This is a genomic window from Pseudomonas palmensis (assembly GCF_049942755.1).
GTDB lineage: Bacteria > Pseudomonadota > Gammaproteobacteria > Pseudomonadales > Pseudomonadaceae > Aquipseudomonas > Aquipseudomonas palmensis.
In genome coordinates, this window is sequence record NZ_CP187958.1 from 1,885,711 (window position 1) to 1,941,293 (window position 55,583).

Sequence of the window (55,583 nt, forward strand, 5' to 3'; positions counted from 1 at the left end):
GCAGGGTCTTGTAGGGAATTCAGGCCTTGAGCAGCGCGTCGAGCTTGCCGGCGCGCTCAAGGGCAAACAGGTCGTCGCAACCGCCGACGTGGGTGCTGCCGATCCAGATCTGCGGCACCGAGGTGCGGCCGGCCTTCTGGCTCATCTCTGCGCGCAGCTGGGGCTTGCCATCGACCTTGATCTCTTCGAAGGCCACACCTTTGCTGGACAGCAGCTGCTTGGCACGCGAGCAGTAAGGGCAGTAGTCGCTGGAGTAGACGATGACGTTGCTCATGTCACTTCACCAGCGGCAGCTTATCGGCCTTCCAGCTCGACACGCCGCCCGACAGCTTGGCGGCGTTGAAGCCGGCCTTGAGCAGGTCGCGGCACACGGCGCCGGCATGCTGGCCCAGGTTGTCGACCACGATCAGGGTCTTGGTCGCCTTGTGCTTTTCCAGCTCGCCGATACGCGCGGCGAACTTGTCCTGCGGGATGTTCAGCGCGCCGACGATGTGCCCGGCGGAGAACTCCTTGCTGGCACGGATATCGATGACCAGGCCCTTGTCGGCGTTGACCAGCGCGGTCAGTTCGCCGTTGCTCAGGCTGCGGCCGCCCTTGCGCGCTTCGGTGACGATCAGCAGGACCAGCAGAACGACGAAGATACCAACCAGCAGATAGTGAGATGTCGCGAATTCGATCAGGTGAGCAACCATCAGAGGGTTCCGGGCCGTTAAAAATGATGGGCAGTATACACAGCACCCAAGGCCGGCCAAAGCCCACCGGCACTGGTTGTCGACAGTAATTCTCATTGCCGGGCTGCTACCCGTCGGGCGGCAATGGCGGGCGCGCAAGGTTAATTCGTCACTGCTGACCAATTTGCCCTAAAATGCGTGTCTTTATCACCTGACAAAAGCGCGAGTGGGATAGATGACTAGCACGCCAAAACCCTTGGTCCTGATCATCCTGGATGGTTTCGGTCACAGCGAAAGCCACGAATACAACGCCATCTATTCGGCCACCACGCCGGTTTACGACCGCCTGCGCGCCACCCAGCCGCACGGCCTGATCTCGGGCTCGGGCATGGACGTGGGCCTGCCCGACGGGCAGATGGGCAACTCCGAAGTCGGCCACATGAACCTGGGTGCCGGGCGCGTGGTGTACCAGGATTTCACCCGCGTGACCAAGGCCATCAAGGATGGCGAGTTCTTCCAGAACCCGGTGCTGTGCGACGCCGTGGACAAGGCTGCCGGTGCCGGCAAGGCCGTGCACATCCTCGGCCTGCTGTCCGATGGTGGCGTGCACAGCCACCAGGACCACCTGGTGGCCATGGCCGAACTGGCCGCGCAACGTGGCGCCGAGAAGATCTACCTGCACGCCTTCCTCGACGGCCGCGACACCCCGCCCAAGAGCGCACAGTCTTCCATCGAACTGCTCGACGCCACCTTCGCCCGCCTGGGCAAGGGCCGCATCGCCAGCCTCATCGGCCGTTACTTCGCGATGGACCGCGACAACCGCTGGGACCGCGTCAGCGCCGCCTACAACCTGATCGTCGACAGCACCGCCGAATTCAGCGCCAGCACCGCCACCGCCGGCCTTGAAGCCGCCTATGCACGCGGCGAGAGCGACGAGTTCGTCAAGGCCACCCGCGTGGGCGAGGCCGTCAGGGTCGAGGACGGCGACGCGGTGATCTTCATGAACTTTCGCGCCGACCGCGCCCGCGAGCTGTCGCGGGTATTCGTCGAGCCGGACTTCAACGAGTTCCCGCGCGCACGCCTGCCCAAACTGGCCGCCTATATCGGCCTGACCCAGTACTCGGCCAAGATCGCCGCCCCGGCGGCGTTCGCCCCAGGCAGCCTGAACAACGTACTGGGCGAGTACCTGGCCAAGAAGGGCAAGACCCAGCTGCGCATCGCCGAAACCGAAAAGTACGCCCACGTCACCTTCTTCTTCTCCGGCGGGCGCGAAGAACCGTTCGAAGGCGAAGAGCGCATCCTGATCCCGTCGCCGAAGGTCGCCACCTACGACCTGCAGCCGGAAATGAGCGCGCCGGAGGTCACCGACCGCATCGTCGAGGCCATCGAACAGCAGCGCTATGACGTGATCGTGGTCAACTACGCCAACGGCGACATGGTCGGCCACAGCGGCGTGTTCGACGCTGCGGTCAAGGCCGTGGAGGCCCTGGACCTGTGCGTGGGCCGCATCGTCGAGGCCCTCGACAAGGTGGGTGGCGAAGCGCTGATCACCGCCGACCACGGCAACGTCGAGCAGATGGAAGACGCGTGCACCGGCCAGGCCCACACCGCCCACACCACCGAGCCGGTGCCGTTCATCTATGTCGGCAAGCGCAACCTCAAGGTGCGTGAAGGCGGCGTGCTGGCGGACGTGGCGCCGACCATGCTCAAGCTGCTGGGCCTGGAAAAACCGGCCGAAATGACCGGTACTTCGATTCTCGTAGACGTCTGAACGGCACGCCCTACGCTGCACGGTTCAAGCTGCAGGAGCCAGCGCCACGTGCGCTGCGCCTCTTGCGGCGTGCAGCTTGAAACAGGCAGCTGAATCGCATCCCGCTTGAAGGTCGTTTTTTTTGATCGCCATGGCGGGCATACTAGGCCAGTCTCCATCCTGGGTTCCGCCTACTCCATGCTTCGCGCACTTATCCTCATAGCCCTGACCTGCCTGTTCGGCCCGGCATTCGCCGACGAGCGCGCGCAAACCCAGCAGCAACTGGACGCCACGCGCCAGGACATTGCCGAGCTGAAAAAGCTGCTTGGCCAGTTGCAGCAGGAAAAGTCCGGCGTGCAGAAAGACCTGCGCGGCACCGAAACCGAAATCGGCAAGCTGCAAAAGCAGGTGGAGGCCCTGCAGCAGGAACTAAAAAAGACTGAAGGCGAGCTGGAGCGCCTCGACAAAGAGAAAAAAAAACTCCAGAGCGCCCGCGTTGAACAGCAACGCCTGATCGCCATCCAGGCCCGTTCGGCCTACCAGAACGGTCGTGAGGAATACCTCAAGCTGCTGCTCAACCAGCAGAACCCCGAGAAGTTCGCGCGCACCCTCACCTATTACGACTACCTGAGCCAGGCCCGCCTGGAGCAGCTGCGCAGCTTCAACGAGACCCTGCGCCAGCTGGCCAATGTGGAAAAGGACATCGCCCTGCAGCAGGCCCAGTTGCTGGCCCAGCAAGGCACCCTCGAAACCCAGCGCCAGGACCTGGAAAAGGTCCGCGCCGAGCGCCAGCAGGTGCTGGCCAAGCTCAACAGCGACGTCAAGGCACGCGACCAGAAGCTGGCCGCCCGCGAACAGGACCAGGCCGACCTCGCCCAGGTGCTCAAGACCATCGAGCAGACCCTGGCACGCCAGGCGCGCGAAGCCGAAGAGGCGCGTCAGCGGGCCCTGCTGGCCGCCCAGGAAGCCGAGAAGCAGCGCCAGCGCGAAGCCCTGGCCGCCAACCAGGACGCCACCCCGAAAAAGCCCAGGGCAGTGCCCGGGCCGCTGGTTTCCAGCGACGGCGCCACCTTCGGCGGCGCTTTTTCTGCAGCACGGGGCAAACTTCCATGGCCGGTCAATGGTCGATTGCTGGCACGTTTTGGTGAAACCCGCGGCGACGACTCGCGAGCCAAGTGGGACGGGGTGATGATCAGCGCCTCCGCCGGCAGCCAGGTACATGCGGTGCATGGCGGGCGCGTGGTGTTCGCCGACTGGTTGCGCGGCGCCGGACTTCTGGTCATTCTCGACCATGGCAACGGCTACCTGAGCCTGTACGGGCACAACCAGAGCCTGCTCAAGAATGCCGGCGACGTGGTCAAGTCGGGCGAGGCGATCTCCACCGTCGGCAACAGCGGCGGCCAGGACACCGCCGCCCTGTACTTCGCGATTCGCCAGCAAGGCCGCCCGAGCGACCCGACACAATGGTGCCGTGCCCAGGGATAGGGGCACATCGTTCATTTCACGCTAGCCCCGCCAACCGGTGCCAGCGACGCTCCCCCGGGGGCAAAACCAGGATCAGGAGTTCGTTCGACATGCTGCATACGCCTCGCCTTACCTCGCTGGCCCTGACCATTGCCCTGGTCATCGGCGCGCCACTGGCCCACGCGGCCGAGCCTGCCAAGCCAGCCACGGTGGCACCGACCACGGTCACTGCCCAGGCGCCGCTGCCGCTGGAAGAGCTGCGCACCTTCGCCGAGGTGATGGACCGCATCAAGGCCGCCTATGTCGAGCCGGTGGACGACAAGACCCTGCTCGAAAACGCCATCAAGGGCATGCTCAGCAACCTCGACCCGCACTCCGCCTACCTGGGCCCGGAAGACTTCCAGGAGCTGCAGGAGAGCACCAGCGGCGAGTTCGGCGGCCTGGGCATCGAAGTGGGCATGGAGGACGGCTTCGTCAAGGTGGTATCGCCCATCGACGACACCCCGGCCTCGCGTGCCGGCATCGAGGCGGGCGACCTGATCGTCAAGATCGACGGCCAGCCGACCCGCGGCCAGACCATGACCGAGGCGGTCGACAAGATGCGCGGCAAGATCGGCCAGAAGATCACCCTGACCCTGGTGCGCGACGGCGGCACGCCGTTCGACGTGACCCTGGCCCGCGCGGTCATCCAGGTCAAGAGCGTCAAGTCGCAGCTGCTCGAGGACGGCTACGGCTATATCCGCATCACCCAGTTCCAGGTCAAGACCGGCGAAGAGGTAGGCAAGGCCCTGGCCAAGCTGCGCAAGGACAACGGCAAGAAACTGCGCGGCCTGGTGCTGGACCTGCGCAACAACCCCGGTGGCGTGCTGCAGGCCGCCGTCGAAGTGGCCGACCACTTCCTGACCAAGGGCCTGATCGTGTACACCAAGGGCCGCATCGCCAACTCCGAACTGCGCTTCTCGGCCGACCCGGCCGATGCCAGCGAAGGCGTGCCGCTGGTGGTGCTGATCAACGGCGGCAGCGCCTCGGCCTCCGAGATTGTCGCCGGCGCCCTGCAGGACCAGAAGCGCGGCGTACTGATGGGCACCGACAGTTTCGGCAAGGGCTCGGTACAGACCGTGCTGCCGCTGAACAACGACCGCGCCCTGAAGATCACCACCGCGCTGTACTACACCCCCAACGGCCGCTCGATCCAGGCCCAGGGCATCGTGCCGGACATCGAGGTGCGCCGCGCCAAGATCACCAGCGAGCAGGACAACGACAACTTCAAGGAAGCCGACCTGCAAGGTCACCTGGGCAACGGCAACGGCGGCGCCGACCGGCCTTCGGGCAAGGCCGCGAGCAAGAAGGACCGTCCGCAGGACGACGACTTCCAGCTCAGCCAGGCGCTGAACCTGCTCAAGGGCCTGAGCATCACCAGCGGCAAGTGATGCGCCATCTGCTGTTCGCCCTGCTCTGCCTGGCCGGTACCGCACACGCGGCGCCGGCCAAGGCCTACCTCACGCTGATCATCGACGACCTGGGGCAGAGCCCTGCGCGAGATGCGCGCACCCTGGCCCTGCCCGGCCCGGTCACCCTCGCGATCATGCCCGATACCCCGCACGCCACCGCGTTCGCCCGCCAGGCGCACAAGGCCGGCAAGACGGTGATCCTGCACATGCCCATGGACCCGGCCACCGGCCCCTACGCCTGGCACCCGGATACCCCGCTGCCGGAGCTGGAACAACGCCTGGGCGCAGCCCTGGCCAAGGTGCCCTATGCCAGCGGCATCAACAACCACATGGGCAGCCGCATGACTGCACAGCCGCTGCCCATGGCCTGGCTGATGGGCGAGTTGCAGCGCCGCCATCTGTTCTTTGTCGACAGCCGCACCAGCGCCGCCACGGTCGCTGCGGCCAAGGCGCAGGAACAGGGGCTGGCAAGCCTGTCGCGGGATGTGTTCCTGGATGACGTGCGCACCCCCGAGGCGATTGCCGGGCAACTGCGCATCGCCGTGGAGCTGGCGCGCCGGCAGGGCTCGGCTGTACTGATCGGCCACCCCTACCCGCAAACCCTGGAGGTGCTCGAACGCGAGCTGCCTCGCCTGAAGGCGCAGGGCATCGAGTGGGTCGAGATCCACCAGATGATTGCCCTGCGCAGCAACCAGGCGATGGCGGCCCACGGTGCCGGCGGGCGCTATCGCGCCAGCGCCGGCGGCCAGTGAGGCGCCTACGCCAGGGGGCGTAGCGGAAACCAGCCCTTGATGAAGGCCGGGGTGAGGTCGGCGCGCCAGATCACGCCCATCTTGCCGGTGGTTTTCGCCTCTTCGAGCAGGTCGGCATAGCCTTTGGTGCGTTGCGCCTCCAGTTTGATGTGGCCCTTGCTGAACGCTGCCGTGGGCGTGTCCAGGGCAGGATAGTGCAGGTGCACGTACCATTTGTCGCCGCCCGCCACACGCACTTCGTACTCGTCGATGAAGTCGCCGGCCGCCAGGGCCTTGCGCGGCGCCTTGAAGTCGATGTGCAGTTGCTTGCGCTCCCACAGATACAGCAGGTTGCGCGCGGTGGGCTTCTGCGCCTTGCACATGCTCAGGCGCAGGGCATCGGCTGCGTCCCTGAGCCCCTGGGCCTCCTGGCGCAGCTGGGCAACGATGGCCTGCTCGGTATCGGGCAGGCCGCTGTGGCGCTCGAAGTCATCCGCCACGCGGATCAGCCGATCGGCCAGGATGGTCAGCGGGAACACGATATCCCCCGGTTGATGCCCGCTGCCGGACAACCCCTGCTGCTTGGCCTTGAGCGGGGCGACCTGATCGAGCACCTGGCGCGCCTCGCTGCGCAGGGCCTTGCGCGGCTTGAGGCCGACCGGCGTGGCGGGCAGTACGGTCTTGATCGGGTTCCAGTCATCGCCGCCGTGCTCGCGGTAGGACGCCACGATGCGGTGGTTGGCATCCTCGATATCCACGATCGGCACCGGCTCGCCGGGCGATGGCGCCCGTACCCGCCCCACCACCACCCGGCGGGTACGCGTGACGATCACCTTGCGCTTGCGCGTCGGCCGGGGCGCCGTGCTGGTGGCCGGCACCGTGACCAGGCTGTCCAGTTCTGCCCTGGCGCTGGCATCGAGCTCGTCGAGGGTCTGCACGAACGCCGCCAGATAGTCCTTGCCGGGCACCGGCGCGAACAGGTCGCCCACATACTGGGCAACCGCCTTGGCCCGCGAGTAGCAGTGCGAGGCCTCGCGCAGCACCTGGATGCGCTCCTGGGGCGTGAACTCCTGGGCATCGATGCCCAGCTGCTCATGCGAAAGCACCCCGGCGACGATGTCCGGGTCCAGCAGCAAGTCCTTGTAGAATGGGCGCTGGGTGGCGTCCGCGATACGCGTGTCCAGGCTCATGTAGCCGAGGATTTCCAGATAGGCCGTGCGGATGCGCTGGGCGCTGAACACCTTGAGCTCTTCACGCTTGGCCTCGCCATAGCGGATGATCTCGTCGGCCGTGGCCTTGACCGCCGGTTCGCGCCGAACCTCCTCGACCAGGGCGCTGCAGGCCTCGGCCTGCTCCAGAGCCAGCAGGTGGAACGTCTCGTTCTGCGTGTTGGCCTCCAGCAACGCGGAAAACGGCTGTGCGGTATCACCCAGGGTGACCTGGAACGCATTCTCGATCCAGGCATCGTGCAACGAGATCTTGAACTGCTTGCTGTGGTACTGGGCCTGCAACTGCAGGCGCGCCTGGAAGTTCATCCTGAAGTTCAGGTTCAGCGCCTTGCTGTAGTCGACCGCAGTGATATGGCCGTAGAAATCCGCCAGTTTCAGGGTTTCGCGGGCTTCGAGGGTGGTGCGCAGCAGGTCCTTGGCCACTTCGATGAAGGCGTCCTGCTCGACCTTGAGTGCCTGCTCGGCCACTTGCGCACGCGTGCGTGCCTGCTTCATCGCTACCAGCCGGGTCGCCGTGCGATCGAGCTGGTACTCGCGCTGGGCCTTGAACATCGGGTCGAGCAAGGCGTTGAGCTCGTTGACCTTGGGGGTCATGGCCACAATGCGCCTGAGGCAATCCTGCTGCGCCGACTCCAGCGTGGCGTTGAGCTGCTGAAGCTGCAGCCTGTTCTGCGCCTTCTTCTCCTGCAGGCTCATGCGCTTTTTCGGCCCGCCCCCGCGCAGCCCCAGGCGCAGGTCCAGTTGCCAGCTGCCTTCGCTGCTACGCCGCAGCCACGGGCCACGGCGGCTGCTGTCGAGGGGGTCGACGATGCAGAAGCGCCCCTCCACCTCCAGCACGCGGTACCAGCGGTCATCGAGTTTTACATGCGCGTGCCCGTCGATCAGCGCCAGGCCGCGGCGCTCCCCCGTCTCGATCAGGCCCGTCGGCTCCTGGCCGGGCATGACCTGCATCGGGCGCAGGAACGCACGCAGCTCGGGCGCCGCTTCGTTGCGCATGCCGCTCCAGGAGAAGTCCATGGCCGTCGGCAACGCACCGGCACTGCGCAGTTGCGGGCCCAGGGGTTGCTGCACCGGTACCAGCACGCCGGTCACTGGCAGCTCGCCGCGCACCGGCAACGTTTGCTGCAGCATCGAGGGTTGCACCTTGATCGGCGTCGCGCGCGCGATGCCGACCTCCCCGGCCCCGTGCATGAACACCGTGCTCAGGTTGAACAGCAGGTCGACCACGGCCTGGGCGCGCGTGGTGTCATCCCCCTCGCGCAGCGCCTTGAAGTCGCTGTCCAGGCTGCTGACCAGTTGCACCAGCCATCCGGCGACAGCTGTCGGCCCACGCAGGTAGGGCAGCGCGATATTGAACAGCAGCCAGCCCGCCTCCTTGAAGCGCAGCCAGCGATCTTCGGCGTTGGATACCGATTGCCGGTCACCCAGGGTGATCAGCGCATCCACCGTACTGGTGTAGAAATGCGCCAGCAGGTCACCGGTCAGCGCAGCGCCGCCAAGACGCGGCACGTTCGCCCCCGGCACAGCCACCGGTTCATCCACCGTGATACCCAGGTGAGGGTTGGCGAAGCCGCCATTGGCATAGATGCGCCGGGCGTCCCGTCCCATCCAGCTCAGCACGCTGGCTTGCAGCTCGGGTTCCTCGAGGGCCTTGAACAATGCAGCCTCGCTGGCAAATTCGCGCAGCAGGGGCTCGAACAGCGGTCGGTACAGCACCCGCTCGGGCCTGCCGGGCAGGGCGAACACGAACATGTTGTCGACCTCGTCGGGGCTGGCCCCTTCGCCACTGAGGAAGGTCAGCGGGCGCACCTCGACCCGGTCGGTCTGGTCGGTGCTCATGGCGTAGTCCACGCAGCGCAGGCCCTGGCGGGTGAAGCCCTGCTCGCCCCTGATCCGGTACTCCAGCGCCAGCAATGGCAGTTGTGCGCGCAGCGTGTCGGCGAACAGCTGCCGACGCTCGTCGGCCTGGCGTGCATCGGTGCGCATGGCCTGTTCGATCACTGCCAGGTAGTTGGCCCCGACATCCACGGCGGTGATGAGTGTCATCACATACTCGGCGCTCAGCCATGCGGCGATCTCGTCGCCATCGGCATGGGCAATGCTCATCGGGCCCTTGGGCAGGCCGGACAGGTTTTCCAGCGCGGCATCCACCAGCAGCAGCCTGACCGTCTCGACGAAGCCGAAGCCACCCTGGCCATAGGGCACCTGGAAGGTCAGCACCAGCTTGTAGGGGTCGTAGGTCGGCCCGCCCGGTTGATCTGCCGCCATGCGCTCGCCCAGCGCCTTGGCGGCATAGTCGCGCAGGGTCGGGATACCGTGGTCATAGGCCTTGCCGGCATTGTGCTGGTGCGCCAGCGCCATGCTCAGCCATTGCATGCGGTAGTCCAGGTAATCGGCCCCCGAAGCCTGCTTGAGCCATGCCGGCAGCTGGCCAAGCACCTGGGTGTCGGCAGGCGTCGGCACGAATGCCCGGTTGCCGGCCAGGCGCGCAGCCACATCGGACACCGTGGCAAACAACCCCTCGAGCTCGGTCACCGACTGCCCGCCCAGACGCAGCGCCTGCACGTCGCGCAGTTGCTGATCGAGCAACGCCTCGGCCTGGACCCTGAACGGATTGCCTTCGACCTCCAGCAACTGCCACTGCAGCCCGACCAGCCGATAGGCGCCTTCGAGTTCGTCGGTCAACGCCTCGCCGAACGCCTTCAGCGAGGTGTGGGCGCTGACCTGACCTGCGGGCGTACAGCGCAGCACCTGCTCGCCGCGGACCAACACCAGATCGCTGAGCAGCATCTGCGTGCTTGTCAGGCTGGCGTCGAGCTGCAGTTGCACCAGGTACACCCGTACGGCTTGCTCGCCCTGGGCCTGACGCAGCGACCAGCGTGGCCATTGCAGCACCTGGCCCAGCATCCCGGCCCAGGCCTGTTTGCCGCCGGCGTGTGGCACCAGGGCCTGGGCCAGGGTTCTGGCCAGCCAGCTCAGGCGCGGAACGCCTTCACTGCCCCTGGCCTGCCAGTAGGTCATCAGGGCCCGCTGGAACTCGGCCACGATGCCGTCGGCAAACACCTTGATCATTTCGCGCAGGGTGTCCGCATCAAGTGCATGGCCCTGCAGCTTGAGTTTCACCGCGTCGGCCTGGCCCAGAAAACCGGACAAGCCCCCCGCATGCATCTGCAACGGCTCCCAGGTGCACAGATTGTCCAGTGCAGCGTCCACCAGCGGGCGTACCTGATAGAACTGCGCGCTGCTGTCGGGCACGTACAAACGCAGCGCCTCCACATCGGCGGACAGCCCGGGGAAGTACTCGCGCAGCAAACGCTCCAGCAGCGTGACGCTGGCGCTGCGCAGGGTCGGGCGGCTGGCGAACTGCTCGGCCACCATGGCGGCGAGGGCATTGTCGGGTTCGGGCGTGGGCAGGTCTTGCAGGATATGCAGTGGCATCTAACACCTTCCATGAGTGATCGGGCTGTGCAATTCACAGCGACGATCCATCACAGCAGCCCGGTGCATGGCCGCGGCACTACATAGTTAGGCGCTTACAGGTAGCGGGCGAAGGTGGCGTCGACGAAGCCTTCGTCGCGCAACTGGTCCAGGCTGTGCTGGAGCTTTTCCACCACCGCATCGGGTACCTGGCGGTTGAGTGCCAGGTACAGCTGGGCGCCGTTGAAGCGCAGCACGGTCTTGAGCTGGGTGATACCGATCTGGCGGGCCAGGTAGCGCCCGGCGGGGTCACCGGTGGCCCACAGGTCGATCTGGCCTTCGAGCAGCTTGCGCGCGTTGTCCTGGTCGCGCAGCACGGTGATCGGCTTGAGCCCCTTGCTGCTCAGGTGCTGGGCGATGGCATCGCCCTTATAGGCACCGATCCGGTAGCCGCGCGCGTCGCCGAGGTGTTCGAGGGTGATGGGGCTGTCGGGGCGTGCCAGCAGAATCCAGTCGTCGGGGCCCAGCGGCCCGACCCACTTGAAGAGCTTTTCGCGGTCGGGTTGGCGGGCCATCACGAACACACCGTGATTGGGGCTGTTCAGGGCCTGCTGGTACACGCGTTCCCACGGGAAGCGCAGGGTCATGCTGTAGGGGATGGCGGCGCGCTTGAACATCTCGCGAACCAGGTCGGCGGCGATGCCCTGGATCTTGTCTTCGCGGGCGAAGTTCTTGCCGTCGCTGGCCATGTTGTAGGGCGGGAAGTTTTCGGTGAGCAGCACCATCGGGTCAGCGGCGCGGACGGTGGCAGCGAGGGAGAAGAGGCTGACGAGCACGACGAGCAAGCGTGTGAACATAGGATGGACCCGATTCCCTGGCGATGTGCCTGCATTACCTTAACAGCAAATGCTTCGCCGGCAAGGCCGGCTCCTACAGGTTCGCTGCAGTGTAGGAGCCGGCCTTGCCGGCGAATGCGGCCGCTCAGCGCACGCAGATGCCGCGCTGCGCCATGTAGGCCTTGGCTTCAGGCACCGTGTACTCGCCGAAGTGGAAGATGCTGGCCGCCAGCACTGCGCTGGCATGCCCTTCCAGGATGCCGTCGGCCAGGTGCTGCAGGTTGCCCACACCACCGGAGGCGATCACCGGAATGCCCAGCGCGTCGCTGATGGCGCGGGTCACGCCCAGGTCGAAGCCGCTCTTCATGCCGTCCTGGTCCATGCTGGTGAGCAGGATCTCGCCCGCGCCCAGGCCTTCCATCTTCTTCGCCCACTCCACCGCATCCAGCCCGGTAGGCTTGCGCCCGCCGTGGGTGAAGATCTCCCAGCGCGGGGTTTCGCCCGGGCCGGAGACCTTCTTGGCATCGATGGCAACCACGATGCACTGCGAGCCGAAATGCTGCGCGGCCTCGCCCACGAACTCGGGGTTGAACACCGCTGCGGTGTTGATCGAGACCTTGTCGGCACCGGCGTTGAGCAGGTTGCGGATGTCCTGCACGGTGCGCACGCCACCGCCCACGGTCAGCGGAATGAACACCTGGCTGGCCATGCGCTCGACGGTATGCAACGTGGTGTCGCGGCCATCGACGCTGGCAGTGATGTCGAGGAAGGTGATCTCGTCGGCACCCTGCTCATCGTAGCGACGGGCGATTTCCACCGGGTCGCCGGCATCACGGATGTTCTCGAACTTGACGCCCTTGACCACTCGACCGTTGTCGACGTCCAGGCAAGGGATGATGCGTTTGGCCAGCGCCATGCCGTTCTCCTCAGCCTTTGTAGCTGTCGCAGAAGGCTTGCGCCTCGGCCACATCCAGCGTGCCTTCGTAGATCGCACGGCCGGTGATGGCGCCGATGATCCCCGGTGCCCTGGCATCGAGCAGGGCCTTGATGTCACCCAGGTTGTGGATGCCACCGGAGGCGATCACCGGGATCTTGGTGGCGGCAGCCAGGGCGGCGGTGAACGGCACGTTGCAGCCTTGCATCATGCCGTCCTTGGCGATGTCGGTGTAGACGATCGCCGAGACGCCATCGGCCTCGAAACGCTTGGCCAGGTCGATGACCTGCACCGAGCTGACCTCGGCCCAGCCGTCGGTGGCCACGAAGCCGTCCTTGGCGTCCAGGCCCACGATCACCTTGCCGGGGAACGCACGGCAGGCTTCGGCCACGAACTCGGGTTGCTTGACCGCCTTGGTGCCGATGATCACGTAGCTGACGCCGGCCTTGACGTAGTGCTCGATGGTTTCCAGCGAGCGGATGCCGCCGCCGATCTGGATCGGCAGGTTCGGGTAGCGCTTGGCAATGGCAGTCACCACCTCGCCGTTGACCGGCTGGCCTTCGAAGGCACCGTTCAGGTCGACCAGGTGCAGGCGGCGGCAGCCACCGTCGACCCATTTGGCGGCCATGCTCACCGGGTCATCGGAAAATACCGTGGAATCTTCCATGCGGCCTTGGCGCAAACGTACGCAAGCACCGTCCTTGAGATCGATAGCGGGAATAATCAGCATCTGGGGAACCTGTCTATTCGGTAAACAGTGAGCTCGGGAAGTCAGTTCTTCTCGAGCGACCACAAGTCGCTTTCAATGCTTTCGAACCTCTCTTTGAGGTGCGCCTGCACATCGAAAATCGCCCTGTTGTAGTAATGCGGTGCAATCTCCTGGCTGAACAGCTCCAGCACTTCAGCCACCTCGAACGAACCCAGCTCAAGCTCGAAGCGGTCTTCGAGAAAACGCTTGAGCTTGGCCAGCGCCTCGCGCTCTTCTTCAGGCGCGAGGGTGAGGATCGGCCGCTTGGCGCGGGACTTGCCCATTACCGGCGACCATCCCAGCCGGCGAAGTTCTGCAGCAGCTGCAGGCCATGGGTATGGCTCTTCTCCGGGTGGAACTGCACGGCAAAGCGCGAGCCGTCGGCCAGCGCGGCGGCAAAGTCGACGCCATAGTGACCACTGCCCGCCACCTGCGCCGCGTTGGCGGCGGTGATGTAGTAGCTGTGCACGAAGTAGAAGCGCGCACGGTCGGGGATGTCGTGCCACAGCGGGTGGTCGATGGCCTGGGACACTTCGTTCCAGCCCATGTGCGGCACCTTAAGGTGCTCGCCGTCCTCGTGCAGGCCCTTGCCGAAGAAGCGCACATTGCCCGGGAACAGGCCGATGCAATCGACGCCGTCGTTCTCTTCGCTGTGGTCGAGCAGGGCCTGCATGCCCACGCAGATGCCGAGGAAGGGGCGGTCCTGGCTGACTTCACGCACCAGGCTGTCGAAGCCCAGGCGGCGAATCTCGGCCATGCAGTCGCGGATCGCGCCCACACCCGGGAACACCACGCGGTCGGCCTCGCGGATCACCGCAGCATCGCTGGTGATCAGCACCTTGCCGGCGCCCACGTGCTCCAGGGCCTTGGCCACCGAGTGCAGGTTGCCCATGCCGTAGTCGATAACGGCTACCGTCTGCATTACAGGCAGCCCTTGGTCGACGGCATCTGGCCGGCCATGCGTTCGTCCAGCTCGATGGCCATGCGCAGTGCGCGGCCGAAGGCCTTGAACACGGTCTCGATCTGGTGGTGGGTGTTGTGCCCGCGCAGGTTGTCGATGTGCAGCGAGACGTTGGCGTGGTTGACGAAGCCCTGGAAGAATTCCTGGAACAGGTCGACGTCGAAACCGCCCACGGTGGCGCGGGTGAAGGGCACGTGCATCTCCAGGCCCGGGCGGCCGGAGAAGTCGATGACCACGCGCGACAGCGCCTCGTCCAGCGGCACGTAGGCATGGCCGTAGCGGCGGATGCCCTTCTTGTCGCCGATGGCCTGGTTGAATGCCTGGCCCAGGGTGATACCGACGTCTTCGACGGTATGGTGATCGTCGATGTGCAGGTCGCCCTTGCACTCGATGTCCAGATCGATCAGCCCATGTCGGGCGATCTGGTCGAGCATGTGTTCGAGGAAAGGCACACCGATATCGAATCGGGCCTTGCCGCTGCCATCCAGGTTAATCGAGGCCTTGATCTGGGTTTCCAGAGTATTGCGCTCGACGCTAGCCGTACGTTCGACCATCACCAGCTCCGCAAAATCATTGGGCGAAAAAGGTGTCCATTATAGGCCTAGATACGCGTGGCTTGGAACGAAGAAGACAGTTGGCGGGGAATTTGCGTCAGCAGTACCGGCCTCATCGCGGGTCAAGCCCGCTCCCACACGGTCAGCAGAGATCCTTGTAGGAGCGGGCTTGACCCGCGATGCCTTTAATGGAACAGCACCGCTGTCTTCTGCAGGGTCACCCACACCCCCCACGCCAGCGGAATGCCCACCACCAGCCACGCGGCAATCACCAGCGGCCGGCTGCCCGGCGCGGCCTTCCACTCCAGCACGGTGCTGCCATTGGCGCCCTTGTCGTGCCCCAGCGCCTGTTCGGCCGCCAGTTGCGCATCGGTCATGAAGTACTTGTCGGCCACCGGCCGCACCAGCGCGTTGCACAAAAAGCCCAGCGCCAGCAGCCCGGCCAGGATGTACAGGGTCATGTCATACGCCGCCGCCCGCTCCACGCCCATCTCCAGCTGATATTCGCGCAGGTAGGTGATCAGCACCGGGCCCAGCACCCCGGCTGCCGCCCAGGCGGTCAGCAGGCGACCGTGAATGGCGCCCACCATCTGCGTGCCGAACAGATCGGCCAGGTACGCCGGCACCGTGGCGAAGCCGCCACCGTACATCGACAGGATGATGCAGAACGCCGCCACGAACAGCGCGATGTTGCCCAGGTGGCCCATGTTCGGGATCAGCGCATACAGCGCCACGCCCAGGGCGAAGAAGGCGAAATAGGTGTTCTTGCGCCCGATGTAGTCGGAGAACGAGGCCCAGAAGAAACGCCCGCCGATGTTGAACAGGCTAAGCAATCCGGTGAAGCCGGCGGCAATGGCGGCAATCTGCGCCAGTTGCGTGGCATCCAGCTGGCTGAAGCTCAGGTCGTTGCCCAGTAGCTTGCCGGCGAACACTTCCTGCAGCAGCGGCGAGGCCATGCCCAGAATGCCGATGCCGGCCGACACGTTAAGGCACAGCACCAGCCAGATCAGCGCGAACTGCGGCGTCTTCCACGCCACGCTGACGTGCACGTGGCGGTGGGTGATCATCGCGTTGCCGGCCTTTTTCTGCGGCGCGCTCCAGCCTTCGGGCTTCCAGCCGGTGGGCGGCACGCGGTAGGCCAGGGCGCCGCCGAGCATGAACACGAAGTAGATCAGCGCCATCACCACGAAGCTCTGCCACACGCCCACCCCGTCAGGGCCGGCGAAGTGGCTCATCAGCGCCGCCGCCAGTGGCGCGCCGACCATGGCGCCGCCGCCAAAGCCCATGATCGCCATGCCGGTGGCCATGCCGCGCTTGTCCGGGAACCACTTGATCAGCGTCGATACCGGCGAAATGTAGCCCAGCCCCAGGCCGATACCGCCGATCACGCCACTGCCCAGCCACATCAGCCACAGCTGGTGGGTGTACACCCCCAGCGCCGACATCAGCAGGCCACCGCACCAGCACAGGGTCGAGACCACCCCGGCCTTGCGCGGCCCGGCATGCTCCAGCCAGCCGCCCCAGATGGCCGCCGAACAGCCGAGGAACACGAAGAACAGCGTGTAGATCCAGCTCAGCATCGAGATTGGCCAGTCGCACTCGGCGGTGAACAGACGCGCCACGAAGCTCATCTCCGGCGCACTGATACCGATGGCCTGCGACAGCGGCAGCCAGAACACCGAAAAGCCATAGGCCATGCCGATGCACAGGTGAATGGCCAGGGCCGCCGGTGGCACCAGCCAGCGGTTGAAACCGGCCCTGGCGACAATGCGTTCCTTGGACAGGAAGCCGGGCGTACTGGCGATGCCGCCCACCGTAGTGCTGCTCATTGTTGTTCCCCTCGTGATATGGATGCTCCACCGACCAGGCCTGCTGCCTGCGACTTTGGCTGCCTGGGGCAGCACGTCGTTTATCTGGCAACCGGCCCTTTGACGCGACAATCGGCCGCAACGGGACCGTGGAGGCGCGAGAGAGTACCATTCGCCGCACTCGCTGAAATTAGGCTGATACTGTGGTTTTTGCGAAAACTGATACCCCCGTGTCAGGAACTGCCCTGCCGGTTGCTGTCCAAACCCGGGTCGCGCCGCGCCCGCGCGCCCTGCACGGGGCTATACTCTGCGGCTGAATTTTACAATCGGACTACAAGGACTCGCCCATGAAAGCGTTCGGCAAAATCCTGGGGCTGGTGATACTCGGGTTGTTGCTGATCATTGTGGCGCTGGGCTTTGCCCTGACCCACCTCTTCGATCCCAACGACTACAAAGACGAGATCCGCCAGCTGGCACGCGACAAGGCCCACGTCGAGCTGACGCTCAACGGCGACATCGGCTGGAGCCTGTTCCCGTGGCTGGGGCTGGAACTGCACGAGGCGAGCATCGCCACGCTCAACAATCCCAAGGTGCCATTCGCCGACCTGCAGATGCTCGGCCTGTCGGTGCGCGTACTGCCGCTGCTGCGCCGTGAAGTGCAGATGAGCGACGTGCGCGTCGAGGGCCTTAACCTGACCCTGGCCCGCGACGAACACGGCCACGGCAACTGGGAAGACATCGGCAAGCCGCTGCCGGCCGCCACCCCGGCTGCACCGGCCGAAGGCAGCGCCGGCGCACCGGCCCCAGGCGAGGCCCCGGCCAAGCCGGCCGCCGCCGAGCGCCCGGTCAAGCTGGACATCGACAGCCTCACCGTGAACAACGCCAAGGTGCAGTACAGCGATGCGCAAAGCGGCCAGAGTTTCAGCGCCGAGAGCATCCAGCTGAGCACCGGCGCGGTTCACGAAGGGGTCAACATTCCGCTGACCATGACCGCCTTCTTCAGCGCTGGCCAGCCGGCCCTGCGCGCCCGCACCGAGCTCAAGGGCGAACTGCGCTTCGACCGTGCGCTCAAGCGCTACCAGTTCGAAGACATGAAGCTCAGCGGCGAAGCCTCCGGCGAGCCGCTGCAGGGCAAGACCATGACCTTCGCCGCCCAGGGCCAGTTGCTGGTGGACATGGCCGCGAACGTTGCCGAATGGAACGGCCTGAAGCTGTCGGCCAACCAGCTGCGCGCCCTGGGCGAGCTGAACGTGCGTGACCTGAACAGCACGCCCAAGCTCACCGGCGGCCTGTCCATCGCCCAGCTCGACCTGCGCACGTTCCTCGACAGCGTCGGCGTGGCAGTGCCACCGATGGCCGATGCCGCCACCCTGGGCAAGTTCGAGCTGGTCAGCCGCCTGGAAGGCAGCCCCACCCGCCTGGCCCTGGAAGACCTGGCAGTGAAGCTCGACGACAGCACCTTCACCGGCCGCCTGGCGGTGGATGACTTCGCCAAGCAGGCCCTGCGCGTGCAGCTAAAAGCCGACACGTTCAATGCCGACCGCTACCTGCCGGCCAAGAGCGAGGCCGCCACCGGCGCCAAGGCCGCGCGCCAGGCCGAGGTGCAGCAGAACGAAGCCGGCGCGCTGGCCGGAGCCGGCACCACACCGCTGCCGGACGCACCCACCAAGACCGCCTGGAGCACCGACAAGCTGCTGCCGGTGGACCGCCTGCGCGTACTCGACCTGCAGGCAGACCTGAGCTTCGGCGTGCTCACCCTTGAACAGCTGCCTATCCAGAACGCCGTGCTCAAGGCCCGTGGCCAGGGTGGCCTGATTACCCTGGACACCCTGCAGGGCGGCCTCTACAACGGCGACTTCGCTACCAAGGGCACCCTCGACGTGCGCCCTGCGGTACCGCAGATCGGCCTGAGTACCCAGGTCAACCGCGTACCGGTGGAGCACTTCATCAAGAGCCAGACCGACACCCCGCCGGTCAAGGGCCTGCTGACCCTGAGCAGCAACCTGACCGGCAGCGGCAACAGCCAGAAGGCGCTGATCGACACCCTCAATGGCAACGCCAGCTTCGTCATCAACAACGGTGTGCTGGTCAATGCCAACCTCGAGCAGCAGCTGTGCCAGGGCATCGCCACCCTCAACCGCAAGGCCCTGAGCGGCGAACCACGCGGCAAGGACACCCCGTTCCAGGAACTCAAGGGCAGCCTGGTGCTGCGCAACGGCGTGGCCAGCAACCCGGACCTGAAGGTGCGCATCCCGGGCCTGACCGTCAACGGCCACGGCGACCTCGACCTGCGCGTGCTGGGCATGGACTACCGCGTGGGCGTGATCGTCGAGGGCGACAAGCGCGACATGCCCGACCCGGCCTGCCAGGTCAACGAGCGCTACGTGGGGCTGGAATTCCCGCTGCGCTGCCGTGGCCCGCTGGAGCTGGGTGCCAAGGCCTGCCGCGTGGACAAGGACGGCCTGGGCAAGCTGGCCGGCAAGGCGCTGGGCAACAAGCTGCAGGAAAAGCTCAACGAAAAGCTGGGTGACAAGGTCAGTCCCGAACTCAAAGACGCACTCAAGGGCCTGTTCAAACGATGAATCCCGAGCAGTTTTCCAGCGCCGTGCTGGAATGGTACGACCGTAACGGCCGCCACGACCTGCCCTGGCAACAGGGCATCACCCCGTACCGGGTGTGGGTGTCGGAGATCATGCTGCAACAGACCCAGGTGAGCACCGTGCTCAACTACTTCGGGCGCTTCATGCAAGCCCTGCCCAGCGTCGAGGCCCTGGCCGCGGCGCCGGAGGACGAGGTGCTGCACCTGTGGACCGGGCTGGGCTACTACACCCGCGCGCGCAACCTGCAGAAGACCGCGAAGATCGTGGTGGAGCAGTACGCCGGCCAATTCCCGCGCGATGTCGAGAAGCTCACCGAGCTGCCCGGCATCGGCCTGTCCACTGCCGGGGCAATTGCCAGCATCAGCATGGGCCTGCGTGCGCCGATCCTGGACGGCAACGTCAAGCGCGTGCTGGCCCGCTACACCGCGCAGGAAGGCTACCCGGGCGAGCCCAAGGTGGCCAAGGCGCTGTGGGCCAACGCCGAGCGCTTTACCCCCCACAGCCGAGTCAACCACTACACCCAGGCGATGATGGACCTGGGCGCCACCCTGTGCACGCGCAGCAAGCCCAGTTGCCTGCTGTGCCCGCTGGAGCGCGGCTGCGAGGCGCACATGCTCGGCCAGGAGATCCGCTACCCGATCCCCAAGCCGCGCAAGACCCTGCCCCAGCGCAGCACACTGATGCCGCTGCTGGCCAACAACGAGGGCGCCATCCTGCTGTACCGGCGCCCGTCCAGCGGCCTGTGGGGCGGCTTGTGGAGCCTGCCGGAGCTGGACAGCCTCGACGACCTGCAACACCTGGCCGAGCAGCACGGGGTGAACCTGGGCGAGCCCGTGGCGCTGGACAGCCTGACCCACACCTTCAGCCACTTCCAGCTGGCGATCCAACCCTGGCTGGTGCCGGTGGCCCCCCAGGGTGACCACGTGGCCGAGGCCGACTGGCTCTGGTATAACCTCGCCACCCCGCCGCGCCTGGGCCTTGCTGCCCCGGTCAAGAAACTGCTCAAACGCGCGGCCCACGTATTGAATGCAGGAGAGTCGTCATGACCCGCACCGTAATGTGCCGCAAGTACAAAGAAGAGCTGCCTGGCCTGGAGCGCCCGCCGTATCCCGGCGCCAAGGGCCAGGACATTTTCGAGCATATCTCGCAGAAGGCCTGGGCCGACTGGCAGAAGGAACAGACCATGCTGATCAACGAGAAGCGCCTGAACATGATGAACGCCGAGGACCGCAAGTACCTCCAGGGCGAGATGGACAAGTTCTTCTCCGGCGAAGAATACGAGAAGGCCGAAGGCTACGTGCCGCCTGCCGAATAACCCCGGAAATTCGTAAGCGACGGAATTAATTTAATAAATTTTCAAAAAGTCGTTGACGCAAATCCGAAAAACGCTTTTAATGCGCCCCGTTGCCCAGATAGCTCAGTCGGTAGAGCAGGGGATTGAAAATCCCCGTGTCGGCGGTTCGATTCCGTCTCTGGGCACCACTAATACCGAAAAGCCCCAAGCGAAGTGATTCCTTGGGGCTTTTTATTGCCTGCGATTTGGTGCTCGCCAGGTCGACACCTTCGCCGGCCAGGCCGGCGCCTACCAGGGTTCATGGATGAAAAGGCTTGTGATGACGGCGCTTGCGCTGGTGTGCCTGAACGGTTGCGTCGGTTTCAAGTCCGCCTCGCCCCAGACCCGCGTCGAAAAGACCGACACCTACCGCCAGCTGCTCGGCCGTGATATCACCCCGCACATCACCCGCACCGAACGTTCCGAAGCCACCCGGGAATGGTGCGGCATCAGCCTGTGGCTGGTGGTGCTGCCCGTGCCGCTGAAGCTGCCGGTGTGCTCGACCTACACCGAAGCCGCGTTCGGCCACGACAGGTTCGGCGACGAGCGCGTGCTGATGTACACCACCCACAGCGTCGACAAGAACCCCTACCTCAATGCCTGCGGCCCGTTCATGTTCCTGGCGCCGATCATGCACGGCTATGAAGGCAATGCGCTGTGCGGGCGGCTGCCCTAGCGGCACGCCCCTGCTGCACGCGGCGACACAGGCTTGGGTTTGCCGAGGGAGTGAGGTTCAATAGCGCCACGCATCACCTTCTTTCAAGGATTACCCGCAATGGCTTCCAGCAGCAAACAGCAAAAACGCGCCAAGCGCGCCGCCAGCAAGGCCCGCGAGAACCGCATGGTACGCAGCGGCCAGGCGGTCAAGAGCAGCGGCGAGAGCGCCAGCGCCAGCGTCGAGCAGGTGTTCACCAAGGCCATGGAATCGGGCAGCTACACCGCGCTGTTCGAAAAGATGAAACAGGCCCAGGACACCGGCCTGGCCTCGATGATTGCCGTGTTCCTGGTCGACCCGCTGCTGGCCCTGGTGCTCAAGGGGCACAAGGAAGAACACTCCACCGACTACATCTGCAAGGTGTTCTGCGCCTACCGCCACTGGCTGGACGGCACCGAAGAGGCCCAAGCGATGCAGTGGCTGGAGAGCGACGAGTTCCAGGACGCCTATGTGCAGGCGTCGGAGATCGTCTCCAAGCAGAAGAAATTCGGTTGAGCAACGACCCGGGCTGCGCCGCAGCCCAGGGCCGGCAAAACCCCCGGATGCTGTGCAACCGGTCAAAAACGGCTTTCCAGCATCGGCCAAAACTGGCACCATCGCGCCTTTTTTCATCACGGCTACGGCCCGTGGAAATGGGGCGCGCGGTCATCCGCGCGACAGTCCGCTGCATCGATGCGACACCCACCAGCCCACAGGCCCTTCGCCCCGCCCGCCGTTGTTGGCTGTCGTTCGAGCGCTATGCTAGCGTTGCGCCTCGCCAGGAAGGCCGACAACAGCAGGCACGCACCAGAACTCAAGAGGACCGCACATGGCCCAGGCCACGCCCGCGCTGGAAATCCGCAACCTGCACAAGCGCTACGGCGCGCAGGAGATTCTCAAGGGCATTTCGCTGACCGCCCGCGACGGCGACGTGATTTCGATCCTGGGGTCGTCCGGTTCCGGCAAGTCCACCTTGCTGCGCTGCATCAACCTGCTGGAAAACCCCCACGAAGGCCAGATCCTGGTCGCCGGTGAAGAGCTCAGGCTCAAGGCCGGCAAGAACGGCGAACTGGTCGCCGCCGACAACAGGCAGATCAACCGCCTGCGCAGCGAGATCGGCTTCGTGTTCCAGAACTTCAACCTGTGGCCGCACATGAGCGTGCTCGACAACATCATCGAGGCGCCGCGCCGGGTGCTCGGCCAGAGCAAGGCCGAGGCCATCGAGCACGCCGAGGCGCTGCTGGACAAGGTCGGCATCCACAACAAGCGCCACAGCTACCCGGCCGAACTCTCCGGCGGCCAGCAGCAGCGTGCCGCCATTGCGCGCACCCTGGCGATGAAGCCGAAGGTCATTCTGTTCGACGAGCCCACCTCGGCGCTGGACCCGGAAATGGTCCAGGAAGTGCTCAACGTGATCCGCGCGCTGGCCGAAGAAGGCCGTACCATGCTACTGGTTACCCATGAAATGAGCTTCGCCCGGCAGGTGTCCAGTGAAGTCATCTTCCTGCACCAGGGCCTGGTGGAAGAGCAAGGATCGCCGCAGCAGGTTTTCGAAAACCCGAACTCGGCGCGTTGTAAACAATTCATGTCCAGCAACCGCTAACGGAGCAACACGCATGCAGAACTACAAGAAATTCCTCCTGGCCGCTGCCGCCACCCTGGTGTTCTCGGCCAACGCCATGGCCGCCGAAAAGCTGAAAATGGGCATCGAAGCGGCCTACCCGCCCTTCAACAACAAGGATGCCAGCGGCCAGGTCGTAGGCTTCGACAAGGACATCGGCGACGCCCTGTGCGCCAAGATGAAGGTCGAATGCGAAGTGGTCACCTCCGACTGGGACGGCATCATCCCGGCTCTGAACGCCAAGAAATTCGACTTCCTGATCTCGTCGCTGTCGATCACCGACGAGCGCAAGCAGGCCGTTGACTTCACCGACCCGTACTACTCCAACAAGCAGCAGTTCATCGCCCCGAAAAACGTCGACTTCAAGACCGACCGCGCCTCGCTCAAGGGCAAGACCATCGGCACCCAGCGCGCCACCCAGGCCGCAACCTGGCTGGACGACAACGGCGGCATGGACGGCGACTTCAAGGTCAACCTGTACGACGGCCAGGAAAACGCCTACCTGGACCTGACCTCCGGCCGCCTGGACGCCATCCTGGCCGACAAGTACGCCAACTACGACTGGCTCAAGTCCGATGCCGGCAAGAACTACGAGTTCAAGGGCGACCCGGTCAACGAGAGCGACAAGGTCGGCATTGCCGTGCGCAAGGGTGACACCCAGCTGCGCGACAGGCTGAACGCCGCCCTCAAGGAAATCGTTGCCGACGGCACCTACAAGAAGATCAACGACAAGTACTTCCCTTTCAGCATCTATTGATTCGCCCGACCGGCACCGCCCCTGCGGCGGTGCCCGTCCCTGAACAAGCCTGCCCATGAATATTGATCTCTACGGATTCGGTCCGGCCCTGGCGGCTGGCACCCTGATGACCGTGCAACTGGCGCTGTCGGCCCTGTGCCTGGGGCTGGTGCTGGGGTTGCTCGGCGCCCTGGCCAAGACCTCGCCGTACAAGCCGCTGCAGTGGCTTGGCGGTTTCTACTCGACCCTGGTGCGCGGCGTGCCCGAGCTGCTGTGGGTGTTGCTGATCTACTTCGGCACCGTCAGCCTGATGAGCAAGCTGGGCGACCTCCTGAATATTCCCGGCCTTGAGCTGAGCGCCTTTTCTGCCGGCGTGATCGCTCTGGGCCTGTGCTTCGGTGCCTATGCCACCGAAGTGTTCCGTGGCGCGATCCTGGCCATCCCCAAAGGCCACCGCGAAGCGGGCCTGGCCCTAGGCCTGTCCAAGGCGCGGATCTTCTCGCGGCTGATCCTGCCGCAGATGTGGCGCATCGCCCTGCCCGGCCTGGGCAACCTGTTCATGATCCTGATGAAGGACACCGCGCTGGTGTCGGTGATCGGCCTTGAAGAGATCATGCGCCACTCACAGGTGGCCGTGACCGTCACCAAGCAGCCGTTCACCTTCTACATGGTGGCGGCAATCATCTACCTGGGCCTGACCATCCTTGCGATGATCGGCATGCACTTCCTGGAAAAACGCGCCGCACGCGGCTTCGCGAGGGCCAACCAATGAACTGGGAAGTGATCATCAAGTGGCTGCCACGCCTGGCCCAGGGCGCGACCCTGACCCTGGAGCTGGTGGCCATCGCGGTCATCGCCGGGCTGATCCTGGCCATCCCGCTGGGCATCGCCCGCTCCTCGCGCCACTGGTATGTGCGCGCGCTGCCGTATGGCTACATCTTCTTCTTTCGTGGCACGCCGCTGCTGGTGCAGCTATTTCTGGTGTACTACGGCATGGCGCAGTTCGAGATCGTGCGCAACAGCGCCCTGTGGCCGTACCTGCGCGATCCGTTCTGGTGCACCGTGCTGACCATGACCCTGCACACCGCCGCCTACATCGCCGAGATCCTGAGGGGCGCGCTGCAGGCCATCCCGCGCGGGGAGATCGAGGCGGCGCGGGCGCTGGGCATGTCCCGGGCCAAGGCGCTGTTCTACATCATGCTGCCGCGCGCGGCGCGCATCGGCCTGCCGGCCTACAGCAACGAAGTGATCCTGATGCTCAAGGCCAGCGCCCTGGCCAGTACCGTGACCCTGCTGGAACTGACCGGCATGGCACGCACGATCATCGCGCGCACCTACCTGCCGGTGGAGATCTTCTTTGCCGCCGGCCTGTTCTACCTGCTGATCTCGTTCCTGCTGGTGCAGGGCTTCAAGGTGCTCGAGCGCTGGTTGCGGGTCGATGCCTGCCAGGGCCGCTGAGGTACTGCAGGGCGAGCCACTGCATAGCCGCTTCCAGGCCCTTAACAGCTTTTTGCTGGAGCACCAGGGCCTGTGGCGGCCGCGGCCGTTTACCCAGCTGCACCTGCCGTGGGAGCGCGAGCACCCCGCCCTGAGCCACTGGCTGCGTCAGCGGCCGCTGAGCGAGGCCGACACCCCGCCTGAAAACGCCCCCGCACCGTATCCACAGCTGGCCGCGCAGTGTCAGGCGCTGTCGGCGGTGGGCGAGTTATCCACAATCGAGCTGGCCCCTGCCAACCCGCGCCTGAACGTGGACGTGCCAGGGCGCAAATGGCAGCAGATCGAGGCCTTTGCCGGGCGCCTTGATTTTGCCCGCCAGCCCACGCACTGGCTGGACTGGTGTGCGGGCAAGGGGCATCTGGGCCGGCGCCTGCTGGGCCCGGCGCAGCAACTGACCTGCCTGGAATACGACCCGGCGCTGGTGTTGGCCGGCGAACAGCTCAGCCAGCACCACCGCTTGCCTGCGGAGCATCGCCTGCAGGACGTGATGGCCGCCGATGCCGCCACCCAGCTGGGCAGCCAGCACACCGCCGTTGCGCTGCATGCCTGCGGCGACCTGCACGTGCGCCTGATGCAACTGGCCAGCGCTGGCGGCTGCCGTCAGCTGGCGATTGCGCCGTGCTGCTACAACCGTATCAGCGCAGCGCACTACCAAGCGTTATCCACAGCCGCTCAAGCTTCGACGTTGAGCCTGTCGGTCGACGACCTGGGCCTGCCGCTGAGCGAAACCGTCACCGCCGGCAACCGCGTGCGCCGCCAGCGTGACGCGTCGATGGCGCGGCGCCTGGGCTTCGACCTGCTGCAGCGCGAGGTACGCGGCTGCGACAGCTACCTGCCCACCCCTTCGCTGCCCAGCCACTGGCTGCACAAGCCCTTCGCCCAGTACTGCCAGGACCTGGCCGAACTCAAGGGGCTGCAGGTGACGGGTGCGCCCGACTGGGCGGCACTGGAACAGGCTGGCTGGGCGCGACTGGCCCGGGTGCGCAACCTTGAACAGGTGCGCAACCTGTTCCGCCGTCCGCTGGAGCTATGGCTGGTGTTGGATCGCGCACTGTACCTGGGCGAACAGGGCTTCGAGGTGCGCCTGGGCAGCTTCTGCCCCTACCCTCTCACGCCTCGGAATCTGATGCTTTTGGCAGAGCGCGGTTGACGCGCAAACCTGTGGATAAGTCTGTGCGCAACATTTTGATGAATCGCTGAAAAAGCCGCCCGACAAGGGCTGGCGACAGCTGGTCATTTTTTGTTCACCTTCTAAACCTGAGCAAAAACAGCCATTTGCGCAAAGACGAACGGGCTGGCCACTGGCGATGCACTACGCGCCGAGTTGGCATGCAGCTTGTGCATAAGCATTTTCGCGAATGGCTCTAAGGGCTGCGATCAGGCCAGTTTCAGCAGGCCCATGCCGCCCAGCAGAAGCAGCAGGCCAAGCCAGCCGCGGCCGGCCAGGCGCTGGCCGAACAGGGCCCAGCCCATGGCCACGGTGGCAAGAATGCCGAAGCCGCCCCAGATGGCGTAGGCCATCGACAGGGGGATGTCCTTGACCGCCTGGGCCAGCGCCGTGAAGGCAGCCAGCACGCAGACGATCGACGCCGCCGCGACCCAGCGCTTGCGCAGGCCGTCGGAGTACTTGAGCAGCAGGTTGGCGAGCACCTCGAGCACGATGGCCAGTGCCAGCCAGGCAAAGGGGATCACTTGCAGGCTCAGCATGGCAGGGCCTCCCCGGTGGTTTCACGGCGGGCACTGCGGGTACCGGACTTGATCAGCAGGATACCCGCGATCATCACGCCCAGGCCCAGGGCCTTGAGCAGGCCGATGCTTTCACCCAGCCAGGTGACGCTGACCACGGTGATCAGCACGATGCCGATGCCTTCCCACAGGGCGTAGGCCACACCCAGCGGCACGCGCTTCACGGCGAGCGCGAGGAAGCCGTAGGACAGGCCGATCATGGCGTACATGAGGGCGTGACCGAGAATCGGCGAATGATCGGCGGCGAATTTCATCGACGTGGTGCCGATCACTTCGGCCACGATGGCGATGAACAGATAGATCCAGGAACGCATGGTGCCCTCCCATGGGCATTACAAAAAACGCGAGGGGCTGACGGGGGCGTCAGCAAAAAAGCCGGGGTTTGGGAGGGTGGCGCTAGAGGTCGCCGGTCCAGTGACGTTCACGGGAAACCAGGCGGGAGGTGAGGAGCGGCAACGCTTGAGTGTTCAACATAATGCACAAAAAATTAACTGAGGGCATTGTGGAAGTCAAATCGATAGAGAATGCCTAATGAATTTTGCTGCGGATCATTCGTTATTTGGTGAAAGCCCCTGAAAGGTGGCTGCAAGGCGCGTAAATTATAATTCCCAAATCCGACGTAGCCTGTAAGGCCCAATCGCGGGTCAAGCCCGCTCCCACAAGGTTGGCGGCGATCCCTGTGGGAGCGGGCTTGACCCGCGAAGGCCGCAACGCAGACCCCGCCCTCCTGCGAGTCAAATCGCCACACCACCTCATCCCACACAAATTAATTATTGTGCTGCGATAATTTTTGCTCAATAATCCGCCCCGTTCAAACCAGACCAAGGAAAAACCATGAACAGCAAAACAGTGGCCTACGCACGCTCGCGTCTGCGTGCAATCGGTGCCTTTGCGGCGTTGCTGGCGTGGGGTACGGCGCTGGCCGAATTTGGCTGCAATGCCTGGTTCTGGCTTTTCGACCGGCACGACGTGCTGGCCGCCTACCTGCAAAGCTTCGCCGACCAGATGCCCCTGCTGGTGGCGCCGGGCTTCCAGCCCAGCGTCCTGGCCCAGGCACTGGTCATCACCCTGGACATGATCCCGGCCAGCCTGTCGGTACTGGCCCTGTACCTCACCGGCCTGTTCTTCATCCGCCTGTCACGCGGGCAGACGTGGACGGCCTCCAACATCAAGCTGCTGTGGTGGGTGGGCCTGCTGTGCATCGGCCTGCCGTTGCTGTGGCCGGTGATCGCCACCTTGCAGGGCCTGGCCTTCTGCATCGACCTGCCGCCAGGCGAAAGGAGCTTCAGCGTGGGGATCGGTGTATCATCCGCGGCGGTTTACGAGATCATGAAGGGCATATTGCTGTGTGCCTTCTCCCTCCTCATGCGTGACGCCAAGACCATCAGCGATGAACACAACTGTTATGTCTAGCCTAGCCCCATGCCGATAATCATCAGGCTCGACGTCGTGATGGCCCGGAACAAGATCCGTTCCAAGGACCTGGCCGAGATTATTGGCATTACCGAAGCTAACTTATCGTTGCTGAAGAACGGCAAGATCAAGGGTTTCAAGATCGAGACCCTGGAGAAGCTGTGTCGCGCGCTGAAGTGCCAGCCGGGAGACCTGCTGGAATTCAGCGAGGACTGAACAAGGAACACCCTCTCGTGAGCATCACCTTTCACTGGCGCGCAGCGCTGCTGCTGGCCGCCGGCCTGCTGGGCGGCTGTGGGCCGAGCTACACCTATCGCTATTCGCCACCGCCGAGCCAGCACGGCATGCAGTGCATCAGCGCGTGCTCGCAGCAGCGCAACTACTGCGGGCAACTGGCACGCATGCAGGACAACGCCAACCAGGCCCTGTACCAGTCCGAGATGCGCAGTTACCAGTACTGCCAGCAGGGCAAGAGCAAGAAGGATGCGCGGCGCAGTTGCTACTACCCGAGCTACCCCTACAGCGCGGGGCTGTCGAGTGATTGCGGGCGCGAGTACGACCAGTGCTACCAGGGTTGTGGCGGCACGATTCACCGGATATTGAACAAGGACTGACGGCTTGCGGGCCACATGATGCAATCGGGAAAACACAAATGACCATGAACACCTTCAACACCATCGCCCTGGTGGCCTTTGCCCTGCTGCTGGGTGGCTGTGCCGGTGGGCACGCCAGCCGCGGCGACAGCCTTGCGGGCTGGGACATGCCGCAGATGCAGGTGCTGGGCGACAACGGCCTGCCGGCGCAGCCGCATCGCTACGTGAAATGCGGCAAGCGTGGCTGCCATGAACAGAAGCCGATGCTGTTCGACCCGGCCAAGGCCGAACCGACGGCCGAAAGCCTGCATCGCGGGTGGTAGTAGAAGGGCTGCAGGCCACGTGAACCGTGGCCTTGCGCAAGATTGAGCGGAAGTGGTTTACAGAACCAAACCGATCGCTATAATAGCGCCCCTATGCCGGTATAGCTCAGTTGGTAGAGCAACTGACTTGTAATCAGTAGGTCCCGGGTTCGACTCCTGGTGCCGGCACCATATAAATAAAGGCTCACAGCAATGTGAGCCTTTTTTTATTCTGAGGCGGGCTAGCACCGGGCTAGCAGCAGAGTGGAAATAGGGTCCCCTGGATAGGCTGAATTTTCCTCATATTCGTATCAGGCCTCCATCACTCCGCAAGCCAACTCTCCAAGTACAGGCCTAGGCCTCTCGGTCCTGATATACGCGGAACGCCCCCCCTGCCCACGACCAGTCAGTCTAAAAGCGCAACTGCCTTCGGCACAGATGTGGAGAGACGCTGCCAGCTCAAAGCTGGCTGAATAGGGCATCCAAATGGCTAAGAGCTCTCAGAACTGGAGAAAGCGTCAATCCTCACCCTCATGGATTTAAGCTTCAACAACACCAGAGCGTTAAAGCTCCTAAGGCCAGAGAACGCTACGAGAACGAGCGCTATTGCAACAGCACCTTAGCGATGCCTACAGCAAGCCCACATATAAGCGGTGCCGACTTGTGTGGGCGGTGATCACCTCGCGTGTTCATTAGCTTCGACCAATGCCAAAGCCTTGATCGTTGAAGGGGCGAGACGATGAGGATCGTGATGCTCTGCATCAGCCATATCACCTTAAAGCCAGGGCTAGGAGAGGGATCAACAAGCGTACGAACCTAGGTGTAACTGGCTGCTCAGCCCATCAGTGTTTCGACGGCGGTTAGCTGAGCCGATGTAAGCACGCCGCCACTTGCATTCATCCGGTGAAGCCATTCGGGCGCCGTTAGCTTTTCACCTCGCTTGACGAGATACCCATACTCATCACGCATCGTCTGAAGCGCGTCAATCATTTCAGGATATGACGGACCTCCATCGAATAGCACACAAAGACATCCCACGCGCGAGCGGCTGATCCCGAACATTGTTGTGGATCGCCGCGTCGCTACCGGTGGGAGGTCAGTCTGGCGCTGGGTGCCCATTCGTATTCCATCCATGGAGATGCGCAGGGGAGCTGAGACCGAGCACTCTCGCTTCCGGTGCGTCTTGGTCAAGACAACCATTTACGAAAACTATACGGTGTGTAACTGGTCATGGCAACATGGCCTGATCCTTCCCTTTTCAGGGGGAGGCAATTATGTCGCTTAAGCCGGCATTTGCTGCTGTGCTTCGATCTGTGCGAAGCGCCCAGCACCGTACCCAGGAAAACCTGGCAGACGCAGCTTCGCGTACCTATCTGGGCAAACTCGAAAACGGAGCCTCAAGCATCACCCTAGACAAGCTCGACGAGCTTGCCGATGCGCTCAACCTTTCCCCTCTCACCTTGCTAGCTCTAACACTGTCGGCGCGTGACTCCGAATCCCCTCAAGACCGATTGGAACGTGCTTGTGAAGAAGTCCGCCTGATTGAGGGCAGCGTTGGTATGCAGGCGATCCGTGCACAGCTGGTAGGCGGCAAACTTGCAAAACGTAGCCCAAACCGCCCTGCTGATCTTGAAAAGCTGACTCTCGTTTTAGCATGCAAAGCGGAGGGCCTAACGCAAGCAGCCACGGCAAGAAAGCTCGGGCTTAATACCTCGACCGTCCAGTTCCTTTGGAGTCGTGCACTACCCTCCCCCGAGTAAAACGTTTGAAAGTAGCTTGCTAGGCTCTGTACGAAATACCGAGAAACCCAATCGGCGCCCCTGGGAAGCTTAGATTTTGTAGAGTCCCCCGCCATCAACGGAAAGGAATTCTGTGATGGCAAAGAGTTACGAACTCTCGGATGAGGCTTGGGTTGTGGTCGCTGATCTCTTCACCGAAACCCATGGCCGGGGGCGGCCCCGGCTGAGCGACCGCCTGATGCTCGATGGCGTGCTCTGGTTACTCTGCTCAGGGGCTGCGTGGCGAGATATGCCGGATCGCTTTGGCCCGTGGTCAACGGTCTATCAACGGTTTCGGGGCTGGAGAAATCAAGGGACATTCGATCAGATGCTCAAACGCTTGCACCTGAGATTGAATGAGCAAGGCTTGATCGATGTGCAAACCTGGATGATCGACTCAACCGCGGTACGCGCAACCCGAGCCTCTTCTGGCGCCGGGAAAAAAGGGGGCCTGACGAGCCTGCCGATCACGCTCTAGGCCGCAGTCGCGGTGGCCTGACAACCAAAATCCACATGCTCTGCGACGCCAACGGGACACCGTTGCGCTTCCTTCTCTCTGGCGGTCAAGCCAGCGACATCAGCTACGCACAACCACTGCTGGACGAAGTAAGCATTCCATCAAGTCAACGTGGCCGCCCGCGTAAACGCTGCAAGTGGTTGCTTGCCGACACGGGCTACGACGCCGAAGCGCTGCGCCGCTACTGCGACCAATATCGAATGCAGCCCGTCATTCCGATGCGCTCGATGAAGCGCAAGCCCAAGCCTGGCTTACCCAGACTGTTTGATCGGCCCAAGTATCGACAGCGCAACATCATCGAGCGCATGTTTGGCTGGTTAAAAGAGAACCGTCGGATCGTGACACGCTTCGACAAGCTCGCGAAAAGCTATGCCGCCATGGTCTCGCTGGCTTGTTCCGTGCGGTGTTTGCGACATCTCTTTTCGTACAGAGCCTAGGCTCGGTTTCGAACCGTATGACCGAGCCATCGTCGCGCTTGGCAGCGCTTGACTCTGGCCAGCCAGGTGCGCAGTTGGGAAGCACCACCGTCATAACCGCGCTCACGAATTCACGTAACAGCACGGTAGCGAGCAGCCAGAGCCGGTGATCCTGCTGGACTCGCTCGTGCAGATAGCCATGAAAGGCGTCGAGCTTTGTGGGTCAGGGAGCGTTGCGACACTACTGAGGCGTATGGACGTGCTGCTAACAAATTTGTAGTCTTGATGCTGGCCTTGCCGCTTTCAATCCTTCAGCCATCGCGGATTTGTGGCTCTGCACTGAAGGAGCAAAGGATTTGCGTCTGGGTATGGAAGCTGATGTGGAGACCTTTCTGAATACTCCACGTCCGTTCACTAACTTTGAGTTAGTTCACTAGAATAGCGAGGATGCTTAATTTATGTCGAAGCCCCCCAGTCAAATTGTACTATCAGGAGCTGCTCACTCTGCGAAAGTATTATTTCCAAACGTTGGTGATGTTGCAGTTCATCCTGGGCCGGGGAGGACGAAATACATTGATGCAACAATATATGACGGTGATTCATGGCGTGTATTGCATCTGAAAAGCTTTGGTTTTGGCTCGGGTAGCAGAGTGTATTGCGAACCGCATCAGATTGGACCAATCATGCGGGATATTCAGAACAAAATCATTAGCTGTAGGGGGGGCGTGGTTTATCATGAAATTCCCTTCGGCGAGAAGAAGCACAAATATGTATATCGAGGCGCCCCAATTTCTTCTTTTTTACAGCCTAATCCTTGGGGTATCTGAGAGGTGATGGGGTAAAAACTTCTTGGTGTAGATCGGCATCCCAGCGTTCGTACCACTAGGCCAAGCTGCTTTATTGAGATGGGTGCTGGGCTTTTACCGTTTTAATTTAAGCTCCGGGTAAGGCATTGTGGAAAGAAACCCTATGATGGCAAAGCGTTACGAACTCTCGGATGAGGCTTGGGTTGCGGAGACTGGTCTCTTCACCGAAATCCCTTGCCGGGGCGGCCCCGCCTGAGCGACCGCCTGATGCTCGATGGCGTGCTCTGGGTGCTCTGCTCAGGTGCTGCCTGACGAGATATGCCGGGACAACGGTTTATCAGCGGTTTAGGGGCTAGCGAAGCTCGGGGGCATTCGATCAGATGCTCAGCGCTTGCACCTGAGATTGAATCAGCCAGGCTTGATCGGTGTGCAAACCTGGATGATCGACTCAACCGCAGTACGCGCAACCCGAGCCGCTTCTGGCGCCGAATAAAAGGGGCTTGGATGAGCCTGCCGATCACGCTCTAGGCTCTGTATGAAAAGCCTTGAGACGAAGGTCAGACAAGGCGAAAACAGCCGAGAAGAAGAGTTTATGGATGGTAAATGAGCATTCCGAGGCCTTTCTCAACGCAGCGTCACCGAGTATCAAGGCTTTTCGTATAGCGCCTAATAAGGCTCGGCCCAGGCTTCAGATAATGTTTGCCTAAAAAGATTCGACAGCAGATGCGCATTGTTGTCCCGACTAATTTTCTGAATATGAGTCAGCTCGGGCGCGGCAAGTGTGCTTTCAATAAACTCATACAATCTAACGAATTCAGATCTATCCGTTAAGATTGCGTCACGACATTTACGCTCTACAAGACTATTGATATCTGACTGTACCTCAGGACTTATTGTCAGAGTGGAGAGCAAGTAGCTTAAACGCACAGGTGCCGGTTTTTGATACTTCGACATCCACAAGGCAGTCAGGAGCGGTCTCAAAGAGCTCAACATCAATTTTGAGTCTAACGTATCTGCGGCCATCCTCTTAAAATTACGCTTCGCTAGACCCTGGTAATGATGGATACCTATTCCGATAGAATAGATATCTGCGAGCAAGCGTTTGGCTTGCGAACGAAAGTGCGTTTTTTCTAGGTAGATCAAATCAGACTGAAGCCATTCGACAAATGATGAATTAGACTTCCAAAATAGTCTCAGTGCTTTGCGTAAGTCCCAGCCATGTAAATCCAAACCGTCCAAGGTTGAGAAGTCTATGTGGTCAGCCTGTTCCTCAAGAGAAATTGAAAGATACCAGTCTTCTTTATGAGCGTACACAAATCGAACATCATAATCGCTATTGATCGAGGATAATCCGTAGGCACGGCTGCCAGCCTCAATAGCCATAATTACGACTACATCATGGTCCGCTTCTATTTTTTTAAGTACCTTGCCAATATCTTCGTTGCTGATCATGGATGATTAACTCTTGTGAGTACGCTTCATCTTTTTATGACTAAATTTTATCAGGTCAACGGCGCATGCTTGGCTCAGCATGGGTTTCAAGATTTCCAAAAAACATGACCTCTTTTGCAATAGGCCTGGACAAATGTGTGGAGTAGTGAAATGAGAGTTCGCGCATACTATGAGCTTTGTATAGTTCACAAATCTCCACGCAATTATCATATGTCACAACCCAAGGGGCTTTAAGTGCAGCAACAGACTGTGAAATCTCAAGATGATCGCTTGGCCTGTAGTGGTTTCTATACAACTGCGCACCCTTTTTGTAGTACGGAGGATCTAGATAATATATAGATTCCGCTGCCAAATCTTCGTCATCAATTAGCTCTATAGCATCGACATTAGAAACTTTTACTCTTTCCCGAAGCTGTGCCAAGGACTCAATTCGCGCAACAAGTCCGGCCTTGTTAAATCTGGCATCTAACTTGTAATAGCCACTTTGAGCCTTGCCGCCAATCACTCCACCTCGAATGATACCGGACCTATTTGTCCTATTGAGAAAAAATGTCGCAAACCCCAATTTGACTAGATCGGAGGTGTCTCCTAGCAGCATTGCAGACTTTTGCTCTTCCCAGGTGTCAATCGTTATCGGGGTTTCATTTATTAGGCTTACTAGTTTTTCCGTATCATTAAATACAGACCACCAGAACGCATACACACCTACGTCAACGTCGTTAATTAGTATGCGGTCAATAAAATTGTTAAGCAGCAAATACACTGCTGCCCCCGCGCCACCTGCGTAGGGCTCAATGTACTGCCGATCCTTAAAGTTGTTATGCTTAACTAACTCGGCTAACCAAGCACCTAGCCGCCCCTTACCTCCAGGGTATCTAAGCGGGGTCACAAATGAAGGGGCAATGGACATGGCTAGCACAGTTCTTTAAGTTAATTTTCCGATTATACACTACCCGAGGCATTTGATCACTCACTAGACAAAGTCACTCGTCTAAATATGCGAGCATCGCGCTATCTACACCGTGCCCCTTAATCATCACGGCCTTTATCTTCGAGGTCAGGCCATCTAAAAATTTTTCGCATTCTTGTTTGTTTGCACGCGCCCATGCTCTGAATGGGTTGTACTCCGCCTTACCATGAATTGCTTTTTGAATCTCAGCATCTTTATAGAAATTCTTGAACGATTCACGAATCGGGGCTTGGTTTTTAATTAAGCTATCTTTTGTGATTTCATCCAAAAGATTAATTACGGGCGCTGTCAAGTTCAGCCTTCTTGTCAAGGCCACGGCAGCTTTTCTGAACACCGGCTTGGTGAACTTTATTTTGTTTTTCCAATAAGGGTCACTGTCTGGAAGATTATAAAGAAACTCAAATAGCAATTGATCTGGAGGAAGCGCTCCGGGGAGGAGTGCCACAGTAGGGTTAACATCAGCACCGTGAGCGTCCGCATCCAGTACGATGATGCTTTTTGAAAAGAACTCCGGAATTTTATGGTCAATTAAAGAAAGGTAGGACTTGCATCCAAGGTTTACCTCCTTCAGTGGCGATATAATTTTCCGCAAAGGGCGTTTAGTGACGATGGCGTCAAAAAAATCCACCGCCTCGCGATCCTCATAGTAAACGTTTATTTTCGGAAGATACTTATCATCATCGACCTCAATGGTCTTAGTAAGTATGTCAGAATATATCTCTGCCCAAGAAATATTTTCACGCCTTTCGATAGGCCCGTGAGTGTCGCTTAGATATATCGTCTTATAACTTTTACGATCCAGATTTGAAAGCCTGTAAATCTCCTCAATTATAAGCGGTGAGTGCGTGGTCATGATCACTTGTATATTGAGATTTTTTGCTTCTCTTGTAAGTATTTTTATTAGTGCTAACTGTGCGGCTGGAAAGAGCCCGGCGTCGGCTTCATCGATTAGAAGTATGCCACCCTTGTAATCAGCATACTCATCCTTCAATTTCTTGAACGATAGCAATGCCAGCAGCAGTTGCCCGGCATTATCTTCTCCAGCTGAGACGGCATCCTGATCGTAATTTTCTCCAAACGCTGCCGCAGATTTGATATTCCCTGTGGTTGCAGTCGCTCGACTTATACCCTTTTTGTTGAGTAACTCTTGGTTTAGCGAGATAAAGTCGGCAATATTGTCATTTAGGTATTGTAGGTCATAAGGTTCATAACCATCACGTTGCGTAATCGGTGTAAGTCTTTTGAGGCTGAGATAGATCACCGGGTGCGTTGGGTTCCTACTAGTATTCGCGCCGGGGATTGTTCTGTTGTTTCGAACAACAGGACGTGGATCAGGCCTATCTTTATAATCATATATACGAAGCTGCATTGTCGCTTGCTGGTTCGTGTAACCATCATATAAATGTATCGTGGTTTTCATGGAGCCCGTCACATCGTATGCTTTAGATAGCCTAAAATGCTCTCCAGGAAATGACTTATATGGCGACCCAGTAAGAGTTGTGTGGGGGAGCTTGGTTTTTTTGACGTAGTCAGTGCTAAAACTAAATATTTGAGCGACAATCCCTAGGATAGAAGATTTTGCCGTACCATTCTTCCCACATATGACAGTTATGCGTTGCCCAAAATCTATACTAATGTTTGACAGGGCACGAAACCTTTCAATCTCCAGCTTACTTATTGAAGTTACGTTCTTCTGCATTGCTACTTTCCTTGTACTGCCCTGTGCAGTTCATAAATTCCAAGTCATCAGGTTGGATCAGCGGGAAGCCTAGGTGTCATGGTTGTGCGCTGAGCCACTATTTGTCTGAATGGGCATAATGCCACTGCTAACGAAATTGTCGAGTCCGCTGTATTTCCGGTCTCCTCAACGGCTGTAGTCAACAAAATATGTGCCGTATTTTTGGCGTGGGGACTATGCTCTGTACGAAATGTATTCGAGCGAAGGCCCGTTTTCAACGCAGCATGGGCGAGCTCGGATGCATTTCGTTCAGAGCAGTTGGAGTAAAAGTCCGCCCAAGTCACTCCCTTCTTTTTCCGGAGATACAGGTGGTACAAGGGTGACAACCAGCTATGGCACAGCCTGTAGCTGTACTCCATGCATCTGCACTGGAAGGTACAGGTGGTACAAATTGACATGCTTGTACCACATGCACGCCACACCCTATTGACCGGTGGTACAGCCGAAAGCTCCGGGCACTATGGTGTACCTCGTGTACCCTCCGTACCCCACACAAATATGCCGTCAGCCAACGCACGCAAGCCGTTCGGGCGAGATCCAGTAGAAACGATCCTTTCCACCCTCTGGCAGTCGCCTCTGTGCTTGATGTTTGCCGTGCTCCCGCTTGGCAATGGCACCGGCAGAATCCAGCGCCAGTATTACGCGCCCCATGTCGTACCCTTTGGTAGCCTCCTCCAGACCAGACCGACTGAACAGGTACAGGCGGTCACCATTTTCTGCGTTATCCCATAAGCCAACACGATCTCGAACAGGCTCGCTCCCCTTAGCCGCGCTCTGGAAACGGCTGGCACCGTGACGGGCGATGAAGTCAGCAATGGCCCGCAATATCTGCCGGTCTTCACTTGGGCCATCACCACGCCCAGCGCGCCACACGTCGAACAGTTCCAGCATGGCTTCACGGGCGGCTCCAGCCGCCAGGGGTAGGATGCCGAAACTGATAGCCAGCTCACCGGCCATCGCGACTAGAGCGAAGCGTTCAGCAGCTCGGCTTTCCTGCCCGTTGATGCTGGGGTACTGCTCGCAAAACTGCGCCAACAGCGCAGGCAGTCCACCTAGCACGTCAACTTCCAGCAGCTTGCGGATGAACTGCGGCCCGGCGTGCCCGTAATGGGCCACGCTGGTGTGTTGGATGGCGTCGGAGAACTCTCGGCCTCCTGTCATGCCGTGCAAGTTGTCCCATGCGCCATATGTGCGGCGTGCGGGTATGTCCAATAGGCGAATTTCCTGCCCTACTCGGCTACGTTTGCCCCCTCCGGCCATCAGTGCAGATAGCCCCAGTTCGCCGGATGAAAACAGCATGACACGCCATCGCCTTGCAGCCCGTGCCGAACCGTTGCGACTGGCTCTGGTCTTGCCGGTTCCGTTTGCGATTGCGTAGATAACGGCGCCTATCTCACGTGGGTCGGCTTCGCCTATCTCATCAAGCGCCAGCAGCGTGTCATTGCGCTGGCTTGCAATGCCCTCCAGTCCGTTCCCAGTCGCGCGCCAAGTACGCTTGAAGTCCTCGGCGTGCCCCCATACGGACGCGCCGGCCAGAATGGCGGAACTCTTACCGGTGCTCGAGTCGCCGACAATATGAAAGCCGCCACCTTGCCGTTGAACGTGGTACAACAGCGGACCAGCCAGAGAAGCACATACGCTCAGAATAAGCAGCGGGTTACCGGCACACACGGCTCCGATACCCGCCTGCCAGCCTTCCAACGTGCCTCCTTGGCAGTAATCGTCACCATTGGCAAAGTCGCTCTGGAACATCGCCTTACCCACGCCGATATTCTGACGCGGCATGATGAACAGCGTTCGGCTATGCCAGCCGGTAGACGTGGCCGCTATAAAGCGTTCTTTCGGGTATTGCGCAGCAATGTACTGACAGACCTTGGTGCGGCGCTGGTAATCCACCTCCAGACCCCTAGCCAACAGAGCGGACAATATCGAATCAGGCTTGCCGGCCAGTAGCTCATTGGGCATTGCCCAAGTAAGTTCGCGGCCATCGGCATTGCGAAATCGCAGCAGGCGTCCGTAGTCACCGTCTTGCCCTTCATTGCGAGTCACAGCATCTACATGCAAAGGCCCACATAGCCATTCATCGGACGGTACATAATCGCCACTCTTTTTATCCAAGCTTTGCCCGTGACTCCAGACACCAGGGCGCAACTTCACGCCGTCCAAGGTGATGCCGTGGTCATAGACGCGATAACAAGGGCGTTCGATTGCTGGTGCTTCAGCTTCCGGTATCAGCGGAAAAACAGTAGCCACGCTCACTGTGCGGCCCTCCAACTGGCAAGATCGTTGAAGTCAGAAAGACTCAGCGGCTCCACACCACTCCAAGTCGGCAACACCAACCCACAGCCCAGCATGACGGCAGCACGTGTAGCAGCTTCCCAGCCAGCGTTGCCTTTGCCGTCAGCCTCGGTTCTACGGTCGTCATCGCCAGCGATAATCAGCGGACTGTCAGGGTAGAGGCGTTGGAGTTGACGCCCCGCTTCCAATAGGTTGCCGGCGTTCATAGCGCAGGCCACGGCAAAGCCGGTTTCCGCATGGATGGTAGCGCCGGTTGCCCAGCCTTCGCAGACGTAAAGCGGCTGCCCCGGCTCTGGGGTGCTAATGGGTGAATACACACCATCCACGCGACCACCAGATAGAAACCACTTACTGCCGTCTGATCGGATGCGTTGAAGGTTCACCAGCACCCGCCCCAGGTACAGAGGCACAAGCAGCACGCTGCCCGACTGTCGCAGGCCGTAAGGCTGGCAGCCCTTTGCGATTAGATACGAGTGACGCGGATGCGCCGGGCCGCTACTGCTCCACTGCCGTCGAGCTACGATAGCAGCGGCTTGCTGGCGCTGGTGCCGCTCGGCTTCACGATGGCGCCGGGCCTGCTCGGTGCGCCGGGCAATTATTTGCGCCTCCATCGGATCGACAGGTTTGCGACTGCTCCAGTGGTGCCAAGCGCTGGCAGCCTTCCAGTTCCCGAACACACCCGATGCAATGCCCTCCAAGTGAAGAACATACCAGCCATATCGAGTGCTGGCCTCGTCGCCAGGCACACGGAAGCGGTGAATGATGCCATCGGCCACGGGCAGCCAATTGAGCGGGCCAAATGTGGCTTGAAGAGCATCACGAAACAGAAGCACGGGGTCAGTCATTGGCCACCTCTTGACGAGCTATGAGGGCACGCAACGTCCTACCGTGCAGTTCGGCACAAATGCGGGGCAGTTCATCCAACGATTTGACCGGATGGGCTTCCACGACTGCGCCACGACTGCGGCTGCTCAACCGCCCTAACTCAACACCAAGGGACTTCAGAAAAGGCCCGAGCAGCGGGTACGGCTGTTTTGGATAGGTGACGAAAAACATCACGATGGCTTTCTCCGAGCAAGCCGATCCCATCAGCGCAAAAGCGCCGTTTTGAATTTTCATGGATGAGTTCTCTATGGACTTGTCTGGGGCAGTGGCCTAACGGCAACCAATGCGTAATAAGCATCAATGCCGGTATGCACTCCGACTGGATCTAGATTCCAACCAAGAGGGCTGGGAGCTTCCAGCGGCACGGTGGGCTTGACAAAATGAAGCTGAAAACTGTGACCGAGCGCGACTTAAACACCGATGGAAACATTAGGATTTCTGCCCCTCATCTGATGCCGGAGGGCACACTCCGTGAGCGTCCAAAGCTCGGGGATGCCACGGTACATAAGGATTTCGTCGCTTTGCATGCCACCTGCCTCTTGCATTTACATCAGTGCTCGAAACACGGTCCGGGCACGTTCAAACTGGTTTGGCAGCAGGCTATAACGGGTCACGGTACAGGCTGCTCCCCAGCAGTTCGGGACTCGCTCTTGCTGGCGCTGGAAGGCCAGACCGTGGCGGTTCGCCAGAGAAGCAATAGTGCTATTTAGACAGTGATCACCAATGTGTTCAGCTTCGAAGCGGTTCAGGCTGGCGCCAGTCAACAGGTACGCCAAGACGCGGGCGATCTTGGACAGGGCTTCGGTGGCAATATCACCGTGCGATTGGGTGCGTATCTCTGCGAGAACATGGCCCTTTTTCATTTCAGACTACCTCGCCGGTATGGTTGGCCGTACGGCGCGCCAAGAATTCAGCAATGTCGTGAATTCGGTACTTCACGAGGCGGCCCACTTTGAGGAATGGCAAGTTGTAACGGCCAGTTGAACGCCATACCGCAAGGGTGGATGCCTTCACACCCAAGGCTATAGCCGCCTGCTTGTCGTCGATGTTGACAGGCGGGTACTTTTGATCGAAACCAAGCTGAGCGGCAATCTCCGACTTGATTGCGGCAATGGTCGCAGCGCTGGTGCTATGCATGTAGATGACCCCGTACTTATTGAGTTAGTGGGGCCATGATTGGCAAAAATTCGACTACGCACACCCTGCTTAATTAGGCCTCTTTTTCTTCCCTGGGCGCGCACTCTTGGCCATAAGCTCTTCCAGGCGCTTGTCGCCCAGCACCATCCCGGCTGCCTCAAAGGCGGCGCGGACAAAAGCGAGACGCCCCGGGGTTCTTGCCGGCAAGTTATGCTTGGACAGATATTCATCCCAGACGGTGAGACAGGCGCGTACAAGATTATGCTGGTGGGGCGTTCCTTTGGGCCCACATCGATCCAATCCGATGCAGTCAAGAGCTATCTGTACTGACCGCCGTACACTCTCAGGCGCGGGTATCTGAATGCCCGGCATTGCATCCGGGTCATCACAAAAAACCCACTTGGTTTGCAGACTCATGTCCATATCGTTCTGGGCTTTATTTATCCGCGCCAACGTGCCCTTATCGCACCGTTCGAGAGCTTTGCTCAGACCGGAATCGTCCATTTTGAGCATGGCCTTCAGTTGCGCCTTGGCATCTTTGTTGGTCGCCGCACGCTTTTGAGCCACTTGGTACGATTGGCTGGCAATTGCCACCGCGTGAAGAAGGCTCCACATTCCTTTCTCATCAACTCGCCCTCCAGTCAGCCGATGGACTTCTAAAATCAAGGCTTTGTTGATCTCGCCTGATACCTCTGTCTCTATTTCAAGCCTCGACCAATGACCCTGGGGCTGCCGCGCCCAATTCACACCAGTCATGCTGGCAACCTCCTCATGTGCGCTTGAACTCCAGCACATTGCCCGCCTTTAGCATCGCCTGGGTTGCCGCATTGACAGACTGACGCACGGGATCAAGATCAAGACGTGCGTAAATCTCAGTGGATTGCAGGCTCTTATGGTTCAGTGACTTACCGATGACTATCAGCGAAGCGCCGGTCTTTGCTTGCCAGCTCCCGAGGTAAGCGACGGATGCTGGCGCGACGAAGGATCGTCGCCCAGGCCTTTTTTGGCTCGACTATATGCCCAGTCTTGCCTGTACCAGGGAAGACAAAAGGTGAACTACCCCGGGTCTCCTTGATGGAGCGTAGAATGGTTACGGCTTCGGGCGACAACGTCACGCTCTGCGGCGTGCCGTTCTTCGTCATGTCGATTCGCCAAACGCCCGCGTCCAAGTCGATCTCACGCCAAGCCATTGATTGCACATTGGAACGGCGCGCGCCCGTCAACAGCGACATCAGAAAGAAGCTACTCAGACTTGATTCAGAAATGGCGGCTAGCAGATAAGGTAGCTCGCCCGGCTGGGCGAACCGGTCGCGTGAAACTGCCGGATTTTTCTGTATCCGCATAGCCGGATTGGTGCCAGTGAAGTGCTCGTGATCGACGGCAAAGTTGAAGACCGACGAGATTATTGCGACCGCTTTGTCGGCTTGGCGCTCGCTCTTCTTGCTGGTCTTCACGTGGATCGCCTTCACGTCGGCACGAGTTACATGTGAAAGCTTCTTCGACCTAATCAGCGTCATGTGCAGACGTAGTACGTCTAGATAGTCGTGCTTAGTGCGATCAGTAATCGGCGCACCGTTACGCTTTTTTTTGTTCTTCAGCATGTCTTCAAGCATTTCCGCAAAGGTCGGCTCTTCGCGAATGGCACGGCGTACTGCGGCTGGATTCGCGCCGGCCGCAAACTCACCCAAGATTTTCTGCGCTTCGGCCCTGGCCTGCTCGACAGTCATGCCAGGGAAAGTGCCAAGCTTCACCCACGCCATAGATGCGCCAGAGCGCTTCACTACATAAAAAGTGCGCGTGCCGGCGGACGTCAATCGTAAGGCTAGCTTCGGAACCTCGGTGTCATAGACAGTCGTTCGACTACCTGTCTCTGGCAGCGAGAGCGCTAGCAACGCAGTCTTGGTGAATTTAAATTTCACGGCCTACCCCTCCGACCGGGCTAGCACGGGCTATCAAAATTCAGCGATTTTGGTGATAGCCCGTAAAAGCATTAAAGCTCTACAGACCCTGATCCATATAGGCCCGTAGTGTAACGTAAAACTTCGTATACCCCCCTACCCTCTAACTTGTAATCAGTAGGTCCCGGGTTCGACTCCTGGTGCCGCACCATCACAAGATTGCAAAAACAGCTTCCAGTGTTTCTGAAGTCACCGACGGTTCGATACACAGTGTAGTTTTGGCCTCCGTCAAAGCTGGCAGGCGAACCACCGGCTGGCCGGGTGCCGTCAGCGATGGTTGCGGTATGGCAATGCGCTCATCGACATAAAAAGGAAAGCGCCGACCCCAGGGCATCTACCGCACCGAAAAGCGCTGCTTCAACCGTATCACCGGCACAGGCCATTTCAGGCACGTCGGCGCAGCTCACCCATGGGCCGCAGCCTCTCTCGTGCACGGCTACTGGGTAATTGTCCTGAACCGGAGCCCAAATTAAAGCGAATTTCTCTTCGTGCTTTGATATTGCAGGGCGATTGTCGAGTGTGATGTAATGCATCACACTTTATCGATAATAAAGAGCTTTCAACACAAAGGCCTCAAGGCGTTTTACGAAACCGGCTCGACTCGAGGGATCCGGGCCGACCATGACAAGCGGCTTGCGCGCCTGCTTCCATTTCTGGATCGCGCAACCTGTGCGGGCGACATCGACATGCCCGGTTGGAGGCTCCACCCGCTCAAGGCGACTTGACCTTGTATTGGTCAGTGACCATCAGCGGAAACTGGAGGGTAATTTTCCGATTCGACGGCACAGACGTTGAACTGGTTGATTACCTCGACTACCACTGAGGAGTTCCCCCAAATGGCCATGTTCAACCCCCCGCACCCAGGCGAAACCTTGCGCGAAGATGTGTTGCCCGCCCTGGATATCAAGGTGGCCGAGTTTGCACGCCGGCTCGGTTACGCCAGAGAAACACTGTCTCGAATCCTTCACGGCCATGCACCTGTCAGCCCGGACCTCGCCGTTCGGCTTGAACGAGCCGGCATCGGCAAGGCTCGAACCTGGCTGGCCATTCAGGCTGACTGGGATCTGTGGCAGGCCGAGCATCGCGAACAACCTGTGATCGAGCGCTTTGCGTCTATCGCGTGATACTGAAAAAGCCGACGACGATGGTTTTTCAGTTATCCACAAGCATGGCGCTCGAGCGCACGCTCAAGGTCAGCCAACTCAACACCTGCCCCCTCGCCGCATCTCGCGACACGCCCCGCGCAATCAACCCTCACCCGTGTAGTGGTCAACTGATCCCGGACACTGAATTGAGTTTTTCCTCTGCGACCGCAGGCGGTAGCCCTTCGTTGAATTGATGCGGTCGCCGCCAGTTGTACCGCTCCATCAAAAACCGACTGATATCTTGCTGCGCCAGCACAGCGCTCATGTAGCCCACCGTCGGTATCCATTCAGTCTTCAGGCTGCGAAATAGCCGCTCCATCGGCGCGTTGTCGTGGCAGTTGCCGCGCCGACTCATGCTCTGCGTGAAGCGGTATCTCCATAGTCTCTGGCGGAAACTCAGGCTGCCGTATTGGCTGCCCTGGTCGCTGTGAAACAGCACATTCTGAGGCCGGCCACGCTGCTCATAGGCCATATCCAATGCCTTGATCACTAGGTTGGCATCAGGCTTGGCTGAGAACGCCCAACCTACAACACGCCGGGCACAAAGGTCGATGACAGCCGCCAGATAGTGCCATTGGCCTTCAGCCCAGACGTACGTAATGTCACCGCACCAGACTGTGTTCGGGGATGCCACGCTGAACCCGCGATCAAGCACGTTCGGGATATCAGGCCGCTCCACGGTAGCCTTTTTGTAGGCATGGGAGCCCGGCTGTTTGCTGATCAAGTTCAGCTCGCGCATCAACCTACGTACCTTGAATCGCCCGATCTGCATGCCGTCCTCTTTCATCATCAGCATGATGCTCCGGCTGCCCGCAGCGCTTCGGCTTTGCGTAAACAACTCGTTCACGCGGCTACGCAAGACTACTCGTTCGGCATCCGGATACCGACGTTTCCGGCAGTACGCGTAGTAGCAAGATCGGGTGACATCAAATACCGAGCACAACAGATCAACAGGCTCTTGAGCCCGCAGTTGATCGATTAACGCGAACGCTCGTGTTCCTCGGCCATCAAGAGCGCGGTGGCCTTTTTTAAGATCGATTTTTCCCGTTCTAGCCGATTGATACGGGCTTCGAGTTCCTGGATTTTTTGCTGCTCAGGTGTCAGAGCCTTGCTGGTGGGAGTAACACCGCTACGTTCTTGCTGAAGCTGGCTCACCCATCGACGAAGCGCCGATTCGACCAATCCGAGCGAACGGGCGGCTTCGATATGGCTGTAGCCTTGGTCGAGCACCAGGCACGCAGCCTCGCGCTTGAACTCAGGGGTAAAGGTACGACGTTGCTTGGTCATCAGACACCTCTCTATGGCGAGCATTCTCGCCTAAATGGGTGTCCGGTTTCATTAGACCACTACACCCGTAACCCTTCCCCTGTCAGATGCCCTGGATACTTGCCCAACATCAGCTCGACCTACGTATCGCTCATGGGGTGGCAGCTGTACGCGAGTTGGCGGGCCTCTTCACCGGCAAGGCCGGCTCCTACAAAGGACCACGCCGTCGGTCGGAGCCAGCCTTGCTGGCGAATGGCACCCCACGCTAGTGGGCGCTCTGCCCTTCAAGCAACGCCAGAATCCGCGGCCAACCGGCAATGCCTGCCAACGCCAGCGAAGTCTGGCCGTTGCCGTTGGGCAGCAACGGGTCAGCGCCATGACGCAACAGCGCATCCACCACCGTGTAATTGCCCGCCAGCACCTCGCGGTGCAGCATCAGCCATCCCTCGTCATCCGGGTCTCGGGCCACCTGCGGCTGTGCGCTCACGCCCTCCTCGATCTTGTCGCGCATGTTCAAGGCCATCGGGTGCTCGGTGCATTCCAGCACCGCCAGCGTCTGCTGGTCTTGAGCACGGTTCAACGTACGGGAGAGCAGCCAAGGCTGCTGACCTTCTGCAGCCGGGACGACTTCGACCAAACCCGGCTCACCGAAATCCACACCCCAGGCCTCATCGTGTTCCAGGCGCTCGTCTTCGGGCATGGCCGCGCGTATCGCATCGACGGTGAAGCCGCCGTATACATGGCCCTGGCGCACATACATCCAGTCGTTCAGCAAGGCCAACGGCAGCGTCACAGGCTCCCAGGCCTTGAACGAGGTGGCCCAGCTTGGTTCATTCATCAGCACGCCGGTGATGGACTGCCCATCGAACTCGATCTCGCTCACCCACATGTTCTCGACGCTGGGTACCTCGGGGTCGTCGCTCTCGATGGGAAAGGACATTTTTACAGCCGCCATGTCCAGGCCCTTCACGATCCTGCGCGCCTCCCACGACAGCTCTCGCCAGAAATACTTGAACGTCGCCTGAGCACTGGCCACGGCGGCCTTGAACTCGTCGCTTTCGCCTTCAACACCGTAGATGATCTGTTCGGTCATAGGTAAATCGTTCCATCGCCTGGTTCACTGAAATGCTCAAGCCAGAGCACTTGCGGCCTGTGCCGCCACTTGAAAAACGGGAGCAGGATAACCTGATCCAGTGAACGTGGCAGCCTTGCCCCCAAGCCCCCGTTACGCTAAAAACCTGCACCCTTGGATACCACGCAAAAGGACAGGCCCAATGTTTGAAAACATCACTGTTACCGGCAGCCCGCTGGTGCTGTCCACAGACGCCGAAGTGGACCAGGCACAAGCTGTGTTGGGTACCCGCTTCCCCACCGGCTACCGCGAGTACGTCACGCAGTTCGGCGAAGGCATTCTTGGCGGCGTGTACGTGCGCATCTACCCGCCCCATCAACTGCTGCACGGCGAAAACAGCCAGGCCCAGTGGGTTGAGCGCATCAACCAGTACTGGTTCTGGGACGACGACAAGGAGCTGATGCCCAAGGAAAAGGCCTTGCAGTGCATCATCATTGGCGACACCTACGACGGCGACGAACTCATCATTCACCCCAGCGACCCGGAGCGCATCTATGTGCTGCCACGCCACAGTGAAGCCGCCCTCGTCGCGGGTAACGGGCTGGTGGAAGCGATCGAATGGCTGTGCAGTTCGAATGTGCTGACAGAAGCGTTCACCGAGCGCGACTTCGAACCGTTCGACAGCCGTGTACAGCCCTGACATGAAACGAATACCCAGGCGCACCCACGCCGGGTATTCGCCCGAACAATGAAATCCCGGTCGTCATCCAGAAAGACCCAACATCCGGCCATGGGCTGACCGGGCCCTGCACTTCGAATCGCTGGTAGCCGATGGCTTTTCAGTTACCCACAAGCATGGCGCTCGAGCGCACGCTCAAGGTCAGCAAACTCAACACCTGCCCCCTCACCGCATCTCGCGACACGCCCCGCGCAATCAACCCTCACCCGTAACCCATGCCCTGTCAGTTGCCCTGGATACTTGCGCAACATCAGCTCGACCTGCGTATCACTCAACCATGCCGCGCGGTCCAGGGACCAGCGCTGGTCCTGGAACTCGAACAGGCAGGCACCCGACACGGCATCGATAATCCGTGGCGGGTACACCCAGTGCGAGTTGCCGGCTTCCCACGGTGCAGCCTCGATGCGATAGCGGCCGTCGGGTGAGGTGGATTGGGTTTCAAATTGGGTCATCGGCATCGCGCTCCGTGCATGATCGGAAAGTCTGTCACAACAGGGGCTGAACAGGTCGGCCCCTGTTGCTTCCTCTACGCAGTGGCCTTGCGATTGCCCATGCCGTCGAGCACCGCATCCACCAGCACCTTGGCTAATTCCGTCGAATGCAACGAGACCCACAGCAGAACTTTGCTGGTGGAGTCCTCGGGGTGCAAACAGGCTTTCTGGAGGGTGTCGAAGATGCCTCTGAGCAACAGCGAGGCATGCATCAGGGCGTCTTCTTCGGGTATGTCAGCACGTACCAGGAAGAACGGGGCATGCCCGGTACAGAGGACACCAGTGCTGCAATGGGGAGAAGTCGGGGGATCGGGAACAAGTTTTTTCACGATGAAACTCCTGCTGGAAGGAGCCATCACCCACTGCGACCAAACAAATAGGTGACAGCTGTACGCAGGTTGGTCGACCGGATCAGCAGGCAAAACCGGCAGGCACGAATGCCTCCCACGTACAGCCGTCATAACTCGAGATAACTGGCGAACTAACGCCGTCACGTCGATTGACTGCATAGAATTGCGTACTGGTTTCGGGCGACCAAACCCGATCGCTGATGCTCAGCGACCGCAGGAGCCTAACGGCCTGCCTGAACCCCAGCAAGGCGCACCGCCCACGCAAAATCTGTCCGCATATTACAGTCCTTCAGACGTGTCTGGCCAAGCGTGTGTAAACGCAGCCCTGCGCCGCAGTGGACGGCCTCTTCGCCGGCAAGGCCGGCTCCTGCAGGGTGGCACCCACAAACGTACAAGCCAGCCAAAGGCTGGCCGTTTAACGTCACCTGCACACCACCTACCCACACTCTCAGGGGACACAATGGAAATCTTTCTCTACGCCTTCAGCGTGATGTACAGCCCCGGCCCGGTGAACGTGATGGGCCTGAACGCCGGCCTTACAGGCCAGTTTCGCCGCACCGCAGGCTTCTTCGTCGGTGTGGGCGGCGCGATGTTCGTGCTGTTCATCCTGTTCGGCTACACCGGCGAAGCCATCATCTCCAAGGCCGCGCTGCCCTACCTCGCCCTGGCCGGCGGGCTCTACACCAGCTACCTGGCCTTCAAGGTCTACACCGCCAGGGTCCAGCTCACCCAATCATCCGATGCCCCCGCCAAGGCGCTGACCTTCTGGAACGGCTTTCTGATCCAGGCCCTCAACCCCAAGGGCATGATGGTGGTGCTGCCGATCACCAGCGTGATGTTCCCCGCCGCGCACCTCAGCGGCGCCAGCATCGCCGCGGTGTCGGCGCTGATCGCCCTGGGCGCTGCCGGCGCGCCGGGCCTCTACGCCTTGCTGGGCGCCGTGCTGGGCAAGCGCATCAGCAAAGAGGTGTACTTCAACCTGTTCAACCGCCTGATGGGCCTCGCCCTGGCCGTGTGCGCCGCCTTCATGTTCCACGATTTCTACATTCACATTCAGGCAAACGCCGGCACGCTGTAACCTGTGTTGTCGCCGGCCTGACTCTATCGCTCGAAAGGTGAGCAGAATGCTCGATCTACCGTCACCGCAAGACTGGGTGAAGCACGCCCCTCCGTCCCCCAGGGTCGAACGCCTGGAGGCCTTCTTCAGCGCCCACGGTTTCGACCCGCACCGCCACGATACCTATGCCATCGGCCGCACCCTGGCCGGGGTGCAGAGCTTCAGCTACCGCGGCGCCAGCCGGCACAGCCTGCCTGGGGAGATCCTGGTGCTGCACCCGGACGAGGTCCACGACGGGCATGCGGGCTCGGCGTCGGGGTTTCGCTATCGCATGCTCTACCTCACCCCGGCGCTGGTGCAGGAGGTGCTCGGGGGCCAGCCGTTGCCGTTTCTCAAGGGCGGCATCTCCCGCGACCCGCGCCTGGCGGCCGCCACCCACGCGATGCTCGCTAGCATGGACGACAGGCTAGACCCGCTCGAAGAGGACGACGCGCTGCTGGGCCTGGTAAGCGCGCTGCAGGCCGTGTGCGGGCGCCCGGCATCAAGGCAGGCCCACGACTACGCCGCCGCCCGGCGTGCCCGCGAGTACATGGATGACAGCCTGGAGCAGCCCATCACCCTGGATGACCTGGCCGCCTGCGCCAACCGCGACCGCTGGAGCCTGTCCAAGGACTTTCGCGCCTACTTCGGCACCAGCCCCCATCGCTACCTGACCCTGCGTCGCCTCGACCGTTTCAAGGCCTCGGTATTCGCCGGTCAGTGCCTGGCGGACGCAGCCGTAGAGGCCGGTTTCTTCGACCAGAGCCATATGTCCAGGCACTTCAAGAACGCCTACGGCATCACGCCCTCGCGCTGGTGCAAACCCCTGCTCGGGCGCCTTGATTGAGTTTGCGCGCTGGCGGGTGGTGGGGTCGCCGACCTTGATATCCCCACCCCCATCCGTTATAGATAAAAAGGAAACCATAACGAAAAGAGGCCATTCCAGCCCCCCATGAACGAGATCACACGCATCTTTCGCCCTTCAGGCCCCCATTTTGCGCCCTGCGCTGATGGCTACGGGCCGAACACAGTCACCCCTTCCCCGCTCTCGACACTGTTCCACGCACTGTCGATTCCGCCAGGCAACATCCTGCTGGCCCAGATGCGCAAGCGCCCCGTCCCTCCACCTGCACCGTAGCGCCTGAATTCCACCACCCTCGGCTTTTGCCGCTCGGGGTTGGGGAGCCTTTGCATTTTTTTCAGCGTTCAACTGTTCAGGAATCTCTATGACTCTTCGTGTAGCCATCATCGGTGCCGGCCCGTCCGGCCTTGCGCAACTGCGTGCCTTCCAATCCGCCCATGCCCAGGGCGCCCCCATGCCCGAAATCGTCTGCTTCGAAAAGCAGGCCGACTGGGGCGGCATGTGGAACTACACCTGGCGCACCGGCCTCGACCAGCACGGCGAACCGGTGCACGGCAGCATGTACCGCTACCTGTGGTCCAACGGCCCCAAGGAATGCCTTGAATTCGCCGACTACAGCTTCGACGAACACTTCGGCCGGCCGATCTCCTCGTACCCGCCGCGCGAAGTGCTGTGGGACTACATCCAGGGCCGCGTGAAAAAGGCCGGGGTGCGCGACTACATCCGCTTCAACACCGCGGTCAAGAACGTCAGCTTCGATGAAACCACCCGCGAGTTCACCGTCAGCGCCTACGACTACAGCGCCGGGCAGGGCATCGAGCAGGTGTTCGATTACGTGGTGGTCGCCAGCGGGCACTTCTCTACGCCGCACGTACCGGAATTCGAAGGGTTCGAGCGCTTCGCCGGGCGCATCCTGCACGCCCACGACTTTCGCGAGGCGATGGAGTTCAAGGGCCAGGACCTGCTCATCGTCGGCAGCAGCTACTCGGCCGAAGACATCGGCTCGCAGTGCTACAAGTACGGCGCGCGCTCGATCACCACGGCCTACCGCACCCAGCCGATGGGCTACAAATGGCCCAAGGGCTGGGAAGAGCGCCCGCAGCTGGTGCGTGTCGAGGGCAACCTGGCGTTCTTCGCCGACGGCTCGAACAAGCGCGTGGATGCGATCATCCTGTGCACCGGCTACCAGCATCACTTCCCGTTCCTGCCCGACGAACTGACCCTCAAGACCAACAACCGCCTGTGGCCAACCGGCCTGTACCAGGGCGTGGTGTGGGAGCAGAACCCGCAACTGATCTACCTGGGCATGCAGGACCTGTGGTACAGCTTCAACCTGTTCGACGCCCAGGCCTGGTTCGCCCGCGACTACATGCTGGGGCGCATCAAGTTGCCGACCAAGGCCGACATGCAGGCCGACAGTGCCAGCTGGCGCGCCGATGAAGAGGCCCTGGACACCACCGCCTCGATGTACGAATTCCAGGGCCGCTACATCAAGCACCTGATCGCGCAGACCGACTACCCCAGCTTCGACATCGATGCCGTGAACCGCATCTTCCTCAAGTGGAAGAGCGACAAGAAGAGCGACATCATGGGCTATCGCGACAAGTCGTACCGTTCGGTGATCACCGGCACGGCAGCGGTGCCGCACCATACGCGGTGGCTGAAGGCGATGGACGATTCGCTGGAGGAGTACCTGCGCGAAACGGACGGCAAGAAGGGCGAAGTGAAGGCACTGCGCGGGTAGCCCCGCCGACGCCCGAAACCGGTGCCCCCACAAGACCGGCCCTTGCCGGCGCGGCCTCTACTGCGGGCACTGGTAACCGGTTTGCCCCCGCTGCAGGCCGATGACCTCGCGATGCACCTGGCTGGGCCCGTAGTCGGCATTCCAGCCACGGCGTTCGGCCACCGGCTGCGGCGCATAGCCGTCCTTGCAGGCCAGCAGGTTGAGCATCACGTTCGCCTCGCCCATCAGCGGCTCCAGCTTGAGGGTGCGCCTGGGCGCCAGTTGTACCCTCCCCTGCGCGTCGCTGCGGGCCACCACCACCCCTGCATCAATAATGCTCACCCCGGCCAGTGGCTGCCGGGTGTGCTGATCGACGACCGTGGTGTCGAGCCCGTCGTGCACGATCACCGAGCGCGGCATGCAGCCTTGCAGCAGCAACAGCGCGGGCAAAGCGGTGTACCTCCACCAGCGAAATCGGACTGTCATGGCAAGCTCCTGCAAGGCCTGAAACACGGCAGTCTACTTGCGCGACCGGATTTGTGCAGAAGCGTCGACATCGACACGCAGGTGCCTTTCCGTCGCCCGTGGCGCTCACGTATCATCCGCCCCCTGCCCCGGCCCACATGGACGTCCGATGACCCCCGCCGCCCGCCTGTTCACCCTGCTGGCTTCCAGCACCCTGCTTGCCCTTGCCCTGCACACTCCGGCCGCCGTCGCCGCCGGCTTCGATTGCAGCAAGGCACGCACCCTCATTGAAAAGTCGGTGTGCGACACGCCAACGCTGTCGGCCAAGGACGACCAGCTCAACGCGCTGTACAAGCCACTGATGACCCGGCGCATCTATCGCGAACTGGAAACCCGTTGGGTAAACGAGGTGCGCGACCGCTGCCAGACCGCCACCTGCCTTGAGCGCGCCTACGACCTGCAGATCCGCAACCTGACCGCGCTGCCGCCACCGCCCGTGCCCGGCCTGCGCGACGCGGTGCCGCTGCCCCAGGGCAGCGCCTACCGTACCCTGCAGGACGAGCCGTGGCCGCGCTTTGCGCTGGCGGCTATCCCGGACATGTACCCCGATTCGCTGGCCCAGCTGATCGATGTGGGCATCAAGGACGGCGTGCTGTACGCACTGCTCTACGTGGCAAATTCGTCCGACGGCCCCGGCTACAACCAGGACAACTGGTCGGTGCAGCCGTCTTCGGGCGTGCTGCTCGAATACGCTGACAACCGCCCCGGCCTGCATGTGATCGACCGCGACGTGCGCTTTGCCGGCTGGCGCGTCAGCGAGCTGATGGACCAGGGTGAACGCTATGCCGGCATCCAGGACGGCGCGTTCTACTACCGCCAGCGCACCGAGGGCGAGCTGCAGCAGGCCATGGTCTACACCCTGGGCAGCCGCCAGCCGCCGCAGGCCACCACCACGGTGTTCCACGCCCAGTCGCGCACGCTGCGCTTTGCCAAGGCAAGGGTGCTGGGCAACATGAACGACGAGAACAGCGACCTGCGCCTGAACTACGAACACGCCCTGCCGCGCCCCGCCAGCGAAACCGTGCTCGACCCCGAGAGCGGCGGCTGGAGCCTGTCCAACCTGGCCTGGAGCGAGCGCCGCCAGGTGCTGTACTTCGAGAACAGCGGCGCCATGGCCTGCATCTGGCGGGTCGACCTGAGCGGCAAGGTGCTGTCCAAGATCGTGCCCGAACACACGGCCGGGCAACCGCTGGCGGTGGAGCTCGACGGCCGTGAGGCGATCGTGTACGTCGAACACGACCAGTTGATGTTCGCCCTGTCGCCCGACCTGTAAGGACACCCCCATGCACACCGTGACCCGCCTGCTCACCCTGCCCGCCTTGCTGGCCCTGGCCCTGCACGCGCCGGCGGCCTCGGCCGCCGGTTTCGATTGCAGCAGGGCCAACACGATTCTGGAAACCGCGATTTGCAACACGCCCTCGCTGTCGGCCAAGGACGACCAGCTGAATGCGCTGTACACCCCGCTCAAGGCGCAGAAGATATTCCGCGAGCTGGAAACCGACTGGCTGAAGAACGTGCGCAACCAGTGCAAGACCCCCGAGTGCCTGGAGAGCGCCTACGACCGCCAGATCCGCCGGCTGACCGCCGTGCCGGCACCGGCGCCGGTTGCCTCCGATAGCCTCGCACCGCTGCCCAAGGGCGAGGTGTACGCAAAGGTCGAGGACGCGCCGTGGCAGCGCTTTGCCCTGGCCCCGTTCATCGGCATGAGCGAGGACTCGGTGGCGCAACTGATCGATGTGACCGTCAAGGACGGCGTGCTGCACGCGTTCGTGTACGTCTCCGGCGACCGTGACGGGCCCACCTACGTGCAGGACAAACACGTGACGCTGGCCACCTCCGGTACCCTGCTCGAATACGCCGACGATCACCCCGGCTGGCATGTGATCGCGCGCAACGTGCGCTTTGCCGGCTGGTCCCACAGCGGCTTCAACGACCAGCGCGAGCGCTATGCCGGGGTGCAGGACGGCGCGTTCTACTACCGCCAGCGCAGCAACGGCGAGCTGGAGCAGTCGATGGTGTATGCCGTGGGCAGCCAGCAGCCGCCGCAACCGACCACCCAGGGCTATCACGCCGGCTCCAACACCGTGCGCTTTGCCAAGGCGCGTGTGCTCGAAGACCTCAACGTGGCCAACGACCAGTTGCGCCTGGCCTACGAAAGCGACGGCAACTCGCGCGGCTACGAGAGCGTGATGGCGCCCGACTCCAGTGGCTGGAGCCTGGTCAACCCGACCTGGAGCGAACACCGCCCGGTGCTGTACTTCGACAACAGTGGCGGCATGGCCTGCGTCTGGCGGGTCGACCTGGTGAACAAGGTGCTGTCCAAGGTCGTGCCCGAGCACGAGGCGGTGTCGGCCCGCCCGGTGGACATCAATGGCCGCGAAGCGCTGGTGTATGTGCAGGAGAACCAGCTGATGTTCGCCATCGCCCCGGATCAGTAACCCTGTGGCAACGCTCGGGCCCGCCAGCGCCCGAGCAGCCGGCCCACGCTCACCAGCCAGTTGAGCAGCGCCACGCACAGCACGCTGAGCAGCAGTGCATGCGGGCCGCCCTGCACGATCAGGGTGCCGGCCAGCAGCGGGAAGCCGAACACGCCGATGAAGTACCCCAGGCTGAACAGCAGCAGCGCCTGCGGCGTGTAGCCGGTGGGCGCTTCGTTGGCCGCCAGGCCGTTGATCACCGAATAGTTGAGCCCGTAGCCCACCCCCAGCAACGCCGCCGCCAGCAGGTAGCTGAGGGCGTCCTGCACCCACCAGCCCAGTGCGAAGACGGCCAGCACCATCACCCCGGTCAGCATGCACGAGGTGCGGTAGGCGTCATGCCGCACCACCCAGCCGGCGATCAGCAGCCGGCAGCCGATGGCGGCGAGCATGAAGCCGACGAAGAACAGCGAATAGTCCAGCCCGCGACTGGCCGCGTAGGTGGTCTGGAAGCTGCCCAGCCCGCCGAACACCGCGCCGCCCAGGCCCACCATCAGGATCGGCCAGCGCGCCGACGAGCGCAGCACCTGGATGCCGGCGTGGCGGCTGATGCGGGCGCTGGCCGCCTGTGCCGGGTGCTGGCGGGCCAGCCAGGCGAAGACCAGCATCCCCACAGCGGCGGCCAGGGCGGCGGTGTAGAACGCGGTTTCCAGTGGCAGGTGCAGCAGCGAGGCGAGCTTGCCGGCCAGCGGGCCGGAGCCGATGCCACTCATCATGCTGCCTGACAGCAGCGCGAAGCAGTGGGTGCGCCGGGCCGGCTCGACCAGCGCGGCAACCAGGATCGGGCCCAGGG

At 61.4% G+C, this 55,583-nt stretch carries 56 protein-coding genes, 2 tRNA genes and 2 pseudogenes (1 of these 60 running past the window's edge); 32 read left to right on the forward strand and 28 right to left on the reverse strand.

Going from position 1 to position 55,583, the window contains the following annotated elements; genetic code table 11:
- Positions 1-19: 19 nt before the first annotated feature.
- Both grxC and ACPRTJ_RS08570 read right to left on the reverse strand, forming a co-directional pair.
- A complete protein-coding gene (gene grxC / locus ACPRTJ_RS08565; RefSeq protein ID WP_043862198.1) occupies positions 20-274 on the reverse strand; it encodes a glutaredoxin 3 in 255 nt (84 codons plus the stop codon).
- A 1-nt stretch (position 275) separates the two neighbouring features.
- A complete protein-coding gene (locus tag ACPRTJ_RS08570) occupies positions 276-692 on the reverse strand; it encodes a rhodanese-like domain-containing protein (protein ID WP_426428574.1) in 417 nt (138 codons plus the stop codon).
- Between the two features lie 214 nt (positions 693-906).
- On the opposite strand from ACPRTJ_RS08570, the gene gpmI reads away from it, so the two are divergent.
- The 4 genes from gpmI (at position 907) to ACPRTJ_RS08590 (ending at position 6,088) form a co-directional block, all read left to right on the forward strand.
- Positions 907-2,442, forward strand: coding sequence for a 2,3-bisphosphoglycerate-independent phosphoglycerate mutase (gene gpmI, locus ACPRTJ_RS08575; RefSeq protein WP_043862200.1), 1,536 nt, complete (start codon positions 907-909; stop codon positions 2,440-2,442).
- 177 nt (positions 2,443-2,619) lie between these two features.
- On the forward strand, positions 2,620-3,906 hold the full coding sequence (locus ACPRTJ_RS08580; protein WP_043862201.1) for a murein hydrolase activator EnvC family protein: 1,287 nt from the start codon (positions 2,620-2,622) through the stop codon (positions 3,904-3,906).
- Between the two features lie 89 nt (positions 3,907-3,995).
- Positions 3,996-5,315, forward strand: a complete 1,320-nt coding sequence (locus ACPRTJ_RS08585; RefSeq protein ID WP_043862202.1) for a S41 family peptidase — start codon at positions 3,996-3,998, stop codon at positions 5,313-5,315.
- On the forward strand, positions 5,315-6,088 hold the full coding sequence (locus ACPRTJ_RS08590; protein ID WP_426428577.1) for a divergent polysaccharide deacetylase family protein: 774 nt from the start codon (positions 5,315-5,317) through the stop codon (positions 6,086-6,088). Before ACPRTJ_RS08585 ends, ACPRTJ_RS08590 begins: the two co-directional genes overlap by 1 nt.
- A 5-nt stretch (positions 6,089-6,093) precedes the next feature.
- Here ACPRTJ_RS08590 and ACPRTJ_RS08595 read toward each other — a convergent pair whose 3' ends face one another.
- The 8 genes from ACPRTJ_RS08595 to ACPRTJ_RS08630 form a co-directional block, all read right to left on the reverse strand.
- A complete protein-coding gene (locus tag ACPRTJ_RS08595) occupies positions 6,094-10,734 on the reverse strand; it encodes a hypothetical protein (RefSeq protein ID WP_426428578.1) in 4,641 nt (1,546 codons plus the stop codon).
- Between the two features lie 95 nt (positions 10,735-10,829).
- Entirely contained in the window at positions 10,830-11,570 is a 741-nt protein-coding gene (locus tag ACPRTJ_RS08600) for a substrate-binding periplasmic protein (protein ID WP_054915786.1), read from the reverse strand.
- A gap of 124 nt (positions 11,571-11,694) precedes the next feature.
- Positions 11,695-12,465, reverse strand: a complete 771-nt coding sequence (gene hisF / locus ACPRTJ_RS08605; RefSeq protein ID WP_043862206.1) for an imidazole glycerol phosphate synthase subunit HisF — start codon at positions 12,463-12,465, stop codon at positions 11,695-11,697.
- A 10-nt stretch (positions 12,466-12,475) separates the two neighbouring features.
- Positions 12,476-13,213, reverse strand: coding sequence for a 1-(5-phosphoribosyl)-5-[(5-phosphoribosylamino)methylideneamino]imidazole-4-carboxamide isomerase (gene hisA, locus ACPRTJ_RS08610; RefSeq protein ID WP_043862207.1), 738 nt, complete (start codon positions 13,211-13,213; stop codon positions 12,476-12,478).
- A gap of 41 nt (positions 13,214-13,254) precedes the next feature.
- A complete protein-coding gene (locus tag ACPRTJ_RS08615; RefSeq protein WP_043862208.1) occupies positions 13,255-13,515 on the reverse strand; it encodes a DUF2164 domain-containing protein in 261 nt (86 codons plus the stop codon).
- A complete protein-coding gene (gene hisH, locus ACPRTJ_RS08620; protein WP_043862209.1) occupies positions 13,515-14,153 on the reverse strand; it encodes an imidazole glycerol phosphate synthase subunit HisH in 639 nt (212 codons plus the stop codon). The genes ACPRTJ_RS08615 and hisH overlap by 1 nt, the downstream gene beginning before the upstream one ends.
- Positions 14,153-14,746, reverse strand: coding sequence for an imidazoleglycerol-phosphate dehydratase HisB (gene hisB / locus ACPRTJ_RS08625; protein WP_043862210.1), 594 nt, complete (start codon positions 14,744-14,746; stop codon positions 14,153-14,155). The genes hisH and hisB overlap by 1 nt, the downstream gene beginning before the upstream one ends.
- 185 nt (positions 14,747-14,931) lie before the next feature.
- Positions 14,932-16,575, reverse strand: coding sequence for an OFA family MFS transporter (locus tag ACPRTJ_RS08630; protein WP_426428582.1), 1,644 nt, complete (start codon positions 16,573-16,575; stop codon positions 14,932-14,934).
- Positions 16,576-16,901: 326 nt separating this feature from the next.
- On the opposite strand from ACPRTJ_RS08630, the gene ACPRTJ_RS08635 reads away from it, so the two are divergent.
- The 11 genes from ACPRTJ_RS08635 to ACPRTJ_RS08685 all read left to right on the forward strand — a co-directional run bounded on the left by ACPRTJ_RS08635 (position 16,902) and on the right by ACPRTJ_RS08685 (position 26,185).
- Positions 16,902-19,136: an AsmA family protein gene (locus tag ACPRTJ_RS08635; RefSeq protein WP_088514667.1), complete on the forward strand. Its 2,235-nt coding sequence runs from the start codon at positions 16,902-16,904 to the stop codon at positions 19,134-19,136.
- Positions 19,133-20,200 carry an A/G-specific adenine glycosylase gene (gene mutY, locus ACPRTJ_RS08640; RefSeq protein ID WP_043862213.1) on the forward strand — a complete coding sequence of 356 codons (1,068 nt, stop codon included), beginning with the start codon at positions 19,133-19,135 and terminating at the stop codon, positions 20,198-20,200. Before ACPRTJ_RS08635 ends, mutY begins: the two co-directional genes overlap by 4 nt.
- A complete protein-coding gene (locus ACPRTJ_RS08645) occupies positions 20,197-20,469 on the forward strand; it encodes an oxidative damage protection protein (RefSeq protein WP_043862214.1) in 273 nt (90 codons plus the stop codon). Before mutY ends, ACPRTJ_RS08645 begins: the two co-directional genes overlap by 4 nt.
- A gap of 91 nt (positions 20,470-20,560) precedes the next feature.
- Positions 20,561-20,636, forward strand: a tRNA-Phe gene (locus ACPRTJ_RS08650).
- A 116-nt stretch (positions 20,637-20,752) separates the two neighbouring features.
- Positions 20,753-21,163: a hypothetical protein gene (locus ACPRTJ_RS08655; RefSeq protein WP_054915790.1), complete on the forward strand. Its 411-nt coding sequence runs from the start codon at positions 20,753-20,755 to the stop codon at positions 21,161-21,163.
- A 99-nt stretch (positions 21,164-21,262) separates the two neighbouring features.
- Positions 21,263-21,697 carry a hypothetical protein gene (locus tag ACPRTJ_RS08660; RefSeq protein ID WP_043862216.1) on the forward strand — a complete coding sequence of 145 codons (435 nt, stop codon included), beginning with the start codon at positions 21,263-21,265 and terminating at the stop codon, positions 21,695-21,697.
- 313 nt (positions 21,698-22,010) lie between these two features.
- Entirely contained in the window at positions 22,011-22,784 is a 774-nt protein-coding gene (locus ACPRTJ_RS08665; RefSeq protein WP_054915791.1) for an ABC transporter ATP-binding protein, read from the forward strand.
- A gap of 13 nt (positions 22,785-22,797) precedes the next feature.
- Positions 22,798-23,559 (forward strand): ABC transporter substrate-binding protein, encoded by a 762-nt coding sequence (locus ACPRTJ_RS08670; protein ID WP_043862218.1) that lies wholly within the window; start codon positions 22,798-22,800, stop codon positions 23,557-23,559.
- Positions 23,560-23,614: 55 nt separating this feature from the next.
- Entirely contained in the window at positions 23,615-24,310 is a 696-nt protein-coding gene (locus ACPRTJ_RS08675) for an ABC transporter permease (protein ID WP_054915792.1), read from the forward strand.
- Entirely contained in the window at positions 24,307-24,996 is a 690-nt protein-coding gene (locus ACPRTJ_RS08680) for an ABC transporter permease (RefSeq protein WP_043862220.1), read from the forward strand. Before ACPRTJ_RS08675 ends, ACPRTJ_RS08680 begins: the two co-directional genes overlap by 4 nt.
- Positions 24,977-26,185: a methyltransferase gene (locus ACPRTJ_RS08685; RefSeq protein WP_426428586.1), complete on the forward strand. Its 1,209-nt coding sequence runs from the start codon at positions 24,977-24,979 to the stop codon at positions 26,183-26,185. Before ACPRTJ_RS08680 ends, ACPRTJ_RS08685 begins: the two co-directional genes overlap by 20 nt.
- A 227-nt stretch (positions 26,186-26,412) precedes the next feature.
- Here the strand turns inward: ACPRTJ_RS08685 and mdtI are convergent, their stop codons facing one another.
- Both mdtI and ACPRTJ_RS08695 read right to left on the reverse strand, forming a co-directional pair.
- Positions 26,413-26,742, reverse strand: a complete 330-nt coding sequence (mdtI, locus tag ACPRTJ_RS08690) for a multidrug/spermidine efflux SMR transporter subunit MdtI (RefSeq protein WP_043862222.1) — start codon at positions 26,740-26,742, stop codon at positions 26,413-26,415.
- Positions 26,736-27,095, reverse strand: coding sequence for a multidrug/spermidine efflux SMR transporter subunit MdtJ (locus ACPRTJ_RS08695; RefSeq protein WP_043862223.1), 360 nt, complete (start codon positions 27,093-27,095; stop codon positions 26,736-26,738). Before ACPRTJ_RS08695 ends, mdtI begins: the two co-directional genes overlap by 7 nt.
- Positions 27,096-27,615: 520 nt before the next feature.
- On the opposite strand from ACPRTJ_RS08695, the gene ACPRTJ_RS08700 reads away from it, so the two are divergent.
- From ACPRTJ_RS08700 to ACPRTJ_RS08740, 9 genes and pseudogenes are all read left to right on the forward strand, one after another.
- A complete protein-coding gene (locus tag ACPRTJ_RS08700) occupies positions 27,616-28,194 on the forward strand; it encodes a hypothetical protein (RefSeq protein WP_043862224.1) in 579 nt (192 codons plus the stop codon).
- Positions 28,195-28,203: 9 nt separating this feature from the next.
- Positions 28,204-28,410 carry a helix-turn-helix domain-containing protein gene (locus ACPRTJ_RS08705; protein ID WP_043862225.1) on the forward strand — a complete coding sequence of 69 codons (207 nt, stop codon included), beginning with the start codon at positions 28,204-28,206 and terminating at the stop codon, positions 28,408-28,410.
- Positions 28,411-28,427: 17 nt separating this feature from the next.
- Positions 28,428-28,808 (forward strand): hypothetical protein, encoded by a 381-nt coding sequence (locus ACPRTJ_RS08710; protein ID WP_043862226.1) that lies wholly within the window; start codon positions 28,428-28,430, stop codon positions 28,806-28,808.
- 38 nt (positions 28,809-28,846) lie between these two features.
- Positions 28,847-29,110 (forward strand): hypothetical protein, encoded by a 264-nt coding sequence (locus ACPRTJ_RS08715; RefSeq protein WP_054915796.1) that lies wholly within the window; start codon positions 28,847-28,849, stop codon positions 29,108-29,110.
- Between the two features lie 95 nt (positions 29,111-29,205).
- Positions 29,206-29,281, forward strand: a tRNA-Thr gene (locus tag ACPRTJ_RS08720).
- 1,082 nt (positions 29,282-30,363) lie between these two features.
- Positions 30,364-30,849 (forward strand): helix-turn-helix domain-containing protein, encoded by a 486-nt coding sequence (locus tag ACPRTJ_RS08725; RefSeq protein ID WP_426428589.1) that lies wholly within the window; start codon positions 30,364-30,366, stop codon positions 30,847-30,849.
- A gap of 115 nt (positions 30,850-30,964) precedes the next feature.
- Positions 30,965-31,821, forward strand: a protein-coding gene (locus ACPRTJ_RS08730) for an IS5 family transposase (RefSeq protein ID WP_426428590.1) whose coding sequence is annotated in 2 segments (ribosomal slippage) — positions 30,965-31,306 and positions 31,309-31,821 — 855 coding nt in all. Because the reading frame shifts where the segments join, the coding sequence is not laid out codon by codon here.
- A 437-nt stretch (positions 31,822-32,258) separates the two neighbouring features.
- The gene (locus ACPRTJ_RS08735; RefSeq protein ID WP_426428592.1) at positions 32,259-32,627 is read left to right on the forward strand and encodes a hypothetical protein; all 369 of its coding nucleotides are present in this window, start codon (positions 32,259-32,261) and stop codon (positions 32,625-32,627) included.
- 145 nt (positions 32,628-32,772) lie between these two features.
- A pseudogene (locus ACPRTJ_RS08740) lies at positions 32,773-33,136 on the forward strand (transposase); the annotation flags it as partial.
- Between the two features lie 136 nt (positions 33,137-33,272).
- Here the strand turns inward: ACPRTJ_RS08740 and ACPRTJ_RS08745 are convergent.
- The 10 genes from ACPRTJ_RS08745 to ACPRTJ_RS08790 form a co-directional block, all read right to left on the reverse strand.
- Positions 33,273-34,058 (reverse strand): nucleotidyltransferase domain-containing protein, encoded by a 786-nt coding sequence (locus ACPRTJ_RS08745; RefSeq protein WP_426428594.1) that lies wholly within the window; start codon positions 34,056-34,058, stop codon positions 33,273-33,275.
- A 55-nt stretch (positions 34,059-34,113) separates the two neighbouring features.
- Positions 34,114-34,968, reverse strand: coding sequence for a DNA adenine methylase (locus ACPRTJ_RS08750; RefSeq protein ID WP_426428595.1), 855 nt, complete (start codon positions 34,966-34,968; stop codon positions 34,114-34,116).
- A gap of 73 nt (positions 34,969-35,041) precedes the next feature.
- Entirely contained in the window at positions 35,042-36,727 is a 1,686-nt protein-coding gene (locus ACPRTJ_RS08755) for an AAA family ATPase (protein ID WP_426428597.1), read from the reverse strand.
- Between the two features lie 543 nt (positions 36,728-37,270).
- Positions 37,271-39,025, reverse strand: a complete 1,755-nt coding sequence (locus ACPRTJ_RS08760) for a DUF927 domain-containing protein (RefSeq protein ID WP_426428599.1) — start codon at positions 39,023-39,025, stop codon at positions 37,271-37,273.
- Positions 39,022-39,909, reverse strand: a complete 888-nt coding sequence (locus ACPRTJ_RS08765) for a toprim domain-containing protein (protein ID WP_426428600.1) — start codon at positions 39,907-39,909, stop codon at positions 39,022-39,024. Before ACPRTJ_RS08765 ends, ACPRTJ_RS08760 begins: the two co-directional genes overlap by 4 nt.
- Entirely contained in the window at positions 39,902-40,183 is a 282-nt protein-coding gene (locus ACPRTJ_RS08770; protein WP_426428602.1) for a hypothetical protein, read from the reverse strand. Before ACPRTJ_RS08770 ends, ACPRTJ_RS08765 begins: the two co-directional genes overlap by 8 nt.
- 311 nt (positions 40,184-40,494) lie before the next feature.
- The gene (locus tag ACPRTJ_RS08775; RefSeq protein WP_426428604.1) at positions 40,495-40,812 is read right to left on the reverse strand and encodes a hypothetical protein; all 318 of its coding nucleotides are present in this window, start codon (positions 40,810-40,812) and stop codon (positions 40,495-40,497) included.
- A gap of 1 nt (position 40,813) precedes the next feature.
- Positions 40,814-41,086, reverse strand: coding sequence for a helix-turn-helix domain-containing protein (locus ACPRTJ_RS08780; RefSeq protein ID WP_426428605.1), 273 nt, complete (start codon positions 41,084-41,086; stop codon positions 40,814-40,816).
- A gap of 69 nt (positions 41,087-41,155) precedes the next feature.
- Positions 41,156-41,842 (reverse strand): hypothetical protein, encoded by a 687-nt coding sequence (locus ACPRTJ_RS08785; protein WP_426428606.1) that lies wholly within the window; start codon positions 41,840-41,842, stop codon positions 41,156-41,158.
- Between the two features lie 149 nt (positions 41,843-41,991).
- A complete protein-coding gene (locus ACPRTJ_RS08790) occupies positions 41,992-43,005 on the reverse strand; it encodes a tyrosine-type recombinase/integrase (protein ID WP_426428608.1) in 1,014 nt (337 codons plus the stop codon).
- Positions 43,006-43,589: 584 nt separating this feature from the next.
- Here ACPRTJ_RS08790 and ACPRTJ_RS08795 point away from each other — a divergent pair.
- Both ACPRTJ_RS08795 and ACPRTJ_RS08800 read left to right on the forward strand, forming a co-directional pair.
- A pseudogene (locus ACPRTJ_RS08795) lies at positions 43,590-43,867 on the forward strand (type II toxin-antitoxin system RelE/ParE family toxin).
- A gap of 13 nt (positions 43,868-43,880) precedes the next feature.
- Positions 43,881-44,168: a HigA family addiction module antitoxin gene (locus ACPRTJ_RS08800; protein ID WP_043859808.1), complete on the forward strand. Its 288-nt coding sequence runs from the start codon at positions 43,881-43,883 to the stop codon at positions 44,166-44,168.
- A gap of 145 nt (positions 44,169-44,313) precedes the next feature.
- On the opposite strand, the gene ACPRTJ_RS08805 is transcribed toward ACPRTJ_RS08800, so the two are convergent.
- A protein-coding gene (locus ACPRTJ_RS08805) for an IS3 family transposase (RefSeq protein WP_100632666.1) occupies positions 44,314-45,476 on the reverse strand; the annotation gives its coding sequence in 2 pieces (ribosomal slippage) (positions 44,314-45,224 and positions 45,224-45,476; 1,164 coding nt in all).
- A 244-nt stretch (positions 45,477-45,720) separates the two neighbouring features.
- Complete coding sequence (locus tag ACPRTJ_RS08810) at positions 45,721-46,548, reverse strand: DUF2314 domain-containing protein (protein ID WP_426428610.1); 828 nt, start codon at positions 46,546-46,548, stop codon at positions 45,721-45,723.
- A 181-nt stretch (positions 46,549-46,729) separates the two neighbouring features.
- Here ACPRTJ_RS08810 and ACPRTJ_RS08815 point away from each other — a divergent pair, with 181 nt between their 5' ends.
- The gene (locus ACPRTJ_RS08815; RefSeq protein ID WP_043859806.1) at positions 46,730-47,227 is read left to right on the forward strand and encodes an SMI1/KNR4 family protein; all 498 of its coding nucleotides are present in this window, start codon (positions 46,730-46,732) and stop codon (positions 47,225-47,227) included.
- 143 nt (positions 47,228-47,370) lie between these two features.
- Here ACPRTJ_RS08815 and ACPRTJ_RS08820 read toward each other — a convergent pair whose 3' ends face one another.
- Positions 47,371-47,718, reverse strand: a complete 348-nt coding sequence (locus ACPRTJ_RS08820; protein WP_426428611.1) for a hypothetical protein — start codon at positions 47,716-47,718, stop codon at positions 47,371-47,373.
- A gap of 74 nt (positions 47,719-47,792) precedes the next feature.
- Positions 47,793-48,086, reverse strand: a complete 294-nt coding sequence (locus ACPRTJ_RS08825; RefSeq protein ID WP_100632944.1) for a DUF3077 domain-containing protein — start codon at positions 48,084-48,086, stop codon at positions 47,793-47,795.
- A gap of 481 nt (positions 48,087-48,567) precedes the next feature.
- Between ACPRTJ_RS08825 and ACPRTJ_RS08830 the strand changes: the two genes are divergently transcribed.
- From ACPRTJ_RS08830 to ACPRTJ_RS08840, 3 genes are all read left to right on the forward strand, one after another.
- Positions 48,568-49,185, forward strand: coding sequence for a LysE family translocator (locus tag ACPRTJ_RS08830; protein ID WP_275729953.1), 618 nt, complete (start codon positions 48,568-48,570; stop codon positions 49,183-49,185).
- A gap of 46 nt (positions 49,186-49,231) precedes the next feature.
- Entirely contained in the window at positions 49,232-50,050 is an 819-nt protein-coding gene (locus tag ACPRTJ_RS08835) for an AraC family transcriptional regulator (RefSeq protein ID WP_054915940.1), read from the forward strand.
- Positions 50,051-50,429: 379 nt separating this feature from the next.
- Positions 50,430-51,809, forward strand: a complete 1,380-nt coding sequence (locus tag ACPRTJ_RS08840) for an NAD(P)-binding domain-containing protein (RefSeq protein ID WP_426428614.1) — start codon at positions 50,430-50,432, stop codon at positions 51,807-51,809.
- Positions 51,810-51,866: 57 nt separating this feature from the next.
- On the opposite strand, the gene ACPRTJ_RS08845 is transcribed toward ACPRTJ_RS08840, so the two are convergent.
- The gene (locus ACPRTJ_RS08845) at positions 51,867-52,274 is read right to left on the reverse strand and encodes a hypothetical protein (RefSeq protein WP_213606723.1); all 408 of its coding nucleotides are present in this window, start codon (positions 52,272-52,274) and stop codon (positions 51,867-51,869) included.
- Between the two features lie 148 nt (positions 52,275-52,422).
- Here ACPRTJ_RS08845 and ACPRTJ_RS08850 point away from each other — a divergent pair, with 148 nt between their 5' ends.
- Together ACPRTJ_RS08850 and ACPRTJ_RS08855 are read left to right on the forward strand one after the other, a co-directional pair.
- Positions 52,423-53,586 (forward strand): lysozyme inhibitor LprI family protein, encoded by a 1,164-nt coding sequence (locus ACPRTJ_RS08850; protein WP_426428616.1) that lies wholly within the window; start codon positions 52,423-52,425, stop codon positions 53,584-53,586.
- A 10-nt stretch (positions 53,587-53,596) separates the two neighbouring features.
- Complete coding sequence (locus ACPRTJ_RS08855) at positions 53,597-54,751, forward strand: lysozyme inhibitor LprI family protein (protein ID WP_426428618.1); 1,155 nt, start codon at positions 53,597-53,599, stop codon at positions 54,749-54,751.
- On the opposite strand, the gene ACPRTJ_RS08860 is transcribed toward ACPRTJ_RS08855, so the two are convergent.
- Positions 54,745-55,583, reverse strand: the 3' portion of a protein-coding gene (locus tag ACPRTJ_RS08860) for an MFS transporter (protein ID WP_426428620.1). Its footprint extends 340 nt past the window's final position; the window shows 839 of its 1,179 coding nt (coding positions 341-1,179); its start codon lies off the right edge, out of view; it ends in the stop codon at positions 54,745-54,747. The two genes, ACPRTJ_RS08855 and ACPRTJ_RS08860, sit on opposite strands and share 7 nt — an antisense overlap.

Coding starts and splice junctions, on each gene's coding strand:
- grxC (WP_043862198.1), bottom strand. CDS start 274: ATGAGCAACGTCATCGTCTACTCCAGCGACTACTGCCCTTACTGCTCG.
- ACPRTJ_RS08570 (WP_426428574.1), bottom strand. CDS start 692: ATGGTTGCTCACCTGATCGAATTCGCGACATCTCACTATCTGCTGGTT.
- gpmI (WP_043862200.1), top strand. CDS start 907: ATGACTAGCACGCCAAAACCCTTGGTCCTGATCATCCTGGATGGTTTC.
- ACPRTJ_RS08580 (WP_043862201.1), top strand. CDS start 2,620: ATGCTTCGCGCACTTATCCTCATAGCCCTGACCTGCCTGTTCGGCCCG.
- ACPRTJ_RS08585 (WP_043862202.1), top strand. CDS start 3,996: ATGCTGCATACGCCTCGCCTTACCTCGCTGGCCCTGACCATTGCCCTG.
- ACPRTJ_RS08590 (WP_426428577.1), top strand. CDS start 5,315: ATGCGCCATCTGCTGTTCGCCCTGCTCTGCCTGGCCGGTACCGCACAC.
- ACPRTJ_RS08595 (WP_426428578.1), bottom strand. CDS start 10,734: ATGCCACTGCATATCCTGCAAGACCTGCCCACGCCCGAACCCGACAAT.
- ACPRTJ_RS08600 (WP_054915786.1), bottom strand. CDS start 11,570: ATGTTCACACGCTTGCTCGTCGTGCTCGTCAGCCTCTTCTCCCTCGCT.
- hisF (WP_043862206.1), bottom strand. CDS start 12,465: ATGGCGCTGGCCAAACGCATCATCCCTTGCCTGGACGTCGACAACGGT.
- hisA (WP_043862207.1), bottom strand. CDS start 13,213: ATGCTGATTATTCCCGCTATCGATCTCAAGGACGGTGCTTGCGTACGT.
- ACPRTJ_RS08615 (WP_043862208.1), bottom strand. CDS start 13,515: ATGGGCAAGTCCCGCGCCAAGCGGCCGATCCTCACCCTCGCGCCTGAA.
- hisH (WP_043862209.1), bottom strand. CDS start 14,153: ATGCAGACGGTAGCCGTTATCGACTACGGCATGGGCAACCTGCACTCG.
- hisB (WP_043862210.1), bottom strand. CDS start 14,746: ATGGTCGAACGTACGGCTAGCGTCGAGCGCAATACTCTGGAAACCCAG.
- ACPRTJ_RS08630 (WP_426428582.1), bottom strand. CDS start 16,575: ATGAGCAGCACTACGGTGGGCGGCATCGCCAGTACGCCCGGCTTCCTG.
- ACPRTJ_RS08635 (WP_088514667.1), top strand. CDS start 16,902: ATGAAAGCGTTCGGCAAAATCCTGGGGCTGGTGATACTCGGGTTGTTG.
- mutY (WP_043862213.1), top strand. CDS start 19,133: ATGAATCCCGAGCAGTTTTCCAGCGCCGTGCTGGAATGGTACGACCGT.
- ACPRTJ_RS08645 (WP_043862214.1), top strand. CDS start 20,197: ATGACCCGCACCGTAATGTGCCGCAAGTACAAAGAAGAGCTGCCTGGC.
- ACPRTJ_RS08655 (WP_054915790.1), top strand. CDS start 20,753: ATGAAAAGGCTTGTGATGACGGCGCTTGCGCTGGTGTGCCTGAACGGT.
- ACPRTJ_RS08660 (WP_043862216.1), top strand. CDS start 21,263: ATGGCTTCCAGCAGCAAACAGCAAAAACGCGCCAAGCGCGCCGCCAGC.
- ACPRTJ_RS08665 (WP_054915791.1), top strand. CDS start 22,011: ATGGCCCAGGCCACGCCCGCGCTGGAAATCCGCAACCTGCACAAGCGC.
- ACPRTJ_RS08670 (WP_043862218.1), top strand. CDS start 22,798: ATGCAGAACTACAAGAAATTCCTCCTGGCCGCTGCCGCCACCCTGGTG.
- ACPRTJ_RS08675 (WP_054915792.1), top strand. CDS start 23,615: ATGAATATTGATCTCTACGGATTCGGTCCGGCCCTGGCGGCTGGCACC.
- ACPRTJ_RS08680 (WP_043862220.1), top strand. CDS start 24,307: ATGAACTGGGAAGTGATCATCAAGTGGCTGCCACGCCTGGCCCAGGGC.
- ACPRTJ_RS08685 (WP_426428586.1), top strand. CDS start 24,977: ATGCCTGCCAGGGCCGCTGAGGTACTGCAGGGCGAGCCACTGCATAGC.
- mdtI (WP_043862222.1), bottom strand. CDS start 26,742: ATGCTGAGCCTGCAAGTGATCCCCTTTGCCTGGCTGGCACTGGCCATC.
- ACPRTJ_RS08695 (WP_043862223.1), bottom strand. CDS start 27,095: ATGCGTTCCTGGATCTATCTGTTCATCGCCATCGTGGCCGAAGTGATC.
- ACPRTJ_RS08700 (WP_043862224.1), top strand. CDS start 27,616: ATGAACAGCAAAACAGTGGCCTACGCACGCTCGCGTCTGCGTGCAATC.
- ACPRTJ_RS08705 (WP_043862225.1), top strand. CDS start 28,204: ATGCCGATAATCATCAGGCTCGACGTCGTGATGGCCCGGAACAAGATC.
- ACPRTJ_RS08715 (WP_054915796.1), top strand. CDS start 28,847: ATGACCATGAACACCTTCAACACCATCGCCCTGGTGGCCTTTGCCCTG.
- ACPRTJ_RS08725 (WP_426428589.1), top strand. CDS start 30,364: ATGTCGCTTAAGCCGGCATTTGCTGCTGTGCTTCGATCTGTGCGAAGC.
- ACPRTJ_RS08735 (WP_426428592.1), top strand. CDS start 32,259: ATGTCGAAGCCCCCCAGTCAAATTGTACTATCAGGAGCTGCTCACTCT.
- ACPRTJ_RS08745 (WP_426428594.1), bottom strand. CDS start 34,058: ATGATCAGCAACGAAGATATTGGCAAGGTACTTAAAAAAATAGAAGCG.
- ACPRTJ_RS08750 (WP_426428595.1), bottom strand. CDS start 34,968: ATGTCCATTGCCCCTTCATTTGTGACCCCGCTTAGATACCCTGGAGGT.
- ACPRTJ_RS08755 (WP_426428597.1), bottom strand. CDS start 36,727: ATGCAGAAGAACGTAACTTCAATAAGTAAGCTGGAGATTGAAAGGTTT.
- ACPRTJ_RS08765 (WP_426428600.1), bottom strand. CDS start 39,909: ATGACTGACCCCGTGCTTCTGTTTCGTGATGCTCTTCAAGCCACATTT.
- ACPRTJ_RS08770 (WP_426428602.1), bottom strand. CDS start 40,183: ATGAAAATTCAAAACGGCGCTTTTGCGCTGATGGGATCGGCTTGCTCG.
- ACPRTJ_RS08775 (WP_426428604.1), bottom strand. CDS start 40,812: ATGAAAAAGGGCCATGTTCTCGCAGAGATACGCACCCAATCGCACGGT.
- ACPRTJ_RS08780 (WP_426428605.1), bottom strand. CDS start 41,086: ATGCATAGCACCAGCGCTGCGACCATTGCCGCAATCAAGTCGGAGATT.
- ACPRTJ_RS08785 (WP_426428606.1), bottom strand. CDS start 41,842: ATGACTGGTGTGAATTGGGCGCGGCAGCCCCAGGGTCATTGGTCGAGG.
- ACPRTJ_RS08800 (WP_043859808.1), top strand. CDS start 43,881: ATGGCCATGTTCAACCCCCCGCACCCAGGCGAAACCTTGCGCGAAGAT.
- ACPRTJ_RS08810 (WP_426428610.1), bottom strand. CDS start 46,548: ATGACCGAACAGATCATCTACGGTGTTGAAGGCGAAAGCGACGAGTTC.
- ACPRTJ_RS08815 (WP_043859806.1), top strand. CDS start 46,730: ATGTTTGAAAACATCACTGTTACCGGCAGCCCGCTGGTGCTGTCCACA.
- ACPRTJ_RS08820 (WP_426428611.1), bottom strand. CDS start 47,718: ATGACCCAATTTGAAACCCAATCCACCTCACCCGACGGCCGCTATCGC.
- ACPRTJ_RS08830 (WP_275729953.1), top strand. CDS start 48,568: ATGGAAATCTTTCTCTACGCCTTCAGCGTGATGTACAGCCCCGGCCCG.
- ACPRTJ_RS08835 (WP_054915940.1), top strand. CDS start 49,232: ATGCTCGATCTACCGTCACCGCAAGACTGGGTGAAGCACGCCCCTCCG.
- ACPRTJ_RS08840 (WP_426428614.1), top strand. CDS start 50,430: ATGACTCTTCGTGTAGCCATCATCGGTGCCGGCCCGTCCGGCCTTGCG.
- ACPRTJ_RS08845 (WP_213606723.1), bottom strand. CDS start 52,274: ATGACAGTCCGATTTCGCTGGTGGAGGTACACCGCTTTGCCCGCGCTG.
- ACPRTJ_RS08850 (WP_426428616.1), top strand. CDS start 52,423: ATGACCCCCGCCGCCCGCCTGTTCACCCTGCTGGCTTCCAGCACCCTG.
- ACPRTJ_RS08855 (WP_426428618.1), top strand. CDS start 53,597: ATGCACACCGTGACCCGCCTGCTCACCCTGCCCGCCTTGCTGGCCCTG.